Origin of the sequence: Paenibacillus borealis, assembly GCF_000758665.1 — a bacterium.
Lineage (GTDB): Bacteria > Bacillota > Bacilli > Paenibacillales > Paenibacillaceae > Paenibacillus_AQ > Paenibacillus_AQ borealis.
This window is the reverse complement of record NZ_CP009285.1, coordinates 2,422,205-2,479,875: the sequence shown is the minus strand read 5'-3', so window position 1 is coordinate 2,479,875 and position 57,671 is coordinate 2,422,205. Positions and strand designations below refer to the sequence as shown.

Genomic DNA, 57,671 nt, shown 5'->3' with positions numbered 1-57,671 from the left:
AACGACCTTGACCTCTACGTCTTTGAGAAAAAAGGCCCGGAATGGAAGATCACCGACAAAGCCTGGGAAAATGTACGCGACCAGCTTGTGCTGGCCCGGGTTAACGGCGGCTCTCCATACCTTGTCATCCAGGATGCCGACTATGAGCGCAACGGCGAACTGCTGATTGCCCACCGCTACGAGAGCATTGAGCTGGATCTCAAATACCTGGAGCGCACGCTCCCGCATATCTACTCATTGTGGGGCCGCACCGTGCATCTGCAGACTGTTGTGGAAGACAAAAAAGCCCTCTTTACCTATGACGGCAAAAAGGTGCAGCGGAAGTTTATGTAGCGGTCCCTCTTATCACAGGTTAACCTCAGCCCGATGAGCACTCAAGGGTGGATTACAATACTAGCAATTGTACTTTGTACAGTAGAATAATACTAATTCCTCTGAAAGACAGCATCTATTGTACTTTCTCCTAGGCCCCCTAATGGAACTGGAGAGTTCTCCCCCAATTTATTACACTGTTAAAGAGGGAGGCGAGCCCCATGAAGAAGAAACGAGCCTACGAGGAAATTAAGCTTCAGATTGTGAAAGAAGCACTCTCCGGTGTCAAAGTGGGGGTGTTAGCCCGGCGGTACGAAATGCATCCGGAAACCATACGTACCTGGATTCGCATGTACCGGGATGAGATCCCGGATAACGAGATCCCGGCGACCGATGACCATCTGGTTGAAATGAAACGCCTACAGGAAGTGGAAGACAAGTATCAAAGTGCGGTGAAGCTGTTAGGCGAGAAAGAACTAGAAATTGAGATCTTACGTGAATTGCTAAAAAAACAGAACCCTGCTTATCCGACAAGCTCGAAATCGCGGACCGATTCCTTAAGCAGGGGCAAGTCGTAGCCACGGTCCTGCGTATCTTGGGCATTGCCTCCTCGACGTACTATGACCGCAAACAACGGGGAACTCACACGGGAATTGCCACCACTCCGGCTTCGCCCGGTCGTCCTCATCCGGGGTACTCCCTGAACGTTTCCGGAGAGAAGATTAGTGACGAGCAGATTCAAGAGTGGCTCATGGAGCTCGTTGAAGGCGAGGAGAATGGCTATGGATACAAGCTTCTCACCCAGTGCCTACGGGACCGTAGAGGGCTTATTCTGGACAAAAAGAAGGTGTACCGGCTCTGTAAGGAGCTCGGGATCTTACACCAGCAGCGTCCGGCTCACAGTCGTTATCCGCGCCATCTGGCCCGGAATCGGATTGTAACCGGCCCGAACCAGCTTTGGCAGATGGACATTAAATATGGGTACGTAATGGGACGGGACCGATTTTTCTTTGTTCTGAGTCTCATTGATGTGTTTGACCGGGTCATTGTCGGGTACTACCAGGGTTCCTCGTGCGACGCGGCAGCGGTGGTTCAGACACTAGAAAGGGCACTGCGAAGCCGGCTCCAAGACGGGGAGGCCAAGCCGGTCATTCGTACCGATAATGGCCCCCAGTTTCTAAGCCACGCGTTTGGAGAGGTTTGCGAAAAAGAGAGGCTAGAACATGAGCGTATTCCGCCAAAGACACCGAATATGAACGCCTACATTGAGTCGTTCCACAGCTTGCTAGAACGTGATCTGTTCCAAAAGACCGAGTACGAGACCTTTGAGGAGGCCTATGCCTCTGTGGACCAATACATGGATTTTTACAACCACCGCCGTTTACACGGGAGTTTGAGACGAAAACCCCCACTAGTTTTTTCGGAGTGGGTCATGCAACTGGCAGACCGCACTCCATTTTACCGGACATTATGAAAAAAAACGTAATCCTACGAGAAGTCGAGATTTAATGAGGAGGACTCCGGAATTAGGGGGCCTAACCGCTTTGTACAATTGAATTTAGAGAATAGGCTGTTTTTTACTCTAAACGCAGAAATCTAATGCACGAAATACAACAGAATGCGATTCAGTAACAAATATAGAGGTTTCTATTGTACAAAGTACAACCAGCTTATAAAAGTAGAATCCCAGCGGGGAATTTGCTCGCGTGATGACCTGTGCTAACACATAACTGCTGGCATTCAGTCAGTTCCGGCTAATAATCCATGGTAAAAGTGGTTGGTGGTTTTTGCTACACCCGGCCCTGTACGAAGTGTCGGCGGGTGTGGTTGTAGTTTTGGTTGTGGCTGTGGTTACACCCGCCCTGTACGAAGTGCCGGTGGGCGTAGCCGCGGTTTACCGATTTACAAATCCAGGCCCGCCAGCACATTGGAATGTGCGCTGCGGGCCTTCCTTGCGGCCGCCACCACCAAGCGGCCGGAACAACAGGACTAATAAGCAGGCAAAGGCTGGGCGGTGGGAGTAACGGAGGGGATTTTGGAACTGTAGGAGCGATAGCGTTCGCCTGAAAGCTTTCCATAGGAAAGCTCGCTTCGGAAGCATGAGTTTAGATTGGATTTCCACCGCTGCCCAGCGGTTTAAATGAAGAAATCCAATCTTAACAGCGACCGGAAGTCCAAAATCCCCGCAGTTACGTCCTTCACCGCACAGCCTTTGCCCCAGGAGTTCTATTTTCCCGCCGCTCAATCACAGGAACATATATCTCCATCACCGTATCCACCCGGGCATGACACCGCTCGTCATAGAACTCGAAGTTCAGCTTGCCCTCGGCATGCTCATACCCGCTTCCCGGGAACCAGTCCTCAAAGATATATCTCCACGTACTCTTCACTACTTGGGCAAAAGCTTCCGGATCTCCCTCATCGGTAGCATCTACGGGAGGTGTCGTGAACACGGCATACTGCGCCGCAGGCACAACAGCCGTAAGCATATCCTCAGCCACAAGGCTGAAATCCTCCACAATGACGCCCAGCAGATAGACGGCATTGCCACCGCCTTCTGCCGGCACACATAAACCAACCTCCCCGTGCTTCGGCGGATTTAGCAGGGCATACATTTTGTTCTCCAGATTATCTCCCTCATAGTAATACCAGAAGGAAGCGACATCCTGCGTATAATTCCCGGCTTCCACGTCCGTCTCTATGCCATAACCAGCCACCTTAAACGCCGGTTTGTTCACGATCACAGGCTCCCTGATATAATCCCGTATTTCATACACCGACCGGTCCCGGAGATAGCCGTCCATCCGTGCCGCATACTGCGAAGGACTGTAGCCGAAGGCCTTGCGGAAGGCTTTGGCGAAGCCGCCGGGGGTCTCAAAACCATACTCCAGCGCAATATCCGTAATCCGCCGCCCGTTAAACAGCTCTACGGCTGCCAGGGACAGCCTCCGGCTGCGCACATATTCCATAACCGGCATCTTCCGGCACTGGCTGAACATCCGGCAAAAATGATACAGCGAATACCCTGCCTGGGACGCGATCTCTTCCGCCGTCAGGTTATCCCGCAGATGCTCCTCAATATAATCAATACTCCGCTCAATCTCCCTGCTGTAATTCAGGTGCTCCACCGGCCTTTCCATAGCACATAACTAATGCAATTATACCAGCCGGACGCTTGCAGAGCTGTTCCAGTTTTGCTGCATTTCCCCGCCATCTCTTTAGCTGATTAATGAATCCTTATCTAATAATCCAGCCGCAAACTTACGTGCAGCCGCGAAATCCTGCTCATCGGGATGCCCCTTTTTATCCAGATTGAAGCCCAGCGGGCTGAATTCCCCGGGACAGTTGAAATCACCGATGACGTTACAGCCTTTAGCCGCCAGCTTGGCCTCAACCAGCGCTTTATTCTTGAATTCCCCCGACCCGGATGTGCTGAAAATAAAGACATTCTTGCCCCGGAGCGGCATCCTCTTGATGAATTTGAACATCCTGCGGTGGATTTTGGAGGCATAAATGCCTGAACCCAAACCAATCAAATCATATCCGGATAACATCTCCGGCTTAACGTCCTCCACCTTGGCCAAATCTGCTCCCAGCACCTCAGCCATGGCGGCTGCAATCTTCTGCGTATTCATACTGCTGCCTGACCGGTAAATAATGATTGTCTTCATAATGACGCCTCGATTCTTTATATTTAAAATATGAATGAACTTATTATAATTCATTCATCACAAACCAAAATAAAATGTCCAGTACATTCCCTGAACATTTAATAGTGTATTCTGCCGCCGGACGAAGATGCCGGTGACCTGTGTCAATGCTGTATATCCGTCAAGCCTTTCATGATAAATTCGACTAAATAATCCAGCACCTGCGGGAAATAGCTAACCCCGATCTCTTCCTTGTGAATGTCGATATACGGCACGGAGTTGAACAAGGCAAGAATCATGCCGTCCTCCAGATCCTCTCTAATCTTCCCCTTGTTCTTCCAGTGCCGGATTAATTCCAGCGTGCCGCTGTTCATCATCTCATGAATGCCCTCTATACCGCCGTGCTCATAGAATTCCTTCTCCAGCTTACTGAAGAGTGCTTTGTTGTACCATTCCTTCAGGATTGGATTCGAATTGATCCCGCTGTAATTAAGCGCCATGATTTCTTTGAGCACCTTGGCAGGCTCATCGTCCAGATTGACCGAAGACTGCAGGATGCTCCGCTTCAGCTTCTCGTTCTCCTGCAGATAAATATCTATGAACAGTTTCTCTTTCGAGGCGTAATAATTGTAGAACGTGCCCACGGCGATTCCGCACATTTTGGTAATGTCGGACACGTTGGTGTCCTTGAAGCCTTTGGAGCTGAACAGCTCTTGCCCGCATCTGAAAATCTCTGCCTTCTTATCTTCCATCCGTAAGCCCTCCGCGCCTGAGTGAATAATATTCAATTCATTCATAATGTAGCACAGCGCTGCTGTCATTACAACACACTTTTAACTCTCCAGAACCGTATCACTTCAACGTTGCGTTGAATAGGCTGGTGTAATGAATTGAATAATGGAGGTATCCCTCATGACCTTTGAGAACGAAAATACGAACAATCAAGCTTATCCATCCGCCGATCCTTATTCTCCGCGTTACACTTCCTTCCCTTACGCGCATTACTACCATCTGGCCCGCCCGGAAACCAGGCAAACCGTTCAGGCAGCAGAAACCCAAAGTGCAAGAAACGAACTCGTAAAGGGTCATATGAACGCAGATGTGGGCAGCGGGCAGGGAATTCAAGTAGATGCCGGAGCCGAAGTTGGCGGTAAACACGGTATTGGCTTAAATGCTGGCGGGACGGCAGCATACACCGGAGCAGGTATGCACGCAAACGGCCACATCGGCAACACTTCATATGGAATCCAGGCGCAAGGCAACACCCATCTGGACAGCAGCCAGGGTCTTGGACTTAATGCAGATGCCCAGGCCTTCGGCAAATATGGGCTGGCTGCCCAGGCAACTTCTCAGCTGGGCGGCGGTCAGGGCGCAGATTTCCATGCGGAGGCGCAAGCCGGAGGTGAGCACGGTCTGAGCGTAGATGCAGGCGGCCACCTGGGCTTAAGTCAAGGTGCCGGACTCCAGACCCATTTGCAGCTCGGTGGTGAAAATGGGCTTGGTGCGCAGGCCAAGGCGCAGCTCGGCGGTGGTCAGGGCGCAGGCTTAGGCGTTACCGGGCAGGTAGGCAAATATAACGGACAATTAGGCTTTAACATTGGCGGTAAGAACGAGGAGACCAAGGAATAAGCCTAGTACAGCGCCAGATTGCAAATGGTGGAGCCGGGGGCACCGCCATTACGATAGGGTTGAAGGCGTGGAGCAATCACCCTTCAGATCAACCTAATCCCAGATTAAGTTCCTTTTTGATCAAGGAAGGGGACTGGGCTAGGCTAGGCGTAACGGACTGGGGAGCGCTTATTTCTGCAGACAGTTATGATTGGTGCTAGTTACGGTCCGTAAGGAGGCTGCACTAAACTGGCACTAGACCGGCACTACACCGCTTAGACAAAATAAAGGGAATATTTCCGGCCACAATACGGGCTGGAGATATTCCCTTTTGCTTTTTATACGAATGCAAATTGCGTCCCCGTCAGCGGTTCAGCAGGCTTCCGACATATTTCAGCAGCTCGTTGGCGCAGATCGGGCAGTAGTTATGCTCGTCGATCAGGCGGCGGCTGACTTCGTTGATGCGCTTCAGCTGGCTCTCATCCGGTGTTTTGGAGGAGGTGGTGATTTTGACGATATCCTTCAGGTCGGTGAACAGCTTCTTCTCGATGGCTTCGCGCAGGCGGTCGTGGTTGTTATATTCGAACTTTTTGCCTTTGCGAGAGTACGCGGAAATGCGGATCAGGATCTCCTCACGGAAGGCCTTCTTGGCATTCTCGGAAATGCCGATCTGCTCTTCAATGGAGCGCATTAGCCGTTCATCCGGCTCCATCTCCTCGTCCGTGAGCGGGTCACGAATTTTGGACCAATTGCAGAAGGCTTCGATATTGTCGAGATAGTTCTCGAACAACGTTTTGGCGGATTCTTCAAAAGAGTACACAAACGCCTTCTGCACCTCGCTTTTGGCGAGAATATCGTATTCCTTGCGGGCAATGGAAATGAAGTTCAGGTACCGCTCGCGTTCCTCCTTCGTGATCGAAGGATGCTGATCCAGACCGTCCTTGATCGCCCGCAGCACATCCAGTGCATTCATGCACTGCAGGTCACCTTTGATCAAGGCGCTGGAGATGCGGTTGATGACATAACGCGGGTCGATACCGGACATGCCCTCATCCAGATACTCGGTCTGCATTTCCTTGAGATCGGCTTCCTTGTAGCCCTCTACCTCTTCACCGTCGTACATGCGCAGCTTCTTGATCAGATCCATGCCCTGCTTCTTGCTCTCCTTGAGCCGGGTCAGGATCGAGAAGATCGCCGCCGCCCGCAGCGCATGAGGGGCAATATGCACATGCTTCATGTCGCTCTGGCCGATCAGCTTGGCGTAGATTTTCTCCTCTTCCGATACCCGCAGATTATAAGGAACCGGCATGACGATCATGCGCGACTGGAGGGCTTCGTTCTTTTTATTGGAAATGAAGGATTTATACTCGGTCTCATTCGTGTGGGCAATGATCATCTCATCCGCCGAGATTAAGGCGAAGCGCCCGGCCTTGAAGTTGCCCTCCTGGGTCAGCGACAGCAGATTCCACAGGAATTTCTCATCGCATTTCAGCATTTCCTGGAACTCCATCACTCCGCGGTTGGCCTTGTTCAGCTCCCCGTCGAAGCGGTAGGCGCGCGGATCGGATTCCGACCCGAATTCGGTAATGGTCGAGAAGTCGATACTGCCCGTCAGGTCGGCAATATCCTGCGACTTCGGATCGGACGGGCTGAAGGTACCGATACCCACCCGTTCTTCTTCAGACAACAATACACGGACAACCGCAACCTGTTCAATATCACTGTGATACTCATTCTTCAGCCGCATCTGGCAGGACGGGCAGAGATTGCCTTCGATGCGGACGCCCAGCTCCCGCTCAATCTCCGGACGCAGCTCCAGCGGAATCAGATGCAGTGGATCTTCATGCATCGGGCAGCCCGCAATGGCATATACCGCCCCCGCATCTGTACGCGAGTATTGCTCCAGTCCGCGTTTTAACAACGTAACTAGTGTTGATTTGCCTCCACTGACCGGCCCCATCAGCAGCAGAATCCGTTTGCGCACATCCAGTCTCCGGGCGGCGGAATGGAAATATTCCTCCACCAGCTTCTCTACTGCACGGTCCAGCCCAAAGATTTCCTGTTCGAAAAACTTATACCTTTTACGCCCGTTGATGTCCTCGACGCCGTGTGACTTGATCATGTCGTATACGCGGGAATGAGCCGTCTTAGCGGGAGAGGGGTCTTTTCTCAGCAGTTCTATATAGTCCTTGAAAGTGCCGCTCCACGCCAAACGGTCGTTCTCAGCCCGATACGAAGCTATACGCTCAAAAATATCCATGGCTCGCTGCCTCCTCTTGCGCTCCTACTTGCTCCACCAAGCTTAGAAAGTGTATTACATACCTATGCGGCGAGCCCGGAATAGTTGACCTCTTTTTTGCTGTGCTATAATAGAGAATCATGATTTCTGTAAATTATTACGCTGCAATAAGAGCGCAGGAGTGACTACAATGGCGATCAAACAGGAAACGGAGCTGTACGCTCCTTTGAAGAGTTTTTTTGAGCGGCAGGGCTATGACATCAAGGGTGAGGTGCGGACCTGCGATCTGGTGGGCATCCGGGAGGACGAGGATCAGCCGCTGATCGTGGAGATGAAAAAATCGTTCAACCTCGCCCTGCTGCTGCAGGGGATTGAACGGCTGCGTCTCAGCCCGAACGTCTACCTCGCGGTAGAGCGCGTCCGGGATAAGAAGGGCGCGGTGAACCAGCGCTGGGGCGAGCTCAGCGGGCTGTGCCGCCGGCTCGGACTCGGGCTGATCACCGTCGTCTTCTACAAGACGAAGGCCCCGCTCGTCGAGGTGCTCGCGGAGCCGGGCGAGGCGCCGCCGCAGGCCCGCAGCGCCGTACGCCGCCGCGAGCGCCTGCTCTACGAGTTCCGCGAGCGCAGCGGCGACTACAACACCGGCGGCAGCACGCGCGTCAAGCTCGTGACGGCCTACCGCGAGAAGGCGCTGCGCGTGGCCGCCGCGCTGCAGGCCCTGGAGGCCGAAGCCGCGGCGGCGGCCGGCCTCGCAGAAGGGCGCGCCCCGCTGGGCGGCGCGCCCGAGGCCCCGCGCGGCGTGACCCCCGCCGCGCTGCGCAAGAGAAGCGGCGTGCCCGGCGCCGCCGCCTACCTGCAGAAGAACTACTATGCGTGGTTCTTCCGGGTCGGGCGCGGCCGCTACACGCTCACGGCCGCCGGCACTGCAGCGCTGATCGAATACGCCGCGATCGCGGAGATCAGCGCAGGCAAGCTGTAGGCCGCTTGGCCCGCAGGAGCGGGTACGATGGATTCATGGGGCGCTGGCGCTGACCAGCCGCGAATCCAGGATTGCCGCCCCACCCGCAGGCCCGGCGCAGCGCTTGCTATGGATTCACCCCGCGCTGGCGCTGACCAGCCGTGAATCCAGGATTGCCGCCCCATCCGCAGGCCCCGTGCAGCAGCGATGCCGTCCTTCGCTTCTTTGAATAATCCCGCCCGCAGCGTGCCGGGCTGGCAGCATGTTATGCCTTCGTCCTAACGCTGCCGGCATTATTCCAGCGCTTCTGCGCCTAGAATTCACGCAGGAGAGGCTCAATCCTGTTCCACAGCCAGCCAATAAGTGGAATAATAGCACTTAATTTCATGACTTTAACCGGACCAAACAATTTAGTTGGATAAACGTCATCTAATTTTCAGGATTCCGGCTCTTAATGGAGGATTCTGCACCAGTAAGTGTATTTTTTCCAATTAAAGTTCTGGAATCGAATATTCCAGGGAAATTAAATGCTCTTTTTCCACCTATTCCGCTGCAGCGAGCAGCCAAACCTCCTAGAGACAAAAAAAGGAGTTGTCCCCCAACGCAGAACCGCTGCGTGGTGACAACTCCTTTTTAAAATTGCATAAATCAAGCCCAAACCCCGCAACCGTAATTGCACAAGCAGCCGCATTTGTAGTTCATCATTTTATCCGCCAAACATCACTTTCACTGTCCGGCTTGAGCTTGAGGTCCATCCCGTATTCTCCGTATTCTCCGTGATCCCCGTATCCTTACGGACTCCATGCCCTTATTGACTTGCAAAGAATACTTTTGTCCAGGCTAACGGACCGTATGCGCTTATTGCTTCTCAGCTGATGTATTTGGGTTAAAAGTCCGCTCATAAGTGCGCTGGTGTCCGTTAGTATGCAAAAACCAAGATTTCTGTTAGAAATAAGCGCGCCTCAGTCCGCTACGGCTCGGAACATTATACTAATTAATAGCATGCTCTTGCTGGCGGCGGTTCTCCCGGTCAAGCAACTAATGTATTCGCGCCAATCTTTAATTAAGCAAGCACCGTATACAGCAGCTCCTTCTCCTTAATAGAGGAGCGGCCGGAAGGCAGGATCGAGTTATACTGCTGGATGTTCGTGATAATAACCGGCGTGATGGTGCTGTAGCCCGCCTTCTCAATCTCTACACGGTCGAATTCCATCAGCAGATCGCCGACAGACACCTTGGTTCCGGCGGTAACCTTAGGCGAGAAGTGCAGCCCCTTCAGCTTCACGGTATCGATGCCGATGTGGATCAGCATTTCAGCTCCGCTGTCACTGACCAGACCAATCGCATGACCGCTCTTGGACAGCGAGAACACCGTTCCGTTAACCGGCGACACTACGCGTCCTTCGGATGGCTGAATGGCAAAGCCCTTACCCATGATTTCCTCCGAGAATGCCGGGTCATTCACTTCACTCAGCGGCTTCACAGCACCGGCGATCGGGCTGAACACTTCTTCATTAACCATCGCAGGCTCGGCTGCGGTTACAATAGACGCAGCCGGCATGCCTGCTGCTGCTGGAGATGCTGCTTCCACAACCGGCGCTGCAGCAGCTTCCGGCTCATCTTCAAAGCCCAGTATATAAGTGACGACAGCCGCAACCGCAGCACCAATCGCAAAACCGATGACCGAATAGACGAAAGTTGCTCCAATAACCATCGGGATCCCGGAGAGCCCGGCAAGTCCGCCGATAACATAAGCTTTGACCTTGAACAAGCTGAGGAACGCACCGCCGACAGCTCCGCCGATCAGGGCAGAGATGAACGGTTTCTTAAGGCGCATATTTACGCCATACATAGCAGGCTCTGTAATCCCCATAAAGGCCGTAATACTTGTGGACATCGATAGGGATTTCAGCTTGCTGTTCTTGGTTCTCAGAGAGACACCAAGCGCACTGCCCGCTTGGGCAAAGTTAGCAACCATCATAATAGGAATCATATAGTCATAACCAAGCTGGGCAATAGAGGCGATCATGATCGGAATCAGTGCATAGTGCATCCCTGTGATGATCAGCAATGACATCGTTCCGCCGAGCAGCAGTCCTGCGAACAGACCTGTATTTTCAAACAGCCAGCTAATTCCTCCGGTAAGACCGTCTCCGATAATCACGCCCAGCGGGCCGACAGCAATCAGGGTAAGCGGCACAATGACAAGCAGCGTTACCGTTGGAACAATAATCAGCTTCAGGGAAGCGTGGGTGATTTTATCTACCGCTTTTTCCACGTAGGAAGCCAGCCATACCGCAATGACAATCGGAATCACGGACGAAGAATAGGTTGCGGCCACCACCGGCAGCGAAGCAAAGGTGACCTTGTCCCCTGAACCCAGCAGTGTCGTAACCGTCGGATGCAGAATCGCAGCCCCTATTGCTGCAGCGATATACATATTGCTTCCCAGCTTACGGGCAGCACTGACCGCCAGAACGATCGGCAGGAAGTAGAAGGCGCCGTCGCCGATAGCCGAGAGAATGACATAAGTAGAGTTATCTGTACCCATCCAGCCCAGAGCCACGAGCAGGGCTACAATTCCCTTGATCATCCCCGCGCCGGTAATGGCCGGCAGGATCGGTGTGAAGATACCGGAGATGAAATCGAACAGCTTGCTGAGCGCATTCTGCTTCTTCTTGTCTACCTTGTCACCGGTTGCCTTCTTCTCAGGAGAACCTGACATATTGCCAACCAGTTCATTGTAGACTACGGGCACATCATTACCGATGATGACCTGGAATTGCCCGCCGTTAATCATAACTCCCATTACGCCATCCGTCTTCTGCAGCGCCGCTTTGTCGGTACGGTTATTGTCATTCAGATTGAAGCGCAGACGGGTCATACAATGGGTCACCTGATCGATATTTTCTTCTCCGCCGACCAGTCTCAATATTTCTTTAGACAGCTCATTTTTATTCATATGGGCTAACTCCTTTAATTCATTATGTGTTTATGCCGTATTTTGGCAAAAATAAAAACCTAAACTCCGGGCCGTGATGCATAGTTACGCCTCATCACTGTCCAGGTTTAGGTTTTGCCTCTGTGGTAGAGTAGCAATCCTGCTGCACATTATTCAGTTACATCCTTCTCATTGCGGTTAATCCGTTCAATATGGATGGTCAGATATAATATTTCTTCCTTGGACAAGACCCGCTTGTAGATCTTGCGCGTATACTCGGCAATCTTCATTGCACAAGCATGCGCCGCCGGATACTGCTGCATGACCAGATCATGCAGCGCATGATCCTTATCCCGGTCCTCAGCGGCTGTGCCCTGAACGACCCGCTGTGCGAAGAATTTCAGATGCGTCAGAAAACGGTAATACCCGAGCGACTCCTCATCCAGCTCGATCAGAAAACTCCGCCGGACAATGTTTAGAATGTCCTTCACAATATTCGTAATGCTTACCGTCTCACGCATCTCACCATTCATCTGCGCATTGACCAGATGCATGGTAATGAAAGCGCACTCGTCCTCCGGCAGCAGCACCCCAAGCCGTTCCTCAATAATTTGCAGCGCCTTCAGTCCGATGGAGAACTCTTTGCGGTACATCCGCTTAATTTCCCACAGAAGTGCATTCTTAATTTGAAGCCCCTGACGGTGGCGGTCGATGGCGAAATGGATATGGTCCGTCAGCGAGATATAGATGCTGTCATGCAGCTTCTCGCCCAGCACCGTCTCGGCATAACGGATCACTTCATCGGTACATTCCACATACTCTATCGGAATTTCGGAGAGAAGCGACATCAGCTTCTGTGAACCTTCTTTATTTTCCAGGGAGAACACTTTCTCAACCTTGTCGTCATCAATGTCGTCACCAGCCTGCTTCTTGAAGGCAATACCACGGCCCATAACGACCAGTTCCTTCCCGCTGGCATCTATTACGGTTACAACATTGTTGTTGAGCACCTTAGCAATTTTCATTCCATCACCTTACACCGTCAGAGTAATAAAATCTCCCACAAATTGGGGATATAACATGGAGGCTAACTCAGGTACTTTGCGGAGACCTCCCCATATATACTTCCTAATAGGTTAAAAAAAGGCAAAACCAAAACGGCATACAACAATGCCCGTTTCTGGTTTTGCCTGAATGAACAGTAACAATCCAGTTATTTCACCTGTAGCAGCATCTTAGCATATCATTATGAAAATGACAATACTTTTATGAAAACGGTTTATTGGAAGTCTGGGCTTCTTAAGCTTGCCCCAATGATGTTATAAAATTTCACCATTTGATGAAATAACCTGCTTGTACCATGCAAAAGAATCTTTTTTGCTGCGGTTCAGCGTCCCGCTTCCGGTATCATCCAGGTCCACATAAATGAATCCGTAGCGTTTGGACATTTCCGAAGTAGACATGCTGACCAGATCAATCGGCCCCCAAGCCGTGTAGCCCATCAGCTCCACGCCGTCCTTGACCGCTTCCTTCATCTCCTTGATATGCTCGCGTAAATAATCGATCCGGTAATGGTCATGAACCGCTCCGTCTGCTTCCACCTTGTCAAAAGCACCCAGTCCATTCTCAACAATGAACAGCGGCTTCTGGTACCGGTCATACAGGTTATTCAGTGTGATGCGCAGACCCACCGGGTCAATCTGCCAGCCCCAATCGGAGGCTTTCAGATAAGGGTTCTTGATACCTCCCAGCAGGTTCCCTGCTGTTGCTTCACCTTCCGGACCGGCAGAAACAGTAAGCGTCATATAATAGCTGAACGAGATGAAGTCCACTGTATTCGCAGCAAGAATCTCATCATCTCCCGGTTCGCGGGCGATCACAATGTTATTTTCGGCAAAATAACGGTCCATGTAACGGGGATACTTCCCGCGCGCATGCACATCCGTGAAGAACAGATTCATCTGGTCCTCTTGCTGTCTCTTGCGCACATCTGCCGGATTGCAGGTATTCGCATAGCTCTCCATTCTAGCCAGCATACAGCCGATCTGGGAGCCGGGAATAATCTCGTGGCCCAGCTTGGTGGCCAGTGAACTTGCCACAAACTGGTGGTGCAGCCCCTGGAACACAGTCTGCAGCTTATTCTCCACATGGTCTGTAAGGATGCCGCCTCCGGTGTACGGACTGAACAGCATCACGTTAATTTCGTTGAAGGTCAGCCAGTATTTCACCTTGCTTCTGTAGCGGGTAAATACAGTTTCCGCATATTTCACATAGAAGCCAACCACTTCACGGCTGGCCCAGCCGTTATACTTCTGTGTAAGCCCCAGCGGCGTCTCATAATGAGACAACGTCACAAGCGGCTCAATGCCGTATTTAAGCAGTTCATCGAATACATCATCGTAGAATTGCAGGCCCTGCTCGTTCGGCAGCGCATCATCGCCATTCGGGAAAATACGTGCCCAGTTAATCGACATCCGGAAGACCTTGAAGCCCATCTCGGCGAATAAGGCGATGTCCTCTTTGTAACGGTGATAGAAATCAACGCCTTCGCGTTTCGGGAACCAGTCGTCCGTCTCTCCGGCAAGAATCTGGGCGATCCGCTCGGTGGAGATTTCCATCGAATGGTCTCCCTGGCGTTTATCCTTGGGCACGAAGGCGATCATATCTGCGGTCGACAACCCTTTACCCCCCTGGTCAAAAGCACCCTCCAGCTGATTGGCAGCGGTTGCGCCGCCCCATAAGAAATTCTCAGGAAATCCGTTTAGTACTGCAGCCATTGTCATTACCCCTTTTCCTTATTGTTCAGATCAGCAGGCCCGGAAAACAGAAAAACCTAAACCTATGGCAATGTCATTGAAGCCCCGGTTAAAGGGTTCAAATCAGTCACCATCAGTTTAGGTTTTGCCTGGCCCGGCCAGTAACAATCCAGTAAACGATGTGTTTATGGAGTATTTAATTGACTTCAGCCTAACACAGCCCCCGGGAAATTTCAAATTAAAATCTGCTGCATCCGCTCAGCTGCATTATTCCTGCCGGAGCAGAATCATTGATTCCGCTGCATCCTCAAAATCCTTCCGGTCAAACATTCTGGCAGAGAAGATTTCAAAATGGGTGTTTTCTATTTCACCATACAAATATCCCACCGTACTCTCCTCTTCGTTAATCCACTTTCCTGCCAATTGCGGAGACAGCTGCACCCTGGTAACTGTCCGGTTTGCCGCAGCAGGCTCCAGCTCCTCTACAGATTCAGCAATCGCCATCCGGATGAAATGAAGAGTCAGCTGCTTTCCGTCCACCTTGGCCTCTTCAAAATAATCATCCGGCCCGCCGCCAATCGTAGGAATATATACGTTCTCAAGACCGGCTTTATCCGCCGCTTCCCGGATTTCCCGGAGCTGATTCCGGCTGTAGTGCAGCTTGCTGACCGGTTCCTCACATACAGGAGTATCTAAAGCCGTAAGGCCCGTTGCTCCTTTGCCAGTGGCAGGTCCTGCGGCTTCAGCGGCTTCAGCGGTTTCGGTGGGTACAGCCGCATCCGGCGGTTCCGGATTACTGCTGCATCCTCCCAGTAGCAATACTGCAATGCAAGCTGCCAACCTATATGTTTTGTTTATTTTCATTCTCTTTCAGCTCCGGTTCCTTGGGTTTGGAATAAATTTGACACTCAGCCCAAGTATAGTTCCTTCTACAACACGATAAGTTTCATATTTTTCCGATTCTAAAGACATCTTTGTAAATTTAGTCCAAAAAAAGAAGGACAACCGTTCGCCATTCCATGGCAAGCAGTCATCCTTCTTCTATATCATGCTCCCGTTATCCCCGTTACCCTCAGCTCCGTGCCGTAAACTCCGACACCGCTTCGCTCATCAGATTCATGCCCAGCAGCAGCTCATCCCGGCCGGGGTGGCTGAAGTTAAGCCGGATCCGCTCCGATCCTCCGCTTACACTGCAGAGCGGTCCGGGCAGAAAGGCTACACCTTTAGCCAATGAGACACGCAGCAGTGCCATGGCATCCAGCCCCTCAGGCAGCGACACCCAGAGGAACATCCCGCCAACCGGCATGTCATACACGCTGCTCTTCCAGGCCGGACGCTTCAGAAGCTCCGCCATCAGCTTGAGGCGGGTATTGTACTCCCGGTTCAGCAGGGTGATATGCTCCCGCAGATCAAAGGCGCTAACACTAAGCAGATGATGCAGCAGCCGCTGATTCAGGGAGCTGGATTGCCAGTCCGCCATCTGCTTCGCAGCCGTCATCATCCCGATCAGCTCGCGGCTCCCAGCAGCCCAGCCCGTCCGCAGCGCCGGCGCAACGGTTTTGCTGAAGGAACCGATGTACAGCACATGCCCGCCTTCGCTGACATTCTCCAGCGCATAGAGGGAAGGATATCTCAGAGAAGGACGCTCATCATAACGCTGGAAATGCAGATCACCATATGAATCATCCTCTATTACCAGCACATTATGCGAGATGCACAGCTCAAGAATTTCCTTGCGCCGCGCAAGGCTCCACAGCACACCGCTCGGATTGGTAAAGCTCGGCGTGGCAAACAACATTTTGGGCCGGTGCTGGCGGATTCCGCTGCGCAGATGATCGGGCAGCAGGCCGTCCTTATCCCCCTGCACCGGAATGATAACTGCACCCTGCATCCGCAGCGCCTGCAGAATACCCGGGGAGGTCGGATTCTCGACCAGAACCCGGTCTCCGGGATCAATATAGACTCTCGCCAGCAAATCGATAGCTTGTTGGCTTCCCGTTGTCAGAAGAACTCCGCCTTCGGCAACATGAACCCCTTTGCCTCCGAGCCAATCTCCGGTAAGCCATTCCCGCAGCGGGCCATACCCTTCAGGATCCCCGTACTGCAAAGCCCCGGCATCTGCTGAAATTACCGTGGACGCCGCTTCAGACAGCAACGGCAACGGGAATAGTTCCTCCGCCGGCAGCTCTTCCGCCAGTGAGATCAGTGTGCCGCGGCGCGTCTGTTTGCGGATACTCAGAAGTGGTGAAGACAACAACGTATGTGCGCGCGCAGAGAATTCATACTTCATACGCTCCCCCCTTTACCCTTGTTTAAGAATATTCCAGCCCGGACGGCATTATGTCGTTATACGGGGATCAGGCGTATATTTGCTTGTTCTGTCTTGAGAATAGGGCGAATTTCTCGATCGCCTGTGCCCTCGTAGATACTTCCAGCTTAACATAAATCTTGCGCAGATAGTTATCGATCGAGCGGCGGCTGACTTCAATTTCCAGTGCGATCTTATCGTATGTAATTCCTTGCACAATGCGTTCCATAATAAACATCTCTGTCTGTGTCAGCTGCATTACAGCGTCCAGCCCTCTGGAGGAGGTCACCGGACGAAATCCCTTCTCAATCCACTCGAGCGGAATCGAGATGAAGCCTTCACGGATCCCGTTAATCATTTGCAGCAGCTGACCCGGAGTCGCCCCCTTGGACAGCACTCCGCTGGCCCCGAGCTCAATCAGCGGCTGAAACATTTCTTTATCATTTTCTTCGGTCATAATTATAAAATGGGAGCCCTGTGAGCTCTTCTTCATCTCTGGCAGGACATCCTCCACCGTTCCTTCCGGCATCTGATAATCACTGAGTACCAGGTCAGGCCCGGTATCCCTCACTATGGAAACGCATTCGCTCCAAGTGGAATACATACCTTCAACCTCCAGCTCTCCCCCTTCTTCCAAAATCAACTTTGTTCCCAGCATACTTGTGGGATGACATCCCACGATGACCACCCGCCAGACTTTCATCAATGCCCAGACCTCCTGCTATCTATATAATTTACCAGAATGGAAAGCGCGATATGCGTTTCCTGTTAACACGCAAGCAAGGAACTATGATGTCTTGTCTATTCTTCCTACTTTTACCTTGAATACGCCCCTCAGATATTCCAATCTATAGAAATTGTATCGCAGTAGTTTAACCGGATGCAATTACTTTTTCTTGTTTTCACAAGCTCTTTCACTTTTGCGAAAATAGTAAAAGTCTGATAGAATGGGGACTTGAAAAATTAATAGCTTGAGGTGATGAAATGCAACCGCTAGCGGAATCGACCCGGGTACACTCGCGCCGGAGCGCAGAGAGAAGCGGACCTTCCGTAAAATGGTTTCTACTGTTCTGGATTTTGATGATCGCACTCGGTGTCTATGCCGTGTACAGCTACACGAACCATCTGAAGGATCAGGTGCTGAGCGAGCTTGGATCGCAAAGCCAGCAGCAGCTTACCGTTTTGAAGACCGATTACGAATCCAAGATTGCCGTGCTGACCGAACAGGTGAAGGAACTGCAGAGCACTGTGCAGACATTCAATGAGTTATTGACCTTCACCAAAGATAATGCCAGCAACAAGACCGACAACAGCAACAAGCTGTATACGCAACTAAGCGAGGTCAAGAAACAGCTGGATGCGCTCAAGAAAGAGATGGACCTGCTCAAATGATGACTCCTGTCAAAAGAGTAAACCGCTTCTTCATGCTCCTGACCGCACCGTTGTTCGGACTGCTGCTCTGCCTGTGGCTGTATCAGCCGCCGCTCGACCTCAAACTGGATACCGGACAGTTCACTGCTGTTTCCGGCCCTGTGACTGAGACCGCCATGCTTAAGCAGGATCTGGCCGTAGCCAAGAGCTATGCGTCCTACACCATCGATTCGATCAGCGCCAGTGCACTGCTGTACAAGCAGACTACGAATGCGATGAACGCTCTGGTCAGTACGGCGACAGCCCAGACCTCCCGTCCCGAGCGGATTTACAACAACCGGATCACATCCAGGCTGGGCATTCCTGCCGATGTCATTACCAGTGACCGGATTACCATTGAATTGTACCGGCTGAACCCCGGAAACTATAAAGCATACGCCCTAAAGATCAGACTGAAAGATCCGTCCGCGATGAAAATGAGCCTGGCCGGTGACGGCTCAGGCGCCTCCGAGACCACTATGCAGGCCGTGAACCGTTATGGTGCATCCGCAGGCATCAATGCCGGCGGGTTCGCCGATCAGAACGGCAAGCGTTATCCGCTGTCTACAACCATAGTCGGCGGGCAGTATTTATACGGATTTGAGCCCAGCTATAAGGATCTCAGCTTCGTTGGTCTGAATAAATCCGGACAGCTGATCGGCGGCAAGTTCAGCAGCAAGGCACAGCTGGATCAGCTGGAGCCTGTTTTCGGCGCCACCTTCGTGCCGGTTCTGTTGAAGAATCACACCAAGACTGCGATCCCGCAGAAATGGCAGCTTACTCCAAAGCGTGCGCCGCGCACCGTAATCGGCAACTACAAGGATGATCAGCTGCTCATTCTGGTGGCCGACGGTTATAACGAGAATGGTAATTCCGGCGCTACCCTGGCTGAGCTTCAGGACAAGCTGTACAATCTTGGGGTCATTGATGCCTACAATCTCGATGGAGGCGGATCTTCATCCCTGATCTTCCGGGGGAAGGTTATCAATAACCCTTCAGACGGCAATCTGCGGCGTGTGCCGACTAATTTCCTGTTCTTTAAATAGCCGACAGGAAATTAGTCAATGCCATAAGTCACATTTTCATTTATTTTTGCGGAATGAAAGCGTATAATCAGGTTAACGAATAACAGTCACTAACGGAGGTGCCCAGCATGTCGTTCTCCCTGACTTTTTGGATCGTGACCCTGGTTTTTCTGCTCTTTCTGGCCGGCATACTTACTTCTTCCTACAACGACGACAAGACCAAGGGACTCTAGCGCCCGCTGAGCGTTTACACAAAAAGGAGCGCCGCACTGATGTGCGGCGCTCTTTTTTTGCTGTGAAGAAAAGCCTTTTCCAATCAGCCTCCCTGTTACAGGACACCGTTCAGCGCTTCTCCTATGTAGATAATAATGCTGGTTACAGCTTACGCGTGTCTTGGCAATTGAGTCATTTCCGAAAGGCAGCTTGCACAAATATAACGGTCTTTATATTCGCTTACGCCTTCCATCGATCCGCAAAAGACACACTTCGGACGGTAACGCTCCAGAATGATGTGGTCGCCCTGAACCAGAATTTCTACAGGGTCGCCTTCATTCATTGAATACCTTTTACGCAGAGACTTAGGCAGAACAATTCTACCCAGCTGATCTACTTTACGTACAACGCCAGCAGGTTTCATATCTAACTTACACTCTCCTGTTCAACTGATAATTAGTAGCTACATAAGGTGAACTTAAGAATGATCTGGCCATTCTTAAGTTCACGTTCTATACTACTTATTTCGGCACTAATTAACTATTTCGTTACTAAAATGTCGAATCCTGCTGAAAAAAATAAAAATTGATGTCAACTTTTAGAAAAGTTGCGGGAAATCCATCTGCCGGAGTGCTTCATACACTATAATCGCTGCAGAATTGGATAGATTGAGCGATCTAACCGCTTCACTCATCGGCATGCGCATTCTGGTTTCCTTACCGGCCTCGAGAATATCTGCGGGCAATCCTTTGGTTTCTTTGCCAAACACAAAGAAATCTCCATCCTGAAAAGCGAAATCACTGTACCGCTTCTCTGCCTTCGTCGTTGCGTAGAAGAACCGGCCTTCCTTATACTTCTCCAGTACTTCACTGAAGGAATCGTGATATTCAATGGTCACAGCATGCCAATAATCGAGTCCGGCACGCTTCAGTGTAGCATCATCTGTACGAAAACCGAGGGGACGTACGAGATGGAGATGGGTTCCTGTAGCCGCACAGGTGCGGGCGATATTGCCTGTGTTCGCCGGAATTTCCGGTTCCACCAGCACAATGTGTAATGCCATAAATCAGCTGCTTCCTCTCTGTAGGGTCTTACTTGGCCCTGTGATGAAATCTTGGTGCTGCTCCAGGAACAGGCGGAGCCCGGAATCCTAAGGTGCGGACAAGAAGAAGACCCTCCACCGCCAGGCGGAAGGTCAAGAGCGTTCTTTCATTAACCTTGAGTTTGCTGGAAATGCTTCATGAAATCGGCAAGCGCCTTAACACTTTCATGAGGAACCGCATTATAGATGGAGGCACGCAAGCCGCCTACGCTGCGGTGGCCTTTGAGGCCGACAAATCCTTCTGCTTCGGAAGCTTTGATGAACTGCTTCTCCAGTTCCTCCGATTGCATCCGGAACGTTACATTCATAATGGAACGGCTGCCTTCTTCCGCAACTCCGCGGTAGAAGCCGCCACTGCCGTCGATATAGTCATAGAGGAGACCTGCTTTATCACGGTTCTTGGCTTCAGTACCGGCAAGTCCGCCTTGTTCCTCAATCCATTTTAACACTTCGTTAACCATATATACAGAGAAGGATGGCGGCGTATTGTAGAGAGAGTTATTCTTGTAATGCGTATCATACCGCAGAATCGTCGGAATATTCGCAGGAGAACTGGAGATCAGCTCTTCCTTGGCGATCACAACAGTGACGCCTGAAGGTCCGAGATTCTTTTGCGCACCGGCATAGATCAGACCGAATTTGTTGATGTCGAAGGAACGGCTCAGAATGTCACTGGACATATCAGCGATCAGCGGAATAGAACCTGCATCCGGATACTCTGCGTATTGTGTCCCTTCAATCGTTTCATTCGATGTAACATGCAGATATGCGGCATTGTCAGCAGCCTTGATGCTGCTAAGCTCTGGAATCGCCAGGAACTTCTTATCCTCTGAGGATGCGGCAACATGCCCGCCGCCTGTCAGCTTGGCTTCCTTCAGGGCCTTGTCAGCCCAGCTTCCTGTCATGACATAGCTTCCGACCTGGCCTGCGGAGATAAAGTTCATCGGAACCATGGCGAACTGTGTGCTTGCTCCGCCTTGAATGAACAATACCTTGTAGCCTTGCGGATTGCCGAGGAGTGAAAGCAGGCGTTCCTGAGCTTCATTATGCACGGATTCGTATATAGCTCCGCGGTGCGACATCTCCATAATAGACATTCCGCTCTCCCGGAATTCAACAAACTCCGCTTGTGCACGTTCCAATACTGTAAGCGGCAGTGCCGCCGGTCCGGCATTAAAATTGTATGCTCTCTTGCTCAAAATTACTCCCACCCTTTCTCTCCTATGAATATGGATATCGCTATGATAGCAGATAACATTAAACAGCAGCAAGTATAATTATTCACATAAGAGGTAAGCTAGGCAGGCTTCATGAGGCGAAAAATTGATAGCTGCGCTTCCAACCCTTGCTGTGACGCGGTAAAATGGTGATGTCAATAAAAACCTCGGGAGAAATCACATGTTGTTCACCCCATAAGATGATCCGTTCCGCGGGAAAATCGCCGCTCTCCCGGATTCCGGCACCGCTTGGCTTGTGAACGAGCTCCCAATAATGATCCGCCCCGGCATTCTCCCAGCCTTCGAGTCTGCAGTAGAACGGACGGTCCGGCTCAGCCGTCCAGGTAAGACTGTTCCCGGTTACACTCAGCAAATTGTCGGTATAGGAGGATTCCGGTGCCGCAATTCGGAGGGTTCCAGGCAGCTTAAGCACATACTCCCCGCCAACTGCCGCCCCGTTAATTCCTACAAAGTTATGAATGTATTCCTCGATGCGCAGCGGCTTCTCCCCTACATTCTCAATCTCGTAGGCAATATCCAGCCGGTCATCCTTCAGCGTGATAGTTTTGACTATCTTCATACTATATCCCCTGCATTCCATCGGCTGGACGGTGAACGTGACCGAATGCGGGCTGAGCTCTTCATTTATGGTGAAGGGGATGAGCGGATAATTCCGGAAAAAATCGTATGCTTCATCGCTCTGCTTCTGCAGCAGCCCGATGCCCGGCTTCGGGAACCACTCCCCGGCAGCAGCCTCCTCGTAGCCAATTGCCCGGGAAATGGCAAATTCATTACAGAGGCCTATCCCTCCGCTGCCCTGTCCCGGCACCAGGCTCTCCGGCACACAAAAGGTATGCCCCCCCTGCTCCAGAGTCACACCTGTAATAAATCCGCTCCAGTCAAAGCGGGTGCCGCTATATCCCCCTACCTCTGCGATCTCCACGGTAAGTATTCCGTTTGATAGAATATGTGCCATGCAATGCTCATCCTCTCTGCTTTCTATGCTTGGTCATGCTAGTTCTAGGCTTGCCCCGTTACAATTATATCGGTCTCCATCCCTTTAAGGGTACCTTTTTGCTATTTTTAGCTGTACGAAATACAATTATCCGTTCCTGTCCAGCTCTTAATCTTACATTGAAAACGCCCGCTCCCGGCGGACCGGCAGAGCAGGCGTCTATAATTGTTACGGTCCGGCGTTAAGCCAGTTCCACCTCAAGCAGATGAACTTGGCCTTCAGGAAGGGCACTCAGCAGACTGCGGGAGATCAGAACCCCCTCTGAGACGCGCTGAAGCGTTACCTCAGCCCCGTTCAGCTTCACAGCGTGTATTTGGTACTCTCCATACTCAGCGCTTCCTGTAGCCGTATAGACGACTTTCAGCTCGCGTCCGGCAAAGATAGTTTTGATGGATGCCCGGGCTTCAGCATCAAACTGTTCTTTAACCAGCTTTGGCTGCAGCAGCAGATCACCAAGCTTGCCTTTGACACCGAATACTTCCGTAACCATCGTCAGCAGCATCCAGCTTGCCGAGCCCGTCAGATACGTATACATTCCTCTGCCCTGCTCGTTGATATATTCCGGAATCCCCGGGTACATCCGGCTGACTTCAAAGTCCGCGCTCAGGCTGTACAGCGAATCGAGTACTTTACGGCCTTCTTTAACAAATCCGCGTTTATACAGCGCGTTGCCGTACATTACAGTCATGTGGCTGAACATGGCCCCATTCTCTTTATGGCCAAAGGCGAAACCGAACGCACGGCCCAGATTCTGCTGAATGCCGCCGAAGTTGCTGTTCAGCCGGTAGCCGATTTTGTCATCGAACAGATTACGCTCCACCGCCGAGACAATGCTTGCAATCTGCTCCGGCGCAGCAGCATGACCCAGCAGCGGGAAGACCTGCCCGGTCAGCGTCATACGGGTACCTCCGGCAAACTCGCCTTCTACACGTTCCCCGTCATTATTATAATAGCCGTTGAACCAGCCGTCGCCATGTCCGCTGTCTACCCATTCATTGCGGCGCAGGTGAGCGAAGATCCATTCCGCTTTGCGGGCCAGATCCTCTGCAACCTGCTCAAGCTTCAGCTGAGCGCGGACTCCGCTAACCTTATTAGGTGCTGTGGCATAGAAGCGGTCCAGCAGTGCGTGTTTAGCAGTGATAGATTCATAATCAACGGATTCGCCAAGCGAATCCAGCAGCAGCGTCATCTCTTCCGCAAGCTCCAGGGTGTCTCCGCCGGTACGTTCCTTAAGCGTGATTAGTAGCCGGGAGAGATCAAGTAGATTGCTCGCATAGAATGCGGTAAAGGTTACACTTTCACCCCGCTGGGCTGCCATATCCAGGCCGTCATTCCAGTCAGCACCTTCAAGCAGGATATTGTTATGCTCACCCACATTGAAGAATGGAACCAGATTCTGCAGCAGAATATGCTCCAGAATGGTGCCTGTATACACTTCACCCGCTGCAGTCCGCAGGCTGCTGCCGGCTGCCGGCTCCCAGGACGTATCGCGTTCCTTGCAGCGGCTCATGAAGGAATCACGGAAATAGGTCTGCTCCTGCAACAGGAAGTCCAGATCACCGCTCTGATCGAGATACAGCATTGTAGTCAGGAACGGCCATGCGCCGTGATCCATCCAGACCCGGGGAATATTATTACGGTCCGCGATGAATTCACCAGGCTGCTGCCCTATAATTGTCGCATTGCTGCCGTCAATTCTGACGCCGGCATAATTGTTGAGCAGCAGGCTGCGCACATCGGCAGGCTCCATAATCAGCAGCGCCAGACAGTCCTGCCAGAGATCACGCCAGCCGCGGCCGCCTCTTCCATAATCATGATAAGGCAGGAAGGAGTTGCCGTATAGTCTGCGCAGCACAGGCTGCAGGGTTACCCATTTCATCCACTCATCAGCGGAATGATCCCCTGTATGGAACTCTACCGTATTCACTTTTTCCGCCCAGAAGGTCTTATTTTCCTCCAATAACGCATCAAAAGCAGCGGTTGAGCCATACTTGGCCATCAAAACCGGCACACCGATTCTGTCATTCTCTATCGCAAGTACAACCACATAGGAATGGCTCTGTCCCGGAGCGAGTGTAATCTCTGCAAACCGCAGACCGCCAAGCGCTTCATACCCTTCTTTGACTCTCCCGCCGCCTTCACCAATCTCCGGAGCCAGATTACGCACCACCGCTTCCGGCCAGTCCAGGCTTCCGCCTTCACCGATGAATTCCTCCTGTACCGGGAAGAAGCCGACAGGCTGCGCTCCGCCTTCAGCAGCACCAAACACCCCATAAGAGGTATGATTCACCCGGTGTCCGCGTTCGTCGAAGGAAAGCGCCGGCTGTACCTCCACTCCGTAAGCGGAAGTATAAATCCGGTTTAGCAGCGAAGTAACATGCCGGTGATCCCGCAGATCATCCGCAGAACGCGCATACAGCGGAATCGCAGCCGTCGGAGTCAGTGTGAGCTCCTTCGTCCCGCTGTTTGTCAGCACAACCTTCATCAGCTCTACCTTGTCATTGCCGCAGGGGACGAAGCTGGTAATCTGTGCATTTAACCCCAGCTCCTTATTCTCCCGGGTTACTTTATGCCATAACAGTCCGGCTTCCAGCAGGGATTCGTCAGCGGCTTCGCCATATACGGCTGCGTTCTGCCGGGCGGAGTCACCCGTAGCCGACCATGCGCCTTGTCCTGCGATATATACCCAGAAATTGCGGGAAGCCCGGGAATTATGCAAATCCTCCACGGAGAGCGGCGGAGTAAGGAATGTATTATGACCTGAAGTTACCTGACCATGCAGCTTCGGGCTGACCGAAGACATCATGCCCCCCTCATTCACCAGCGGAAAATATAAAAAACTGCTCCGGTCCGGCTGCTCCAGTCTGAAATCCCCATTATTTCCGGTGAAGCTCCAGCCTGATTTTATCTTGTGATCGTGATTCACTGTATTCATCCTCTCTATAATACAAAGATAGATTGCTTTTTAATCGAAATTTCCGAAATCGGTTTCGTTTTTCATTATTGCATCGTTATAAATCTTTGTAAAGCGTTTTTTCATGTTCTTTGATGTGCAAAATAATTACCATAAAAGCTGATATTCCAGCCTTTATGTGTATTTCAATAATTACGAAACCACTTTCGTTATCAGTTTTATATTTTATATAAATCTGACTTGAATATAGCAAAAACACGCCTGAAATTTCACACATCTGAAATACACAAGAAATGTAAACGTTATATATGATCAAGTTGAGATTTTATAGGATATATTCTATTAAATAACACGAAAAATCACGAAATCACGACCGCTCATAAGCATGCCGGACTGGACTCTCCACGCTCCCTAAGTTAGAGAGTCGGACTGAGAATCCGTTATTTGATCCAATTCGGCTTATTTTTTAGCCAAGCGGACTCAGATTCCTTTAAATGAGCATCTCCCCCTCATTTCGTGCTCGAATGAACAACCCGGCACGATTAGCTACCCAGCCTTTGTAACCGCCCCGTTTCCGCCAATGCCGCTACCCTACAATCTATTTGTGGCAATAACAGTTACTTCCCCGTACAGATACAGAGTAGCTTGGCACAACTGGGAGGCGGAGCAAGTACAGCTTTGGTGTCCAGAGCACAACAAAAAAAGCCCCCGGAATCAATGGATCCCGGAGGCTTCTTCATCAAGCTATATTCAGGTTAACTAATCTTATACATCAAAGTACAGGGAGTATTCATGAGGATGAACACGAATCGCAACGGCTTGGGCTTCGGAACGCTTCAGAGCGATGTAGTTATCGATGAAGTCCTTAGTGAATACGCCGCCTTCTGTAAGGAATTCGTAGTCAGCTTCCAAAGCGTCAAGTGCTTCGTCCAGTGTTCCTGGTACGCTGCGGATCTTCTCTTTGTCTGCATCAGACAATTCGTAGATGTTCTTGTCGAGTGGACCGTAACCCATTTCTTCAGGGTTGATCTTCTTCTTAATTCCGTCCAGACCAGCCATCAGCATTGCGGAGAATGCCAGGTAAGGGTTAGCCGTGGAGTCAGGTGTACGGAATTCGATACGACAGCCCTTAGGTGTTACAGCAGCTACCGGGATACGGACAGCAGCGGAACGGTTACCCTTGGAGTAAACCAGGTTAACTGGTGCTTCATAACCAGGAACCAGACGTTTGAACGAATTGGTGCTTGGGTTAGTCAGCGCGATCAATGCAGGAGCATGATACAGGATACCGCCGATGTAGTGCAGAGCCAATTCACTCAGGTTAGCATAAGAGCCTTTTTCGTAGAACAATGGCTCGCTGCCGTTGAAGATCGACTGGTGAACGTGCATACCGCTACCGTTATCACCGAACAGCGGTTTTGGCATGAAGGTTGCTACCTTGCCGTATTGGCGTGCAGTGTTCTGCACAATGTATTTGTAAGTCAGGAGATTATCAGCTGTTTTCTTCAGGGTGTCAAAACGGAAGTTGATTTCCGCCTGGCCTGCAGTCGCCACTTCATGGTGATGGCGTTCGATTTCAAGGCCTGCTTCAGCAAGCAAACGGCACATTTCACTGCGGATATCCTGTTGGGAATCCACTGGAGCTACAGGCACGTATCCGCCCTTAACGCCTACTTTGAATGCCAGGTTGCCGCCTTCGTCTTTACGGCCCGTGTTCCAAGCTGCTTCTTCGGAATCTACGAAGTAGGAAGAGCTGTTCATTCCGCTCTCATAACGAACATCGTCGAAGATGAAGAATTCAGACTCAGGTGCGAAGAATGCTGCTGTACCTACACCGCTGGATTGCAGGAATTCTTCAGCCTTTACTGCGATACCGCGCGGGTCGCGCTCGTAACGTTCGCCATCCGGTGTGAAAATGTCACACATGATGTTAAGCGTTGGGTGAGCTGTAAAAGGATCGATGTATGTAGTGCTTGGATCAGGCATCATTACCATGTCCGATTCTTCAATCCCACGGAATCCTGTAATGGAAGAACCATCAAATGCTACACCATTCTCAAAGGTTTCTTCTTCAACTGCGGATGCTGGCAGCGAGATGTGGTGAGCACGTCCACCCAAATCTACAAACCGGAAATCCACCCATTCGATATTGTTCTCCTTGATCGTCTGCAATACTTTTTCAACCGACATGCTTTATTCCTCCCCAAGTTCCGAACATTAGGCCGCTCACAGTATCAAATGTTCTTGTTTTTATTTTTTTGCTGTCGTCATTATAAATCTCAAACCTAACATCGTCAATGCTTATGTCAGGTATTTCTTACGACAATGTAAGATATTCTGACGCTTTGGTGAAAAAACTCTGTTCACCCGATTTCCATGTCACCTTTGTCCTGAATTCAATAAAAATAGCCCCCTTCCTCCGCCCAAAGCGGGAGAAGAGGGCCTGCAGGAGGCTACTTGCACACTGAGATTTATACTACAGGTGCTGCTTCCAGTGACGGAGAGAACTTGCGTCCGACAAGCGGTGCCAGCTTCTCAAGGTCTCTAAGCAGGCTGTCGAACTGCTCAGGGAACAGGGACTGCACCCCGTCACCTGTCATCGAATTATCAGGGTCGGTATGCATCTCGATGATCAGACCATTGGCTCCTGCCGCAACCGAAGCCTTAGCCATAGGTGCAACCAGCTCGCGGCGTCCGGTACCATGGCTCGGGTCGGAGATCACTGGCAAGTGGCTGAGATTCTGCAGCACAGGAATAGCTGACAGATCCAGCGTATTACGTGTGTAAGTTTCAAAGGTCCGGATTCCGCGCTCACATAACATGACATCACGGTTGCCCCCGGCCAGAATGTATTCCGCTGCGTTCAAGAGCTCATCGTAAGTCGCACTGAACCCGCGTTTCAGCAGCACGGGGCGTCCGCAGGTTCCCAGCTTGCGCAGCAGGTCAAAGTTCTGCATGTTACGTGTGCCTACCTGCAGAATATCCGCATGCTCCGCACAGATATCCACATACTCCGGTGTCATAACTTCCGTGATGGTCAGCAGGCCGTGGCGTTTACCGGCTTCAGCCATCATCGTAAGACCTTCCACACCTACGCCCTGGAAGCTGTAAGGTCCGGTACGCGGCTTGAAGGCACCGCCGCGCAGCACCTGGCCGCCGGAAGCCTTAACAAGCCGAGCGATTTCATCAATCTGCTCAGGGGATTCCACGGCACAAGGGCCGCCCATAATAACGAGATTCTCTCCGCCGATCTTCACACCGCGGATATCGATAACTGTATCCTCCGGATGGAAATCACGGCTGGCCAGCTTGTAGGATTTGGTGATCTTCACGACGTTCTCGACGCCCTTCATCTGGCGCAGATGCTCGGCCAGCTTCGGAGTCACGCCGCCGACAAGACCGATTACAGTATGATCTGCTCCCCTTGAGAGATGTACCTGCAAGCCTTCCTTTTCAATTACGGCAATAATATCATTTACCTGATCCTGCGGTGTTTGGTTGGATGTAATAACGATCATATTATAGCTCCCCTTTTGGATAATTATTCTTATTATCTGGCATAATCCAGCTCGATACTATCTCGCTACGACGCGTGTACGCTTTTAAGCACTAAAGTGATTTTACCGCATGTTTCCGTTCCAGTCAACCCCAATTGGCTGTAGACAGGAAAAAACGGCAGCGCCCGGGCATAGGCAGCACTGCCGTTTGGTAAATTCTATAAGTTCATCTTTGTTATCAAGTCAGGTAGTACTAGGTAGCACTCGCACTCTTATTCTTCACAGGCGGCAGAAGCTTCGCCATATTCACAGTACGCTTGATCTCCCACGTATCAGGGTTCGCTTCATCATACTGTTCCAGGTAATTAATGACTTCTTTGGTAATCGGTGTTGGCGTAGAAGCGCCTGAGGTTACTCCCACCTTGGTGATCCCCTTCAGCCAATCCCTGTTCAACTCAGAGACATCTGAGATCCGGTGAGCCGGTACGCCGGCAATCTCTTCCGACACCTGTGCCAGGCGGTTAGAGTTATTGCTGCGCGGGTCACCGACAACAATGACCAGCTCACATTGGCCAGCCTGCTCCGCTACCGCTTCCTGGCGGACCTGGGTTGCCATACAGATCTCATTATGGACCTCGGCTCCCGGGAAGGTCTCCAGCAGTTTTTTCATAATATGCTTAATATCCCACTGGCTCATCGTGGTCTGGTTCGTAATTACAATACGCGAAGAAGGGACCGAGAGACCGGCAATTTCATCTTCCTTCTCAATAAGATGGACATGTTCAGGAGCGATCCCCACAGCCCCTTCCGGTTCAGGATGACCTTTCTTGCCGATATAGATAACCTCGTAGCCCTCTTCAACCTTTTCCTTGATGAGGTCATGCGTTTTTGTTACATCCGGACAAGTAGCGTCCACTGTAGTTAACCCTTTGGCCCGGGCCATCTTGCGCACCTCAGGTGAGACTCCGTGTGCAGTAAATATCACTGTTCCGCTGTCCACTTTATCGAGAATATCCAGACGGTTATGCCCGTCCAGCGTAATGATTCCATCGTCTTCAAAGGAGTTCGTGACATGGCTGTTATGCACAATCATGCCCAATATATAAATCGGCCGTGGCAAATCAAGATTTTGCGCGGCCTGCCGTGCCATTACCATAGCATCGACGACGCCATAGCAATAGCCCCGGGGAGAGATTTTGATGACTTCCATGAATTCACCGCTTTCTGCTGTCAATGACTGCTGTAATAGGAACCGTTTAATTATACCCTATTCCAGCGGCGGGGCAAAGAGAAGCGGCATCCAGATCACAAAAGTCGTCCCTTCACCCTGACGGGTTACCACCTCTACCGAACCTTGATGTTCATCGATAATCCATTTGGCAATGGACAATCCAAGACCGATCCCTTCGGTAATTCCCCTGGATTCATCGGCACGGTAGAAACGGTCAAAGATATGCGGCACTTCGTCCTTGTCCATCCCGATCCCGGTATCCGAGATGCGGATCCCCACCTGGTTCTGGTAAAAGACAGCGTCGAGCGTGACTTCACCTTCAGGTGTGTATTTAAAGGCATTATCAATAAAGATGAACAGCATCTGCTGCAGGTAGTCCTTGTTGCCAAGGATATACTTGCCGTTCAACTGGCCCATCTCGCCCACAGACCACTCGGCCTGGCGGGGCAGGAAAGAAGCCCGGCGGGCCACTTCGGTCATCATCGGCTCCAGCGCTACCGGCTCTATATCAAAGGTCCTGCCTGTATCCGCCCTGGCCAGAGAGAGCATATCGGCCACCAGCCGGCTCATACGTTTGGATTCATCGGCAATGTCTTTCACGGATTCAATGGAGAGCTGGCGGATTTCCGCCTCCGTCATCCGGCTGTCATCCGGCTCCATCTCCCAGATCTTCTGCAGCAGATCTATGTTGCCCCGGATTGTTGTAAGCGGTGTCCGCAATTCATGCGAAGCATCGGACACGAAGCGGCGCTGAGTGGCGTAAGCCTCCTCCAGCCCTGTATAGAAGCCTTCCATCCGCCCGAGCATGTTGTTGACCGTATCGATCAGCCGGCCGATCTCATCCTGCGGCCCGTCATATTCAATCCGCGAGCTCAAATCCGTGCCTGTCTGAATTCCGTTAGCCGCTTCAATAACCTTGCCGATCGGACTCATCGCTTTGCGGGCGAGGAAGAGCCCGAAGGTGAAGGCTGCGAGCAACGTGGCGAAAGAACCGGCAAGCAGAATGTTCTTTAGCCTGTTGAGTAAAGTGACTTGCTCTCCGGTATAGACAGCAACCTGAAGAACTGCAGGCATGCTGCTGTTATTGACGTTAACCGGAACTGCTTTCTGATAGATCAGAAAAGGGTTGCCGCCGTAAGAGGCCTGCTGGAATCCTTGCTGGCTATTAAGGTTTTCCTTGGCAGGAATTTTAAATTCCAGATTGATATCCGTCATATTCGAGCTGGGAATCAGCTTGTTCAGATCATAAATGTACATTTGGGCAAACAGGCTTTGACCCGCAGGGCCGCCAAGTATCGGCTGCAAGGTGCCGTCATAGTTCATACCCGTTTTTAGCTGAACCTGATTCGCCTGGTTTATGAGCCGGTCCTTCAAGTCCCCATACGTATTAATATAGACAAAACCGTAGATTACGCCCGATAAAACCAGCAGCATAATGGCCAGAATCCCTGAGTACCAGGCAGTCAGCCGCAAACGTATAGACATATTAGTCACCTCTTAGGATGTAGCCGGCTCCCCGGATCGTTTGAATCAGCCTTTTGCCGCCATGCTCTTCCGTCTTCTGGCGCAGCATTGCGATATATACCTCAAGCACATTGGACTCACCGCTGTAATCGTACCCCCAGATCTTATCCATGATCAGATCACGGGACAGCACCCGCTTCGGGTTCTGCATGAACAGATGCAGCAGTTCGAATTCCTTCGCCGTCAGCTCCAGACGTTTGCCGGCACGCGTCACTTCACGCGAATCTACATCCAGTGTAATATCCTCATAGGAAACCGCCTGGTCTGAGCCTCCGCCCTGCTCGCTTTTGCGCCGGAGCAGCGCCCGCACCCGGGCCAGCAGCTCCTCCAGAGCAAACGGCTTCACCAGATAATCATCCGCACCCAGATCGAGCCCTTTGACACGGTGTTCAATTTCATCCTTGGCAGTCAGCATAAGCACCGGCACACTGCTTCCGCCCTCACGCAGACGGCGGCAGACCTCGAACCCGTCCACCTGCGGCATCATTACATCCAGGATAACCACATCGGGATCACTGTTTAATACAGCACGCAGCCCGTCTGCCCCGTTAGCGGCTGTTTTGACATCATAGCCCTCAAAAGCGAGCCCGCGGCGCAGCATGGATATAATTTTCTCATCATCATCAATAATTAGAATATTCGGTCGCATCAAGCAGCCCCCATTGTCGAGTTCATATATTTCTATTGTATCATGAATCCGTTTATCCGCATCCGCAGCCTATGCAGCAAAAACGGAAGGGTCTCCCCTTCCGCTGTGCCGCTCACCGTCCGGTGTGTTTATTGCTTCTGCGTTTGAGTCGTGTCAAAATCATTTTTGTTGCCGATCGTTACCGGAAGGTCCAGCTTCTTGCCGTCACGCACCACATTCAGTGTTACCTGATCGCCTACCTTGAGCGTCTGGATATAAGTAATCAGATCCTGGCTGGTGGCATAGTTCGTACCGTTTACACCTGTAATGATATCGTAAGGGCGCAGGTCGGCGGTATACGCAGGAGACTTGAAGACAATCTCGGCGACTACGGAGCCTTCTTTGAGGTCTGTGCCCATTTGCTTAGCCACTTCATCGGTAATGGTCATCAGCGAGGCGCCGATGAAGGGTACCGGTTCTTTCGGAATTTCCTGATTGGCTTCCAGCTTCTCTACAACTTCTTTAATGGTATTGACCGCGATGGCAAAACCGATACCCTGGGAGTCTGTGCTAACCGCCACATTCATCCCGATGACCTGACCATTCATATTAAGCAGAGGTCCGCCCGAATTCCCCGGATTAATCGAAGCGTCTGTCTGCAGCAGATTCTTGTAATTGCGTGTGCCGCTTCCGTCTTCTTCATTAATATCAATACTGCGTCCCTTGGCGCTGAGTACACCTGCTGTAACAGTGTGGTCGAAGCCCTGCGGGTTACCAATGGCAACGACTTCAGAGCCTACCTTAATGCTGTCGGAATCACCGAGTGCCACTGTAGGGAAGTCGGTTCCTTCAATTTTGAGCACGGCCAAGTCCAGATCCTTGCTGGAGCCGAGCAATTTCGCTTCATAAGGTTTAGTATTGCCGTCAACCGTAACCTGGATGACATCGGCATTATCCACCACATGCTGGTTGGTCAGAATATAGCCGTCTGAATTATAAATGAAGCCTGTGCCGATGCCATAAGGAGTCAGCTGGGAAGAATCCGAATTGTTTGATTCCGGCTGGGATTCTGAATTGGAGCCGGAAGATCCGCTGCCGCCGAACTGATCACCGAAGAAGAACTGTGAGAACGGATCACTCATATTCGGGTTACTGCTGCTTCTGCTGCTTGATTTTACCAGCGTCTCGATTTTGACAACTGCCGGTCCTACACCGTCCACTACGCTGGATACATCACCTGATCCGGTGACCAGTGCAGTGGTGGAAGTGGAAGGCGTAATAGTAGCACTTCCATTTGCTGTTTTGGCTGCTGTATTCGTAATAGCTGCTGTTACTGCCTGATCACCTGTGAACCAATTGCCGCGGTCTGCCATGAACATCGAACCCGATAATACGATCATTCCGGCAAGAAAAGAAATTAATACCGCTTTGACCGGCTTCTTCGGCTTACGGTTATACTGCCAGCCATTGCCCCCCTCAGGAGGGTTGCCGCCGCGTCCGCCATTTCCGTCATATCCTGTTGTACGAAGCGAAGTGCTGTACGGTAAAGGCTTGACCGGCTGCGGAGGTGAGATCTCTACACGCTCCGGCTCCCGGCGGTTATAGTGCTGCGGATCATCACTGTTCATCTCGTCGTTGTTCAAGGATTTGAACGGCCCATAGGAATAGTAGTATGAAGAGCCTGCTTCGGTTGATGAGTTACTGTTAGTGTTGTTGTTATTGCCATTGTTATCAAAGTTACTGCTATCATTACTGTCCCATTCCCGCTGCGGTCCCGGTTCATTATCACGATTAAAGTTGTTCTCACGATTGTAGTTGTTTTTGTTATCGTCCATGTTTTCTTTCCTCCCGCGCTCTGCCGCATCCGGCAAAGTGTTATTTGTTTTCTTGTTCTTATTTTGTACTTTAAACCTTAAGGTCACATTAAAAACAATTTAAGCGGAGATAAAAGATATGGGCAAATTAAAAGAGATTGGGAGGGAGAACCGCAGGAAATGCGGTTGTTGAGGCTGTTGAGGCAATTGGCGGCCTTTGAGGACAAGCGCAAAGCCCCGGCGCTATGCGCCGGGGCTAACTTACCGCTTAATGTTTATGTAACCAGCAGAACCATTAAAATTCTCACACCTGTATCGTCATCGGCGAACGAGATCTAAAGTTCACACTGTAAAGGTACGAATGTTGTACGTACTGCAACTTTGCTTCCTAAATACCAGGGTGTTAGGGAGAATTGTTGTACGAAATACAAGAATTGACCCGTTGAGGCGCCTGAATGGAGATGAAATACTGCCTTTTGTGCAACATTTTTGAATTATTGATGATATAGAGAGGAAAATGTTGTATTTAATGCAGGATTCGCCGGGTGGAGAAGCTAACTCTGAGCCCAGCCCTTGCGGTGGGCGTAGATGGCCAGCTGGGTCCGGTCATCCAGCTCACATTTCATCAGCAGGTTGCTGACATGCGTCTTCACTGTCTTGATGCTGATATGCAGCTCCTCGCCGATATCCTTATTGGTTTTGCCCTCGGCGATCAGCAGGAGCACTTCCTTCTCCCGCTCGGTCAAGCCGGAAGAGTCGCCCTGTACGGTACGCTGGCGGATGCCGCGGGTCAGTGCCTGCGAGACATCGCCGGTCATTACCGGCATGCCGCGGTAAGCGCCTTGCAGCGCGTAGATCAGCTCTTCTGCCGAGACGGTTTTGAGCACATAGCTGACAGCCCCTGCCTCGATCGCGTCTACAACGAGATCATCCTCCAGGAAGCTGGTGAGGATGACAATTTTGAGCCCCGGGAATTCGGCCAGCACTGCGCGCGTTGTCTCCGCCCCGTTCATGACCGGCATCATCAAATCCATCAGCACCAGATCCGGCATTGCCTCATGCCCCAGCTCACGCAGCATGCCAAGCGCTTCATGGCCATTAGCCGCCTCACCTATAACTTCAAACATCGGATCAAGCATCAGATATGTTTTGAGACCCATCCGTACCATATCATGATCATCCACCAGCAGCACTTTAATGAGACTCATTCTGTACTCCCCCTATCAGGCTCAGATTCGGCATCAACCGGCTCCGGGATGCCCTGCACAAACTTTGGAATATGTACGCGGATCGTCGTTCCCGCACCCTTGCGGCTGATAATCTCTACCTGGCCGCCGAGCTTCTCGGCACGCTCGCGCATGGTGGTGAGCCCGTAGGAGCCCTGTTTATGCTGCACCTGCTCGAAGCCCTGGCCGTCATCGCTGATGCTCAGCACAACCTGACGCGGCACTTCGCGCAGCGACAAGCTGACTACCCGCGCTCCGGCATGCTTGACGATGTTCGCCATCGACTCCTGAATAATCAGGAACAGCTGATGCTCAATCGCTTCGGACAGCTCACCCTGCAGTTCAAGCTCTTTGACCCCTTTGAGCCCGTTCTGGCGGCAATAATCCGGGAACCACTTCTCCAGCGCCTCGAACAGATTACGCCCTTCCAGCTCCACCGGACGCAGCTGTGCGATCAGCGCCCTCATCTGCTTCTGCGCCATCTGGGACATGCTGATCAGCTGGTCCATCACCGTCTGCCCATGCTCCGCGCTCCGTTCAAGCACTTTAGGCAGCGAAGAAGCGGACATATGAATCGCGAACAGCTGCTGGCTCACCGTATCATGCAAATCCCGGGCCATACGCCTCCTCTCTTCCAGTACCGCGCTCTCCGCCGCCTTTTCCTTCTCAATAACTTCCTGTTCACCCAGCTGCTGCAGGAGCTTCATCTTCTTCTCCACAGTATCCATCATAATATTGAATTCATGGTATACCCGGGCAAAGGACTGGTCTTCGCTCTCCGGCATCCGCACGGACAGATTGCCTTTGGCTACCTGCAGCATATTCAGGTCCAGATGGTCGATCCGCCGCTGAATCCGCTGTCCGGCGATATAGCCGATAATGACTGTGAAGAGCACAATCCCCAGACACAGATACAGCCACATGCTCGTATCTACCACCTGGATATAGCCCAGGCATGTCCCGGCATACATCAGTAAGGCGGTTACACCTCCGCTAAGCAGGAAATACACCAGCAGCATCCATTTGGTATTGCTGAAGATCGTCCCCATTTAGCCCACCGTTTTGACTTTAATGTCACCGATGAAGCAGCTGACGTTAATGCGGACTTTTTTACCTGCTTCCTTATAATAAGGCGTCTTGCACTGCACATTGCTCATGAACCCGCTGCGCGACTGCTCAAGCACCTGCATATCACCAATGAACGAGCTGCCGTTAACCGATACACCGAGATTCATATCATCCGGTATATAAACCTTAATATCACCGACAAAAGCGGAGATGTTGATTTTGGTCTCGCCGTAAGGAATTTGCGCATTGGTCAGATCGAGCACTGTATCCCCGATAAACTGCGAAATATTGGTTTGCTTTAATTGAAAATGCTCACGGCCCATATGGACATCGCCGATAAAAGCCGAGCGGTTCGTTGTTTCTTTGTCCTGCCCGGAATCCTGAAACTCCTCATGCCATTCGCCGTGGCGGCGGGCATGGCGCTCCTGACGCTCCTGGCGTCTGCGTTCATGGCGTTCCTGCTTCTCCTGCCAGCGGGCATCCGCCGAAGAATGGGCCTTCCCCTGTTCTCCGTCTTCATCTTCTGTGTCTTTATGCAGATAATCGTTCCAGTCCCGACCGCCGGTACCGGTGCCGGCAGATTTGCCGAACTTCTGCTCAAACTGCTCATCCAGCGTCGATTCCAGCGGTGCAGGCGGCTGCGCATCGAGCGGGCTTTTGCCCGGTCCGGGCGGATAGAAATTCGGTGGTGCAGGCGGTGCCGGAGGAATGGGCGGAGTTGTGCCCCGCGGCTTGAAAATAACGGCTAAACCGCCGCCGATCAGCATAACCGGGATCAGCATTTTGAAGAAATCGCCTGCCGAAAAATCAAACCAGTCCAGATTCCGTCCCAGGAAAAACACGCCGATGGCCAGAAAGAAAAATCCGCCTAGTGTTGCAGAGAATCTTGAATGCTCATCATCCGGGGAGAGAAAGCGTTTAACCCCCAATATAATCAGAATAACCGGCCAATACGTAGAGATCAGTGAACCCAGGCTGAAATCCGTGTAGCCCATCTGTCTCAGCAGGAACAGTCCGCCGAGTCCGATAAGAATCAGTCCGCCGAGAACCTGGCTGGTGAACCTTCGTTTCATATGTCTTTCCCCCTAGCAGTTAGTGTAACTCTTACTTCTTCACGCTTATAGTCTTAGTCTACAGGAAGAAAGCAGCGGGGAACAGCGGCGTGAGAAGGAAACAGGCCTCAGTCTCCAGACCGAGGAAACTGGGATATTCAGTAATTTTATGATACCAATAAAAAAGCTGCCCTTCAGCCCATAATCGGGACGTGAGAGGACAGCCTTGATGCTTCAGATGCTCATACCGGTTATTGCAGCATTACTGCTGCGGTTTCTGTGCCGGTTTGGAGAACGTGTTGCTCTTAGTAGTTGCACCGTCGTTCTCAACGGCAAACTCAGCATTGTATTTTTCATTCGGTGTTTTGTAGTTCTCTTGTACCTTTGGTTTTTTGGAATTAGCCACGGAATTGTTCACCTCCCTCATCTCGGAAGAGGCAAGTCGCTTGCCCCAGTCGATATTATGGGAAAAGTGAAGCCGTATTATGCATGCTTACGTGAAAAATAATTCAAACTCAGTAAGGCCGGTCCGGCCCTTAAATAACCTCTTCCAGCAAATATTGCGGCACTGCATTATAGGTCTGGATGGCATGTCCAAGACTTTTCAGCATACTTTCCGTACATTTTCCATTGCCGCGTTTGATGAGCTGGACGACAACCGTCTTCTTACCCCATTCCTTATACACCTGCTTGGTGGTGCTGAAGTACAGGTCAATCTTCCGCCCTTTAATCGCCGAACCGGTGTCGGCCACAATAGCATATCCATAACCCGGTATATATAAAATACTTCCCAAAGGCAGAACTTTCGGGTCCGCAGCAATCGTTGATACGGCATTCTTGTCCCGGCGTACCTTGACTCCAGAATACGTAATCCCGTACTGCGGATGCTTCGCGGTCTTGCCTGTGGATTCGTATCCGGCCGTATAGCCGGTCGCTGTTACTTTCATTGAAGTGATGATCTGCTCCGGCGCAGGTGCAGCTACCGGTACCGAATCCGGCTGCTTGACGGCCGCCTTCGCCTTCGGCTTGGCTTCCGGCACCTGTGTAGGCTTAGGAGCCTGAACGGTAACCGGACGGCTTAATCTCGAAGAGCCTCCCAGACGGGATGCTGAACCTGCCTCTTGACGTTGAACCTGAGACTTCGTGCTGATAACGCTAAGTTGTCCTGCAGTGTCTTCCGTCCCTCTTGCCTGTGCCGATTTGCGCGAATAATCCGGATAGACCCCGGCTGCTGTCAGCAGAAGCACGATTGTGACGAAAAGACACCAAAACCTCTGGTATAAGCCCATTTTGTTCATTAGTTAAACCTCCCCATATAGCGAAGGTTTCCCGTTTCACAAAATTTTATACATGAAACCCGGCAATAGCGGTTCCACGCGGCTTATAGCAGAGGTTGCTTTTTGGTAATTATACGTATGATTTACAGCTTGTGAAAGCTTTAGATTACGCGTCCGGCAATTTCCTGCCCAAGCGCATCGATGACTTCCTGCAGCGGTTTGGCACCGATGTCGCCTTCACCGCGTTTGCGGATCGACACGCTGCCGGCATTCATTTCATTCTCACCTACAACGAACATATATGGAAGTTTCTCCAGCTGTGCTTCACGGATTTTGTAACCCATTTTCTCATTGCGCAAGTCGACTTCGGCGCGGATGCCGCTGCGCAGCAGCTTGGCAGCCACTTCCTTGGCATATTCATCAAAGGCCGAGGATACCGGAATAATCTTCACCTGCTGCGGCGACAGCCACAGCGGCAGTGAGCCGGCAAAGTTCTCCAGCAGGAACGCTACGAAACGTTCCATGGTTCCAAGAATCCCGCGGTGCAGGACAACCGGGCGGTGCTTCTGTCCGTCATCGCCGACGTATTCCAGCTCAAAGCGTTCAGGCAGCAGGAAGTCGATCTGTACAGTCGACAGGGTTTCTTCCTTGCCCAGTACAGTTTTGATCTGAACATCCAGCTTCGGGCCATAGAAGGCTGCTTCGCCTTCGGCTTCGTAGAACGGCAGGCCGGCTTCTTCGACAACCTCGCGCAGCATACGCTGTGCAGTCTCCCACATTTCATCATTGGCATAATACTTCTCTGTATCCTTAGGATCCCGGTAAGAGAGGCGGAAACGGTAATCCTCAATCCCAAAGTCGCTGTATACCTGCTTGATCAGCTCAAGCACGCGGATGAACTCGCCTTTGATCTGGTCCAGACGGCAGAAGATATGGGAGTCATTCAGCGTCATTGAACGGACACGGTGCAGGCCAGTCAGGGCGCCCGACATCTCATAACGGTGCTGGATACCCAGCTCGGCAATACGGATCGGCAGATCGCGGTAGCTGTGCATTGAGCTCTTATAAATCATCATGTGATGCGGGCAGTTCATTGGGCGGAGCACGAACTCCTCATTATCGATCGTCATCTTAGGGAACATGTCTTCCTGATAATGCTCCCAGTGTCCCGAAGTCTTGTACAGCTCTACGTTACCCAGTACAGGAGTGTATACATGCTGGTAACCAAGGCTGGCTTCCAGATCTACAATATAGCGCTCCAGAATGCTGCGCAGCTTGGCGCCCTTAGGCAGCCAGATCGGCAGGCCTTGTCCAACCAGCTGGTTGAACGTGAATATTTCCAGTTCCTTGCCCAGCTTACGGTGATCGCGTTTCTTCGCTTCCTCCAGCAGGCGCAGATGCTCGTCAAGCTGAGCCTTCTTGATCCAGGCAGTTCCGTATACACGCTGCAGCATCTTATTCTTGCTGTCTCCGCGCCAGTAGGCACCGGCTACGTTCATCAGCTTGAACACTTTGATCTTGGCTGTGGACGGCAAATGCGGACCACGGCAGAGGTCGAAGAATTCGCCCTGTTCATAGATTGTAATCACGCTGTCTTCCGGCAACGCCTGAATCAGCTCAAGCTTGTAGGGATCAGCCAGCTCACCGAATCTGTCCAGTGCTTCCTGACGGCTCACCTCATGGCGGACAATCGGCAGGTTCTCTGAAACGATACGTTCCATTTCCTTCTCGATCTTCAGCAGATCCTCCGGATTAAGCGGATGCTCCAGATCCATATCATAATAGAAGCCGTCTTCAATTACCGGACCTACTCCGAGCTTAACTTCCATAGTCCCGAACAGGCGTCTTACCGCCTGGGCCATAAGGTGAGCTGTACTGTGACGCATCACTTCCAGGCCTTCCGGGGAATCCAGGGTAACGATCTCTACAAGATCGCCTTCCTGCAGCTGAGTGGACAGATCCACAACGATTCCGTTGATTTTACCTGCTGCGGCATTCTTGCGCAGTCCGCTGCTGATCGAGGCTGCTACATCATCAATGCTGCTGCCGTCTGCATATTCCCGGACCGAACCGTCCGGAAGTTTGATATTTACTGACATTGTTCTTCCTCCTAAAAGTTAGCTTCTGCACACAAAAAACACCCGTCCCGCAAAGGGACGAGTGATTGCACCCGTGGTTCCACCCAAATTCGATACTATTATACAAAAGCTGCTGCAGAGCAGCGGCATTGCAGAATAGAATCCTTAGTCAGCATGGAGATAACGGCCATGAACCGGCGGTGCTTACTATCCTGCTGTAATGATGTCCGTAAACGGACATTCCCAGGAGTTCATAACCGCAGCTACAAAGGGGTAAATCAAAAGCCGGTACCGGAGGAAATTGCAGCCTGAGGTTTCCTCTCTCTGAAGCGGTCCTGAACATCGATTCATATCTTTGTCGAAGCTGATAACGTGAATTACGGTAATTATAAATCTCAGCTTATCTTCCGTCAAGTGGAACCGGCTGTGCCCTCCTCCCAGGGACGGCACAGCCGGTTTAGTAAGTCTTATAAGTCTGAAGCGCCGCCGCCCCAGGCTGTTCATTCTTCTTCCCGGCGTTTCTTACCCGGCAAGCGGCCTGCGCGCTTCAAAGACTCACGCAGCAAGTATTCGATATGTCCGTTTACGCTGCGAAATTCTTCTCCCGCCCAACGTTCCAGCGCTTCGTGCAGTTCGGGATCGATCCGCAGCGGAAAGCTTTTTTTGGCCGCCATAATATTACCGCCTTAGTACAACGAGCCGGCGTTAATGACCGGGCTCGCACCGCGCTCCGACACAATCGCCACCATCAGATTGTTGATCATCGCCGCCTTGCGTTCTTCGTCCAGTTCAACTACACCGCTCTCTTTGAGTTGACGGATCGCCAGATCCACCATGCCGACAGCGCCTTCCACGATGATCTGGCGTGCAGACAGAATCGCCGAAGCCTGCTGGCGCTGCAGCATTGTACTGGCAATCTCTGTGGAATAGGCCAGATGGGTCAGGCGTGCTTCGATCACTTCTACACCGGATAGGGACAGTCGCTCCTGCAGCTCCACCGCCAGCTCTTTGGCAATCTCATCGGCATTGGCCCGCAGGGACATGCCGGTCTCATTGAAGTTATCGTAGGGGTATTTGCTCGCCACATGACGCAGCGCCGTTTCACTCTGAATTTCCACAAACGCCATATACTTATCTACATCAAACAGCGCTTTGGCCGAGTTAATGACCTTGAATACAATCACTGCAGCAATCTCAATCGGATTTCCTTCCACATCATTGACCTTCAGCTTCACGCTGTTGAAGTTGCGGACCCGCAGCGATACGGTCTTGCGGATGCTGAACGGGATTACTGCGAACAACCCGCTGGTTGCAATCGTGCCGACATATTGGCCAAAGAAGGTTACGACCACTGACTTGTTGGGCTGGACTACGGTAACACTCGTACATAGAATACCGGCTGCAACAAACAGGATAACAGGCAAGGCCACATATTCCTGAACTGCACCGTAAATTCCGCCTCCGATACAAATGGCGATTAGAGCCACAACCCAGAATCCGCTGACAGGATGCAATGTTTTTTCTTTCATAAAGGCACCTCCATTAGATATGTATTTGATATAATTATGATATCACTTTTGGATACAACTGTAAACTGATAATATAAAAATATCACTGCCTGTTTACCGTTTTTCTTTTATAATTTGCCTGACAATACGAATGTTACGAAGCATCAGGATAGACCCATTCATAACTAACAAAGGATGTGTAACTCATGAGTGTTAAGGATCAAGTACTGGAAATCATTAAAGCTTCACCGGCTCCTGTAACCGCTGGAGAAGTCGAAAAGCTCTCGGGACTGGAACGCAAAGCGGTCGACAAGGCCTTCACCGAGCTCAAAAAAGAAAATGCGATCGTCTCCCCCATCCGCTGCAAATGGGAAGCTGCAGTGAAATAACGGGACGCTTGTTGTCTGGGCTGGACAAGCCTGATCCTCTGTATTCTGTGTTAAGCGATTAACACTGCGCAGCTGTAAATGCAGCCCGCAGCGAAAGGCCCGTGCACAATGTGCACGGGCCTTTTGTTATTAATTTTGAAATCAGGAAGCTTTGTTCTCCAGCATCCGGTAGATAATGACCGCTGCCTGGGCGCGGTTCGCAATACTTTTCGGCGCGAATTTCTGGGCATCCACACCGTTGACAATACCCAGCTGGGTCAGCTGTGCTACAGGCTGCTGCGCATAAGCCGCAATCTTGGCCTTGTCAGCGAACTTATCCAGAGCAGCAGGGTCAACCGGCTGCAGCTGATCCTTGAGGGCATTAGCGATCATAATCGCCATTTCCTCACGGGTGATTTCACGGCCCGGCTCGAATTTACCGTTGCCTGAACCTCTCACCAAACCGGCGTTTACGGCAGCAGCGATCGTATCTGTATACCAGACACCTTGTTTCACATCAGTGAAAGTAGTTGCTGTTGCGGTATTGCTCAAGTTAAGCGAACGAACGAGCATAGTTACGAATTCAGCACGGGTTACACTCTTCACGGGTGCGAAGTTCGTACCGTCGATGCCTTTTACAATACCTTTTGCCGCCAGTGCATTAATAGCTTCTGCAGCCCACGCTACCTTGCCCAAATCCTTGAATGCAGTAACAGGAACGGCCGGGCTCTGTATTGGAGTCGTGGTTGCAGCCGGAGCCGGAGTAGCTGATGCTGCCGGGCTAGGTGTCGCTGAAGGTGTAGCGGTAGGCTTAGGTGTTGCTGTTACAGCAGGTCCCGGGTTAGGGTTAGGGTTGCCCGTTCCCGGATCTTTCTCAACATTGTTAATCCGTCCTTCAATTGCAGCGGTGATAGCTCCGCCATTGAATGTCTTCACGATGTAATCATAGAATACATCCAGATCGATCGGTCCGGCCAGCGATTTACTTGCCTCAGTCAATACCTTATAGTTGTCTCCGCCTGCAGCCATGAAGTTATTAACGACAGCTGTATAGCTCTTGGACATGTCAATCGGTGTTCCATCACTTTTGGTCAGGTTAGCTACACGGCTGGTAACCGGCAGATACATGTTGGCCGTATATTTCAGCCCGGAAATTTGCAGTGTCTTGGTGTCTGCAGTTCCGTCAGCCTTAACAGCCCATTGCTGCTGCAGCAAGGTTTTGATTTGTTCGCCGGTAAGCGTCAGCTTCACCAGCGTATTGCCGAAGGGCTGGATCTTGGCCAGATCACCGAAGAGAACATTACCCTTAGGAAGATCGGCACGGATACCGCCCGGATTCATAAACGCAAAGTCAGCAGGAGCAGCAGCGCCATCTTTGAAATCAGCCTGACGCATAGCATCCGCAATCAGGTTGCCCAGAGGAGCTTCCTTGAGATATACGTCTGTACGGGTAACTGTGCCATCTGTAGTGCCTACAGGCTTAGCCAGTTCCGGATGCAGAGCCAGATAATGATCAACCAGTGCTTTTGTTTCAGCATCCGGCGTAACATTCTCCTGGAAGGTAGTAATTACTTCTGCAGATTTGTTCTTGACCTTTCCTGTCTCAGGATCAATGGCCAAGCGGATATCTTCATACGCAGTACCGTAAGAATAGGCCTGAACGACCAGTTTGCCGTTCACCATATCGTTAGCGTAGGCATGATTATCACCAGCCACAATAACATCCACCGGAGAATCGGCCGGGAGTGCGTTCGCCAAATCTACAGCTTCACCTGTGGATACATTTTTCTTAGTTGCAGCATCAACCTTCGTGGTTGCCGGATCATGGGCGAGCACGATGATCGTGTTGACACCTTTACCTTTGAGCTCTGCAGCATACTTTTCGATGGCAGCTACTTCTTCCTCAGCACTCAGGAATTTCACACCGGCTGTACCGGCAGGAGATACCTTACTTGGTGTTGCCTTGGTCACTACGCCGATAAACCCGATTTTTACACCGCCGATTTCTTTAATCGTGTAAGGTTTGATCAGCGGCTCTCCAGTCTTCATGTCGATCGCATTGGCATTAATGTAATCGAAATTCATGGGCGCATGGACAATGCTCGGGTTAACCGGGTCAGCGCCGCCGAAAATTTGTGCCTTCAACGCTTCAACACCCTGGTCGAATTCGTGGTTCCCCAAGGTTCCCACATCGAACTTCATCATGTTCAACCATTCAAGAGTCGGCTTGTCACGCTCCATGGAGGATACCGGAGCAGAAGCACCGACGGAGTCTCCGTTGTGAACCAGCAGGGTGTTATCGTATTTGGCACGGGCATTCTTCAGGTAGGTTGCCAGAATCGCTGCAGTTCCTACAGGCTTGCTTTCAGTGCCCACAGTTACAAAGGATGTCGTATCCAATTGTCCGTGAAGGTCATTGATGCCCAGCAGATGGACTTTGACGCTTCCGCTAAGGTCGAGATTGTAAATCTCGTCGCCCCGGAGATTCTGGGTTCCGGTATCGGTAATATTATCATGTTTAGGAAGTGCATTCTTAGCCTTAGGTGAAGAAGTAAAGGTAACCTTGACATCGCCTTTGATCGGAGCAATCGACCAGTTATTATCGGCCGGATGGTTAACGTTTCCTGCTTCCTTGATGTAATCCATCAGAATCTGACGATTTTCTTCCAGTGTATCCAGCACCATCGTAAGACCGGCAGCGCCTGTTTTGACACCCGGGAAATTTCCGCCGCCGCTTGCCCGGTAGTTGTTGGTAACTACGATGAAGTCCTGATTCATATCCAGCGGCTTGTCATCATAGGTAATGGAGGTAACCCGCTCAGAAGTGAGGTCATTCACCGTACCGTCAGGCTTGTATCTTGCATTTTTAGTAACATCAATCGTGTATTTAATACCGTCGATAACGTCGAAATTAAATACGGAGAATGCGGAGTTCAGCAGCGGCTGCTCCGTAGTCACTGCAGGATCAATGCGGTTATAGGCACCAGCACTCATTTCAACCCATTCTTTGACAGTCTTACCCTTGACCTTAATGGCCTTGAGCGTATTGTCATAGAGATAAAGGTCGCTTGCGCTGCGGATAGTCAGATCCCCTGCTTCAATCTCGGTATACTCATCCGGGTTATTGCGTCCGGCCTTGAAGGGTGCGCCAACACTCAGGATAGGCATTCCCTGGTAGGCAGTCAGGTTAGGATCACTATTGATCAGCTTCTCGACATAGTTTTTCTGGGCATAGGTTACGATCTGAACGGTCGGATCATCCTGCACCATAGCGAAAAAGCTGTTCATCGGCACATCTGTACGTCCAAGCGGTTGATTTACATAAGCAACCGTAGCCTGGTGATCTGCGGCAATTGCTGCATCCAGCTCAGCATCCGGCTCTACGTTGGCGATATTTACTTTGTTCTCCGTTCTGTAGATCGAACGGGTGGATGAAACCGAAGCACTCTTGTCCACCATAAAGTGTCCGCTCCGCTGAGGGTCAGGAACGATTGCCAGGTCGATCAGACCCAGGTTAGCGCCGCCGAATCCCGCCTGAACGGCTGGAACATTATTGATCTGGCCTTTGGCGTTATCGATGCCGGGCAGCGCCGCCTTACCGTCAGAAGTCTTGAACGATGCGTCCAGCGCTTCCAAAGTCGCAGCCGGGAATACCTTATGGGTATGCGAGAACGTAATGGCATCAATACCTGGCACCAGGCTTAGTGCTTTGATGTCATTTTCAGATTTGGTTCCGGGTATTGCATTGTTATCATATCCGGTATGCGCCATCGCAACGATAATATCCGCACCGTCTTCCTTCATCTGAGGAATGAATTTAGCGGCCGTTTCAGCGATGTCCTTAGTAATGACTTTACCTTCCAGGTTGACCTTGTCCCAATCCATAATCTGCGGAGTAACGAGACCAATCAGGCCGACCTTAACATGTTGGGTAGCGCCATTGCTGTCGGTAACTGTCTTGTCGAGTATTTTATAAGGAGTGAAGTAGTTCGGGTTATTGGAATCATCCTCGTCCCCGTCTACGGCATACACATTCGCATTAATAAAAGGAATGTCCGTATACTCATATGTTGCTGAAGTGGCAGAGGTAATGCTCTCCAGATAGGGAAGTCCATAATTGAATTCATGGTTGCCGAGTGTCGCAGCATCATATTTCATGGTATTCAACGCTGCAATCATCGGATTCTTCTGTATAGTCTTGCCGTCTGCATCAACCTGCTTCGAAGCATACGTACCCAGAGGTGTACCCTGAATCAAATCTCCGTTGTCGAGCAAAAGGTTGTTTAAACCTGCCTGTGCAGGGTCCCCTACTTCAGTTCTGGCCTGCTTCACCAGCGTTGCCGTCCGGTCCAGTCCGACCGTCAGAGACGGCTGGTTCTTAAAGTAATCCCAGCCCATCGCATTGGTATGCACATCTGTAGTACTCATCAGCCGCAGGTTAATTGCACCTGACGCAGGTTCAGCTGCTGCCTTCCCGGCTCCCAGTACTGAACCGGCAACAACTCCGCCCAGCACCTGTGCTGTAATCACAGTGGTAGCCAATATTGAAGCAATAGGCTTATTCCAACGTTTTTGTACCATAGAATCTTATACCCTCCCAGTTAATCTCTTTAAATTGACCGTCAAAGCGTAACATATCGCCACACTTCCATCTATCAGACTGGGTTAACTAGAATAAAGAGTTATGTAAAAGTATAATATGGATGATTTACCCAATGTAAAAACCAGGCTTTATTGCGGGACTATTCTCAGGGTTCAATTCCTGTTGCATAACCATATGACGGATATGAGGTTTTTTACAATTGTAAAAGGAGGGTTAACTATGGACGAGGGAAAGAACACACATGAAGAATTACTTTGGATCAAAGACGGGAACCGGAACAAAAGCCGGAAGGATATCCGCTGGTTTAGGGAAATGCTCACTTTTGATACTATACGGGTATGCGAAAATCCGAATTCAATTGGCTTACACGTAGCTAATGCTAACGTTACCGGTGGAATAGTTGCTAGATCAACTCTCTCGGGCAAGATAAATAGCCCTCTTACACCTAATATGTGTAGAAGGGCTATCTTTCACACTTTTACTAAATCTCAAATACGATTTCATCCCCTATCTCACTCTTCTTGAAAGGGTTGATGTATTGTGTGAACCTAAATTGCAATCCTGAAGCATTGTCAGGTAATGCGGGGGAGACAACGTATTTATAAGAAGCATGATCAGATCTGCTCCCCCCACTAGTCATGCGGGAGTCATATTGTTCGCTAATATAGAGCTCATAGTGGCTATGTTGATGGGATTTGAAATCATTCTCCGGCTCATTGTCCCAATCTATATTAAGTGTCAGTACACTTGCATTTGTGTATTGCCGTATAGAAGTCAGAGTATAGAAGCGCTCCCTATCACGACTGACTTCAGGATTGGAATGTGTTGTCTGAATCCCGATGGTTCAATCGTTGGTTTATATTGTTTTTCATTCATCATACTTCCAAATAACGATTTTAAGAAATCCTCATAGAGTCCGTAAGTCTCTGACCATTTAGAAATATACTCAAACGGAGGATAACCTGGATTATTACCTGAGATTTCCTTCCTCTGCTTGATCAAAGAACAAATTTCTTCATCAATACCGGTAATTCCTTCATCATAGTGATCTGTTGGGCGTTCAAATGATATTCGTTTCATCTTCAGCCTCCCATAAGCTTATTTAAGTGATTTCACAATCAGATATTAACATATAATTGATTGTATGGATAATTGAACCTTTTCCAGACGACAACGAACGCATATTCAATTGAATAAAGGTTGTAGTTAAAATAGTAAAAATAAACGGGTAAAAACTACATAAAGTGTAGTTTTTACCCGTTTTTACCCATTTTTACCCTAGCAGGGCTAACACCGTATCAGGTGTCGTTCTACCCTCTAGTTCTGCATGATGAAGTCATTGTCAATCTTAGCATTGGCGTCCTCGAACGTCCGCAGGATGTCATAACGCGTGTTGCGCTGCGCCGGGATCTTGCCTGCTTCGCGGATCAGCTGGGTGATTGACTCAATGTTGACCTTGTAAGTTGCACCCGCGGAGGAAACTACGTTCTCCTCGATCATCGTGCTGCCGAAGTCATTACAGCCGTATTGCAGGGAGAGCTTGCCGACCTCAGGGCCCATCGTGACCCAGGAGGACTGGAAGTTCTTGATATTATCAAGCACCAGGCGGCTGATCGCCACGGTCTTGAGGTATTCTTCCGGGGTCTGCCGGTCCAGCTTGAGGTTCGTATTATCCGGCTGGAAGGTCCAGGAGATGAAGGCCAGGAATCCTTCGGAGTCGTATTTGTTCGCAATGCACTCGTCCTGGGCTTCACGGACACGCAGCAGATGCAGCGCCCGCTCTTCCATACTCTCGCCCAGACCGATCACCATCGTGGCTGTCGTGTTCATGCCGATCCGGTGTGCAGTCTGCATAACATCCATCCACTCCCGCCAGGAGCCTTTGAGCCGGCTGATCTTGCGGCGCGTGCGGTCATCGAGAATCTCCGCTCCCCCGCCGGGCAGCGAATCCAGGCCGGCGGCGTGAATCTCACGCATGACCTGTTCCAGCGGCAGGCCGGATACCTCGACCATCTTCATGATTTCCGCCGGTGAGAACGAATGCATCGTAATTTCCGGGAACCGCTGCTTAATTCCGCGCAGGATATCCGTGTAATAGCTGAACGGCAGATTCGGGTTCGTGCCGCCCTGCATCAGAATTTCAGTCCCGTTCACGCTGATCGTCTCGGCTATCTTCTGATAGATAGTTTCATCGGGAAGCACATACCCTTCCTCTGAACCGGGTCTGCGGTAGAAAGCGCAGAAGCGGCAATATACATCACATACATTGGTGTAGTTAATATTGCGGCCGATCACGAATGTAGCCAGCGGGTCCGGATGCCAGCGCTTCATGATAATATCCGCAGCAGCGCCCATTTTCTCAATTTCATTGCTTTCGAACAGCCGGATGGTGTCTTCTAATTGAAGACGTTCACCTTTAAGTGTCTTATCCAGAATAAGATCAATTGCACTCAACGTTCGCAGCCTCCTCTTAATCCTATGAAGTATAGTAGATGAATTTAATTTAAAAAATAAACAAACTCGTTCTCCCATCGTATCACAATCGGATGAGCTTGAAAAATCTTTCGCCAAATAAAACAGCAGCACCCCGATGGCGCTGCTGTTCCATGTATACTGTGATTCTATCTGGCTGCTTAGGTCGAACGACGGCTATTCCAGCTCAGTACGCGCGGCTTCCAGTGCCTGTACCAGATCTGCGATCAGATCGTCCACATGCTCGATGCCGACCGAGAAACGCAGCAGCCGGTCATCCACGCCAACCGCATCGCGGATTTCTGCCGGAATATCGGCGTGAGTCTGCACAGCCGGATAGGTCATGAGCGATTCCACACCGCCAAGGCTCTCGGCGAAGGCAATCAGGCGGATATGGCGGAGCAGCGGCTCTACAGTTCTGGCATCCTTCACCTTGAAGGAGAAGATTCCGGTGTTGCCGGAGGACTGCCGGTTCTGGATTTCATACCCCGGATGATCCGGCAGACCCGGATGGAAGACTTCGGCAATGGCCGGATGCTCCAGCAGATAACGGGCGATAGCCAGCGCATTACTCTCATGCCGCTCCATGCGCAGGGCAAGTGTCTTCATCCCCTTCATCAGCTGGTAGCTGTCGTTCGGGGCAAGTACGGCGCCCAGTGAGTTATGCAGGACCGCCATTTCAGCGGACAGCTCCGCACCTTTGGTTACAATCAGACCAGCCAGCACATCGTTATGTCCGCCCAGATATTTAGTCGCACTATGTACGATGATGTCTGCTCCAAGCTCAATCGGACGCTGGAAGAACGGGGTGAGCAGTGTATTATCGACAATGGTGAGCAGCCCGTGGTGGCGGGCCCATGTACATACCGCTTCGATATCCGTAATCATCATCAGCGGATTCGTAGGTGTCTCAATGAATACGCCTTTGGTGCCCGGCTGGCGCGCTGCTTCCAGAGCATCCAGATCATTCGTATCCACATAGGAGGCGCTGATGCCGTATTTGGAGAGAATCCGTTCCAGCAGGCGGTAAGTTCCGCCGTACAGGTCCAGCGAGACAACGAGATGATCACCTTGTCCGAACAGAGCAAACACAGTGGTCAGTGCAGCCATACCAGAGGCGCAGGCGAAGCCGGCATCGCCCGATTCCAGCGCCGCTGCCGCGTCTTCGAGTACTGAGCGGGTAGGATTTTTGGTGCGGATATAATCAAAGCCCGTGCTCTGTCCAAGTCTCGGGTGACGGAATGCCGTCGCGTTGTAAACCGGATAATTAATTGCCCCTGTGGCGGGGTCCTCCATTGAACCAATCTGTGCCAGTCTGCTCTCAATTTTCAGTTTCTCGTCCATTTCCATTGCCTCCCAAAAGTTTTGTATAGCGTACACAACCTGATCATTCTTCGGCAAAACTCGCTTCGGAAGCATAGGCTATGTGTTGTGCGCGTAAACTTTGCTTCTATATTTAAATAAAGCTTTTAAATAAACGCTCCGATATCGTAGGGTGTCTCCTGGTATACATAGTAATTGAGCCAATTAGCGAATAATAAGTTGGCATGGGCGCGCCAGACGGCCGGTGGGGTACGCGTCGGATCATCTTTTGGATAATAGTGCTTCGGAATCTCTATATCCATGCCTTTGGCAATATCCCGGTCATACTCCCATTTCAGGGAGAACGGGTCATATTCCGAATGTCCGGTCACAAAAATCTGCTTGCCGTCATGCGTAGAGACCAGGTATACCCCGGCTTCCTCCGATTCCGCCAGAATCTGCAGATCCGGATTGTTCTCTATATCTTCGCGGGAGACATCGGTATGACGGGAATGCGGCACATGGAATACTTCGTCGAAGCCGCGCAGCAGTTTCACATTATTATGGCTCAGCGTATGCGGAAACACTCCAAAGCATTTATCCGGCAGACTCACCTTGCGCACGCCGAAGTGGTAATACAGCCCTGCCTGCGCGGCCCAACAGATATGCATGGTCGAGGTTACATTCTTCTTGCTCCATTCAAAAATCACTTTCAGCTCTTCCCAGTAGTTAACATCCTCGAACTCCATCTGTTCTACCGGAGCACCGGTTACGATCAGGCCGTCAAAACGGCGGTCGCTGATCTCATCAAAGGTTGTGTAAAAGCTCTTTAAGTGCTCTGCCGAAGTATTCTTCGAGGTATGGGAGCTGGGATGCAGCAGAACAACGTCCACCTGAAGCGGCGAGTTCCCGATAAGGCGCAGCAGCTGCGTTTCAGTGGTTTCCTTGGTCGGCATCAGATTCAGGATGGCGATCCGCAGAGGACGGATATCCTGATGAAAGGCATGGCTTTCATCCATTACAAATATATTCTCACCGGATAATATTTCTTTGGCCGGAAGGCTGTCGGGAATTTTAATAGGCATTGCTGTATTCACTCCTTAACTGAAATTAGGTTCCGCTTGGCGGTAAAATGTCTTGCTGAGCAACGAAAAAAGACCTTTCCCGGGCGAGAAAGGTCATATATCTGCAGTCATATGCGCCTCTCTCATCTGCCAGAGAACTTCCGCCGGACGAATAACGTCCTGCAAAGCTTCCGCAAGAATTAGCACCGTGCGTTCACACGCCGGTTGCCGGGTTTCATCGGGCTAGTCCCTCCACCTGCTCTTGATAAGATTTAGCTGTATTCAGTTGGGTTATCCCAAAGTATCCGAAGATACTTTTCTTAAAATTCACTTTAAATCATGAACCTCCTTTTCGTCAAGTCCATACAATGCTTAAGGGGCCCGGAGAATGAAAAGAATTTCTCTTGAAAGAGGCATACCCCGGCGTTATACTAGACAAGTGTTTCAACCATAAACGGCGAAAAGAAGAGGTGAGAGAAGAATGGAAGGCGACCCGGGCTCGCGAATAAGCGTGCAGAAAGAACAACCACACAGGATTAACATCAGCTTGCCGGCGGCGGGGGCAGTTCTTCTTCATGCTCTCGGACCGTCTTTTGGCCTTCATCAATGATTGTACCACCGGCCAAGCTGATTTTTTCTCTGTGCTTTAATTAGCATATCCCTGGAGAAGACCAGGGACAGAAGGAGTGAATCAGATGAAAATCCGGCTGGTGAACGCAGGGGTTTTTACGACTATTGACAATATTGAGGATACACTTACCGCACCCGCTGAGGGTTTCTACTGGATTGATGCAGATGTTGAGGATCTCGTGGAGCTCCAGCCTTTGTACAATCTGCATGATCTGGCCGTGGAGGACTGTCTCAGTGAAGAGGATCAGCGCCCGAAGCTGGAGATTTATGAGAGCCATTATTTCATCGTAGTTAACAGCATCCGGTTTGATGACGAGGAAATCTTCCTCCGTGCGCTCAACGTATTCCTGGGCAGACATTTCATCATTACCGTTACGAAGCAGAAGATCCATGAGCTGCGCGTCCTGAAGCCCATCCTGTGGGAGCAGGAGGTCAGTGAACCGGACCGTTTCCTGTACCTGTTAATCGACCTTGTGGTTGACAACTTCTTCTCCGTCGGTGACCGGATTGAAGCGCGGATCGAGAAGCTGGAGGAGGATATCCTCATGCACACCAAGAAATCGCATCTAAGCGAGATCATCGGTCTGCGCAGTGAAATTCTCTGGCTAAAGAAGATGCTCGGCCCGCAGAAGGAAGTTATCAACACGCTCAACAAGAAAGACCTCCGCCTGATCGACGATCAGCTGCAGAAGTATTTCAGCGATATCTATGAAAATGCGGTCAAGATCTCTGAAACCTTTGAAACGTACCGCGATCTCATGGGCAACTTACGTGAAGCTTATCAGTCCAGTATCGCTAACCGCGCCAATGAAATTATGAGAGTATTTACGGCAATTACTACAATATTCATGCCGCTGACCGTCATCACCGGAATCTACGGCATGAACTTTGACAATATACCCGAGACCCATTCCCAGTACGGCTATTATGGAGTCATCGCCGTTATGGTGACGCTCGGCTGCGGAATGCTGGTGATCTTCCGCAAGAAGGATTGGCTATGAAACTGGGCGGACGAATACGCAGGACGAAGGCACCGGATACCTCAGGGTATAGGGAAGCCTTCGTCTTTTTGGTAAATGGCGGCCACAAAACTTACATATGTCCGGCTGCACCGGTATCCATGCCGGCAAACAACCGCTCCGTATCCTCGCGCTTGCACAGCTGGCGCTCCGGATTCATGACTGCAGCAGCTCCGGAGGCGATGCCGAACTGAACGGCTCTGCGCAGCGGCCAGCCCCGTTCCAGACTATACACCAGCCCGGCTACCAGACTGTCGCCCGCGCCGACGACGCTGAGCACGGGAACTTCAGGTGCCCGCAGGTGCTCACAGCCGTCTCTGGTAATCAGCAGCGCCCCGTCCCCGCCGAGTGAGACGACTACTACTTCCGTCCGCCCTTCTTCAATCAGCTGCAGCGCGGCTGCCTTTACTTCCTCATCACCGGATATAGCATGGCCCGACAAATCTTCAAGCTCACGGGCGTTCGGCTTCAACAGGTAGACTCCGGCATCAGCTGCAAGCTGCAGCGCTTCCCCGGAAGTATCCACAATGACCCGTGCCTTCCATGGCTTCGCCGCTTCAATGACACGCGCATAGAAATCAGCGGGACAGCCTGGGGGCAGACTGCCGCTGGCTACGATATAAGCCGGCTTGTCCGGCAGCGCCGTTAATTGCTCCAGACACTCCTTCCAGTCCCCTTCGATGAACCGCGGGCCCGGCATATCGAACCGGTACTGCTGCCCGGTGGATTCCTCCACGACAATCAGATTCTCCCTTGTCTGCCCGCTAATCGGAATCTCCTGGTGCCTTACGCCCTCCTGTTCCAGCATATGGTGCAGCAATTGTCCGTGAAGTCCGCCCGAGGCATACAGTGCCAGGGAATCCCCGCCCAGCCTGTGAATCGCCCGGGACACATTCACACCGCCGCCGCCCGGTTTATAAGACGCCTCGCGGCAGCGCAGCTTATGATCCGGGACCACCTGACCTATGCCCGTACTGGCATCGACACTTGGATTAACCGTCAGCGTTACTATCATCTGTCTCACTCCTTTATTAACTGCATACAGGTATAGTAACGCTAATTGCCCCTTTCTCCTAATAACCTGCAAGACACTGCCGCTCGCAGATAAAACCCTGCAGCGCGCTTCCTCTCTCGCGAAAGGAAAAGCAAGCTGTGCAGGGTTAATCCGGGGAAGAACGCTGCTTCTTACAGATTCGTAGCCAGTCCCAACGCGGCCGGCTGCTCCCGGCGGAAGCGGATACGGATCAGCCGCAGACGCTCATAGTACATATCCAGGCCTTCAGCAGGGGAGAAGTCCTCGCCATAGGCTTTGTAGAGTACCGGCTTCAGGAACGTATCTCCGATCAGTTCATAGGCTGTCCATATATTGTTCAGTTCCTGGGAAGTAACTTCACTGAGTTCAAGAGCAATGAGCTTCTCGACGGAATAGCCGTCCTTCTCCAGCTCTTCTACGGCTTCGAGGACTTCGCGTCTGGAGACTCCGCTGAGCCCTTTGAGCTGCTCCATGCCTTGTCCGCCTTCAATGCCCTGAAGCAGTACACGCCGCAGCCGCAGCCGCTCCAGCTGCTTCTTGTATTTGAGCTCCTTCTGTTTGTACAGCCACGAAACAAAGCTCTCTTCGTCGATCGAATCACTTACCCAGCCCAGCGGATATTGATGTTCACGCTGCACACCGGAGGTAATACTGAGCCAGTCGGCACCATATTGCGAGGCTTTACCTTCACCTACTCCGGGAATCTGCAGCAGCTCTTCCGCCGTATGAGGCAGAAATGCACTGATCATCCGCAGCAGACGGTTGCTGGCCAGGATATAAGGTGCCTTGCGTTCGCTGGAGGCCTTCCCCCTGCGCCAGGAGCACAGCTCCTCATAGACCGTTTCATTCCCGTGCTGCTCACTGTAATACTGCAGTTTAAGCTGCTCCTGTCCGCGGCTGCTAAGATGCTCATCTTCATGAAATACACCATCAATCAGGGGACGGTAACCGTCTCCCATCTTCATTGCCAGCTCATGCCGGTACACACACAGCATTTCACTCCAAGAACCGCCTTCATACCATAAGCTGTCGCCCATTTCCTGCTCCCCTGAGAAGTCGCGCCAGCCTAGACGCCACAGTCCCTCCTCCTCTCCAATCCACAATTGGGCAAATACTTCCTGGTCCACTCCTGACATTCTGGACAACCGGTTCATAAATACGATCTGCATATAAATCCCTACCTTCATCGTCTTACAGCATGCATGATCATTTGTGCGGACCGGATTCCCTGTCCCCGCCCGGTACCGTTTCAGCGGGAAAGATAAGAATTATTTATTGCGGGAAGCCTATAAATTCTTATCTTCGCACACAAAAAAAGCACCTCTCCCACGAAATTCGTGAAAGAGGTGCTTCCTCTTAAATGCTATACTGTTAAAACCTAGGATACCACATATTACGAAACAGTCAATGCCTTTTTACAGGACGCCCTACCGGCGGTCAAGTGCCAGCTTGGCGAGTCCAAGCGAACCTGAGAGTCCGGCGTTATCCCCGAGCTGTGGAGGGACAATATAGCTGCCGATGGCTTCATTGAGCGCCGGATGCTGCACATATCCGCTAAGCAGTTCCTGCAGCTTGGTATGGATCAGCGGGAAGAGCTGGCTCTGCTTCATCACACCGCCGCCCATCACGATTCTCTGCGGCGAGAGGATCAGCACATAGTTCATCAGGGCGTGGGCCAGATAGTGGGCCTCCATCGCCCAGGCCGGATGATCTGCCGGCAGCTCCCCCGCCGGCTTGCCCCAGCGTTTGCCGATCGCCGGGCCTGCCGCCAGGCCTTCCAGGCAATCGCCATGATAAGGGCAGAAGCCTTCATAGTGATCCTCCGGATGGCGGCGGACCAGAATATGTCCCATCTCAGGATGGGACAGCCCGTGGACCAGCTTCCCGCCGACCACTGCACCGGCGCCGATGCCGGTGCCTACCGTGATGTAGAGGCAGCTGTCCAGTCCTTGAGCAGCTCCCCATGTGTACTCTCCCAGGGCTGCTCCGTTCACATCTGTATCGAAACCGATCGGTACATCGAAATGCTCAGCCACGGCTCCTACCAGATTATAACCGCCCCAGTGGGGTTTCGGTGTCGTTGTAATATACCCGTAGGTAGCGCTGCCGATCACCGGGTCAATCGGTCCAAAGGAACCGATGCCAATGGCTTCCACTCCTTTACCGGTGAAGTAATCCAATACCAGCCCCATCGTTTCCTGAGGGGTAGTAGTCGGGAAGCTCACCCGGTCGATAATCGTCCCGTCCTCATTTCCGATTCCGCATACAAACTTTGTTCCGCCTGCTTCAACCGCTCCCAATAATCCCACTGCAGTGTTCTCCCTTCTCCGTACAATCATATTTAGTATTTAGATAATTGCGCTGTTGCTTATTAACACAGAAATTGAAACTCCGGTCCTTGTGTTAATGGCTACTCTCATGTTAAGTGCACACAAATAAGACTTAAAACGCAAGGCTTAATACTCAGACGCATTGCCGCATAAGGGCTGTATTTGCGTTAGCCTTACGGTCAATAAAGCGCTCTCTATTTTTTATTATACGTGGCCTTCAGCTGTATGACAAGCGGTTGACATACATGGCGTCAGAAAAGACGGATATAGATTTCAAGG

General features: G+C 51.2%; 46 protein-coding genes and 1 riboswitch (1 of these 47 cut by a window edge). Of the genes, 9 read left to right on the top strand and 37 right to left on the bottom strand.

What is annotated here, in order from left to right:
* The 3 genes from PBOR_RS10345 to PBOR_RS10335 all read left to right on the top strand — a co-directional run.
* Positions 1–333 carry the 3' end of a SpoVR family protein gene (locus PBOR_RS10345; RefSeq protein WP_042211605.1) on the top strand. The gene continues 1,062 nt to the left of window position 1, outside the view, so only the last 333 of its 1,395 coding nucleotides appear in the window; the start codon falls outside the window, past its left edge; the stop codon is at positions 331–333.
* A 200-nt stretch (positions 334–533) separates the two neighbouring features.
* Entirely contained in the window at positions 534–890 is a 357-nt protein-coding gene (locus PBOR_RS10340; RefSeq protein WP_042210226.1) for a transposase, read from the top strand.
* Positions 891–907: 17 nt separating this feature from the next.
* On the top strand, positions 908–1,786 hold the full coding sequence (locus PBOR_RS10335; protein WP_081971880.1) for an IS3 family transposase: 879 nt from the start codon (positions 908–910) through the stop codon (positions 1,784–1,786).
* A gap of 724 nt (positions 1,787–2,510) precedes the next feature.
* Here PBOR_RS10335 and PBOR_RS10330 read toward each other — a convergent pair.
* The 3 genes from PBOR_RS10330 to PBOR_RS10320 form a co-directional block, all read right to left on the bottom strand.
* Positions 2,511–3,452, bottom strand: coding sequence for an AraC family transcriptional regulator (locus PBOR_RS10330; RefSeq protein ID WP_245648118.1), 942 nt, complete (start codon positions 3,450–3,452; stop codon positions 2,511–2,513).
* Positions 3,453–3,530: 78 nt separating this feature from the next.
* Positions 3,531–3,983, bottom strand: coding sequence for a flavodoxin domain-containing protein (locus PBOR_RS10325; RefSeq protein ID WP_042211604.1), 453 nt, complete (start codon positions 3,981–3,983; stop codon positions 3,531–3,533).
* Between the two features lie 143 nt (positions 3,984–4,126).
* Positions 4,127–4,714: a TetR/AcrR family transcriptional regulator gene (locus PBOR_RS10320; protein WP_042219204.1), complete on the bottom strand. Its 588-nt coding sequence runs from the start codon at positions 4,712–4,714 to the stop codon at positions 4,127–4,129.
* A 160-nt stretch (positions 4,715–4,874) separates the two neighbouring features.
* Between PBOR_RS10320 and PBOR_RS35385 the strand changes: the two genes are divergently transcribed.
* Positions 4,875–5,591, top strand: a complete 717-nt coding sequence (locus tag PBOR_RS35385; RefSeq protein ID WP_052429414.1) for a hypothetical protein — start codon at positions 4,875–4,877, stop codon at positions 5,589–5,591.
* A 343-nt stretch (positions 5,592–5,934) separates the two neighbouring features.
* Here PBOR_RS35385 and PBOR_RS10310 read toward each other — a convergent pair whose 3' ends face one another.
* Positions 5,935–7,830, bottom strand: a complete 1,896-nt coding sequence (locus tag PBOR_RS10310) for a PrkA family serine protein kinase (protein ID WP_042211603.1) — start codon at positions 7,828–7,830, stop codon at positions 5,935–5,937.
* Between the two features lie 169 nt (positions 7,831–7,999).
* On the opposite strand from PBOR_RS10310, the gene PBOR_RS10305 reads away from it, so the two are divergent.
* Positions 8,000–8,788, top strand: a complete 789-nt coding sequence (locus PBOR_RS10305; RefSeq protein ID WP_042211602.1) for a DUF2161 family putative PD-(D/E)XK-type phosphodiesterase — start codon at positions 8,000–8,002, stop codon at positions 8,786–8,788.
* A 1,042-nt stretch (positions 8,789–9,830) separates the two neighbouring features.
* Here the strand turns inward: PBOR_RS10305 and PBOR_RS10300 are convergent.
* The 6 genes from PBOR_RS10300 to PBOR_RS10275 all read right to left on the bottom strand — a co-directional run bounded on the left by PBOR_RS10300 (position 9,831) and on the right by PBOR_RS10275 (position 17,478).
* Positions 9,831–11,729 carry a beta-glucoside-specific PTS transporter subunit IIABC gene (locus tag PBOR_RS10300; RefSeq protein ID WP_042211601.1) on the bottom strand — a complete coding sequence of 633 codons (1,899 nt, stop codon included), beginning with the start codon at positions 11,727–11,729 and terminating at the stop codon, positions 9,831–9,833.
* A gap of 149 nt (positions 11,730–11,878) precedes the next feature.
* Positions 11,879–12,733 (bottom strand): BglG family transcription antiterminator LicT, encoded by an 855-nt coding sequence (gene licT, locus PBOR_RS10295; protein WP_042211600.1) that lies wholly within the window; start codon positions 12,731–12,733, stop codon positions 11,879–11,881.
* A gap of 294 nt (positions 12,734–13,027) precedes the next feature.
* Positions 13,028–14,485, bottom strand: a complete 1,458-nt coding sequence (locus PBOR_RS10290; RefSeq protein WP_042211599.1) for a glycoside hydrolase family 1 protein — start codon at positions 14,483–14,485, stop codon at positions 13,028–13,030.
* A gap of 246 nt (positions 14,486–14,731) precedes the next feature.
* Entirely contained in the window at positions 14,732–15,304 is a 573-nt protein-coding gene (locus tag PBOR_RS10285) for a hypothetical protein (RefSeq protein WP_042211598.1), read from the bottom strand.
* Positions 15,305–15,536: 232 nt separating this feature from the next.
* Complete coding sequence (locus tag PBOR_RS10280; RefSeq protein WP_042211597.1) at positions 15,537–16,754, bottom strand: aminotransferase-like domain-containing protein; 1,218 nt, start codon at positions 16,752–16,754, stop codon at positions 15,537–15,539.
* 67 nt (positions 16,755–16,821) lie between these two features.
* On the bottom strand, positions 16,822–17,478 hold the full coding sequence (locus tag PBOR_RS10275; protein WP_042211596.1) for a response regulator transcription factor: 657 nt from the start codon (positions 17,476–17,478) through the stop codon (positions 16,822–16,824).
* A 278-nt stretch (positions 17,479–17,756) separates the two neighbouring features.
* On the opposite strand from PBOR_RS10275, the gene PBOR_RS10270 reads away from it, so the two are divergent.
* On the top strand, positions 17,757–18,164 hold the full coding sequence (locus PBOR_RS10270) for a hypothetical protein (RefSeq protein ID WP_039303387.1): 408 nt from the start codon (positions 17,757–17,759) through the stop codon (positions 18,162–18,164).
* Positions 18,161–19,228 (top strand): phosphodiester glycosidase family protein, encoded by a 1,068-nt coding sequence (locus PBOR_RS10265; protein WP_099052457.1) that lies wholly within the window; start codon positions 18,161–18,163, stop codon positions 19,226–19,228. The genes PBOR_RS10270 and PBOR_RS10265 overlap by 4 nt, the downstream gene beginning before the upstream one ends.
* Positions 19,229–19,589: 361 nt before the next feature.
* Here PBOR_RS10265 and PBOR_RS10260 read toward each other — a convergent pair whose 3' ends face one another.
* The 19 genes from PBOR_RS10260 to PBOR_RS10170 form a co-directional block, all read right to left on the bottom strand.
* Positions 19,590–19,844 carry an AbrB/MazE/SpoVT family DNA-binding domain-containing protein gene (locus PBOR_RS10260; protein ID WP_042211595.1) on the bottom strand — a complete coding sequence of 85 codons (255 nt, stop codon included), beginning with the start codon at positions 19,842–19,844 and terminating at the stop codon, positions 19,590–19,592.
* 174 nt (positions 19,845–20,018) lie between these two features.
* A complete protein-coding gene (trmL, locus tag PBOR_RS10255) occupies positions 20,019–20,483 on the bottom strand; it encodes a tRNA (uridine(34)/cytosine(34)/5-carboxymethylaminomethyluridine(34)-2'-O)-methyltransferase TrmL (RefSeq protein WP_042211594.1) in 465 nt (154 codons plus the stop codon).
* A gap of 149 nt (positions 20,484–20,632) precedes the next feature.
* Entirely contained in the window at positions 20,633–21,724 is a 1,092-nt protein-coding gene (gene serC, locus PBOR_RS10250) for a 3-phosphoserine/phosphohydroxythreonine transaminase (protein WP_081972354.1), read from the bottom strand.
* Positions 21,725–21,830: 106 nt separating this feature from the next.
* Positions 21,831–22,715, bottom strand: a complete 885-nt coding sequence (locus PBOR_RS10245) for a hypothetical protein (RefSeq protein ID WP_042211593.1) — start codon at positions 22,713–22,715, stop codon at positions 21,831–21,833.
* A gap of 220 nt (positions 22,716–22,935) precedes the next feature.
* Positions 22,936–25,689, bottom strand: coding sequence for a GH36-type glycosyl hydrolase domain-containing protein (locus PBOR_RS10240; RefSeq protein ID WP_174479811.1), 2,754 nt, complete (start codon positions 25,687–25,689; stop codon positions 22,936–22,938).
* 744 nt (positions 25,690–26,433) lie between these two features.
* Positions 26,434–27,858 (bottom strand): type I glutamate--ammonia ligase, encoded by a 1,425-nt coding sequence (gene glnA / locus PBOR_RS10235; protein ID WP_042135170.1) that lies wholly within the window; start codon positions 27,856–27,858, stop codon positions 26,434–26,436.
* A gap of 281 nt (positions 27,859–28,139) precedes the next feature.
* Positions 28,140–29,186, bottom strand: coding sequence for a 3-deoxy-7-phosphoheptulonate synthase (gene aroF, locus PBOR_RS10230; protein WP_039303367.1), 1,047 nt, complete (start codon positions 29,184–29,186; stop codon positions 28,140–28,142).
* Positions 29,187–29,418: 232 nt separating this feature from the next.
* Entirely contained in the window at positions 29,419–30,375 is a 957-nt protein-coding gene (locus tag PBOR_RS10225) for a 4-hydroxy-3-methylbut-2-enyl diphosphate reductase (RefSeq protein ID WP_042211591.1), read from the bottom strand.
* Between the two features lie 57 nt (positions 30,376–30,432).
* Positions 30,433–31,881: a sensor histidine kinase gene (locus PBOR_RS10220; protein WP_042211590.1), complete on the bottom strand. Its 1,449-nt coding sequence runs from the start codon at positions 31,879–31,881 to the stop codon at positions 30,433–30,435.
* Position 31,882: 1 nt separating this feature from the next.
* Positions 31,883–32,569, bottom strand: coding sequence for a response regulator transcription factor (locus PBOR_RS10215; RefSeq protein WP_042135165.1), 687 nt, complete (start codon positions 32,567–32,569; stop codon positions 31,883–31,885).
* Between the two features lie 128 nt (positions 32,570–32,697).
* Complete coding sequence (locus PBOR_RS10210) at positions 32,698–34,383, bottom strand: S1C family serine protease (RefSeq protein ID WP_042211589.1); 1,686 nt, start codon at positions 34,381–34,383, stop codon at positions 32,698–32,700.
* Positions 34,384–34,916: 533 nt separating this feature from the next.
* The gene (locus PBOR_RS10205) at positions 34,917–35,570 is read right to left on the bottom strand and encodes a response regulator (protein WP_042211588.1); all 654 of its coding nucleotides are present in this window, start codon (positions 35,568–35,570) and stop codon (positions 34,917–34,919) included.
* Entirely contained in the window at positions 35,567–36,637 is a 1,071-nt protein-coding gene (locus tag PBOR_RS10200) for a HAMP domain-containing sensor histidine kinase (RefSeq protein ID WP_042211587.1), read from the bottom strand. Before PBOR_RS10200 ends, PBOR_RS10205 begins: the two co-directional genes overlap by 4 nt.
* Positions 36,638–37,729 (bottom strand): cell wall-active antibiotics response protein LiaF, encoded by a 1,092-nt coding sequence (gene liaF, locus PBOR_RS10195; protein WP_042211586.1) that lies wholly within the window; start codon positions 37,727–37,729, stop codon positions 36,638–36,640. It abuts the gene before it with no gap.
* Positions 37,730–37,970: 241 nt separating this feature from the next.
* Positions 37,971–38,114 (bottom strand): hypothetical protein, encoded by a 144-nt coding sequence (locus tag PBOR_RS36920; RefSeq protein WP_157764007.1) that lies wholly within the window; start codon positions 38,112–38,114, stop codon positions 37,971–37,973.
* Positions 38,115–38,244: 130 nt separating this feature from the next.
* Complete coding sequence (locus PBOR_RS10190; RefSeq protein ID WP_425415536.1) at positions 38,245–38,808, bottom strand: 3D domain-containing protein; 564 nt, start codon at positions 38,806–38,808, stop codon at positions 38,245–38,247.
* Positions 38,809–39,146: 338 nt separating this feature from the next.
* Entirely contained in the window at positions 39,147–41,084 is a 1,938-nt protein-coding gene (thrS, locus tag PBOR_RS10185) for a threonine--tRNA ligase (protein WP_042211584.1), read from the bottom strand.
* A 479-nt stretch (positions 41,085–41,563) separates the two neighbouring features.
* On the bottom strand, positions 41,564–41,737 hold the full coding sequence (locus PBOR_RS36170) for a type II toxin-antitoxin system antitoxin (RefSeq protein WP_039303331.1): 174 nt from the start codon (positions 41,735–41,737) through the stop codon (positions 41,564–41,566).
* Between the two features lie 12 nt (positions 41,738–41,749).
* The gene (locus PBOR_RS10170) at positions 41,750–42,592 is read right to left on the bottom strand and encodes an SPFH domain-containing protein (protein ID WP_042211580.1); all 843 of its coding nucleotides are present in this window, start codon (positions 42,590–42,592) and stop codon (positions 41,750–41,752) included.
* 185 nt (positions 42,593–42,777) lie between these two features.
* Between PBOR_RS10170 and PBOR_RS10165 the strand changes: the two genes are divergently transcribed.
* On the top strand, positions 42,778–42,960 hold the full coding sequence (locus PBOR_RS10165; RefSeq protein WP_042211579.1) for a hypothetical protein: 183 nt from the start codon (positions 42,778–42,780) through the stop codon (positions 42,958–42,960).
* 141 nt (positions 42,961–43,101) lie between these two features.
* Here PBOR_RS10165 and PBOR_RS10160 read toward each other — a convergent pair whose 3' ends face one another.
* The 5 genes from PBOR_RS10160 to metA form a co-directional block, all read right to left on the bottom strand.
* Positions 43,102–47,520, bottom strand: a complete 4,419-nt coding sequence (locus PBOR_RS10160) for a bifunctional 2',3'-cyclic-nucleotide 2'-phosphodiesterase/3'-nucleotidase (RefSeq protein ID WP_042211577.1) — start codon at positions 47,518–47,520, stop codon at positions 43,102–43,104.
* Positions 47,521–48,316: 796 nt separating this feature from the next.
* Positions 48,317–48,622: a hypothetical protein gene (locus PBOR_RS38020; protein ID WP_245648117.1), complete on the bottom strand. Its 306-nt coding sequence runs from the start codon at positions 48,620–48,622 to the stop codon at positions 48,317–48,319.
* Positions 48,623–48,859: 237 nt separating this feature from the next.
* Positions 48,860–49,996, bottom strand: coding sequence for a cyclic dehypoxanthinyl futalosine synthase (gene mqnC, locus PBOR_RS10150; protein WP_042211575.1), 1,137 nt, complete (start codon positions 49,994–49,996; stop codon positions 48,860–48,862).
* A gap of 195 nt (positions 49,997–50,191) precedes the next feature.
* Positions 50,192–51,358, bottom strand: coding sequence for an aminotransferase class I/II-fold pyridoxal phosphate-dependent enzyme (locus PBOR_RS10145; RefSeq protein ID WP_042211574.1), 1,167 nt, complete (start codon positions 51,356–51,358; stop codon positions 50,192–50,194).
* A 125-nt stretch (positions 51,359–51,483) separates the two neighbouring features.
* Positions 51,484–52,401 (bottom strand): homoserine O-acetyltransferase MetA, encoded by a 918-nt coding sequence (gene metA, locus PBOR_RS10140; protein WP_042211572.1) that lies wholly within the window; start codon positions 52,399–52,401, stop codon positions 51,484–51,486.
* 119 nt (positions 52,402–52,520) lie between these two features.
* Positions 52,521–52,652: riboswitch (SAM riboswitch) on the bottom strand.
* 423 nt (positions 52,653–53,075) lie between these two features.
* Between metA and corA the strand changes: the two genes are divergently transcribed.
* Positions 53,076–54,011, top strand: coding sequence for a magnesium/cobalt transporter CorA (corA, locus tag PBOR_RS10135; RefSeq protein WP_042211571.1), 936 nt, complete (start codon positions 53,076–53,078; stop codon positions 54,009–54,011).
* Between the two features lie 91 nt (positions 54,012–54,102).
* Here corA and PBOR_RS10130 read toward each other — a convergent pair whose 3' ends face one another.
* From PBOR_RS10130 to PBOR_RS10120, 3 genes are all read right to left on the bottom strand, one after another.
* On the bottom strand, positions 54,103–55,044 hold the full coding sequence (locus PBOR_RS10130) for a 1-phosphofructokinase family hexose kinase (RefSeq protein ID WP_042211569.1): 942 nt from the start codon (positions 55,042–55,044) through the stop codon (positions 54,103–54,105).
* 170 nt (positions 55,045–55,214) lie between these two features.
* The gene (locus PBOR_RS10125) at positions 55,215–56,231 is read right to left on the bottom strand and encodes an HRDC domain-containing protein (protein WP_042211568.1); all 1,017 of its coding nucleotides are present in this window, start codon (positions 56,229–56,231) and stop codon (positions 55,215–55,217) included.
* A 258-nt stretch (positions 56,232–56,489) separates the two neighbouring features.
* Positions 56,490–57,371 (bottom strand): ROK family protein, encoded by an 882-nt coding sequence (locus PBOR_RS10120; protein ID WP_281192301.1) that lies wholly within the window; start codon positions 57,369–57,371, stop codon positions 56,490–56,492.
* Positions 57,372–57,671: the final 300 nt, after the last annotated feature.

What these genes read in the sequence shown, in the direction of transcription:
- PBOR_RS10340 (WP_042210226.1), top strand. Translation starts at nt 534, where the DNA reads ATGAAGAAGAAACGAGCCTACGAGGAAATTAAGCTTCAGATTGTGAAA.
- PBOR_RS10330 (WP_245648118.1), bottom strand. Translation starts at nt 3,452, where the DNA reads ATGGAAAGGCCGGTGGAGCACCTGAATTACAGCAGGGAGATTGAGCGG.
- PBOR_RS10325 (WP_042211604.1), bottom strand. Translation starts at nt 3,983, where the DNA reads ATGAAGACAATCATTATTTACCGGTCAGGCAGCAGTATGAATACGCAG.
- PBOR_RS10320 (WP_042219204.1), bottom strand. Translation starts at nt 4,714, where the DNA reads ATGGAAGATAAGAAGGCAGAGATTTTCAGATGCGGGCAAGAGCTGTTC.
- PBOR_RS35385 (WP_052429414.1), top strand. Translation starts at nt 4,875, where the DNA reads ATGACCTTTGAGAACGAAAATACGAACAATCAAGCTTATCCATCCGCC.
- PBOR_RS10310 (WP_042211603.1), bottom strand. Translation starts at nt 7,830, where the DNA reads ATGGATATTTTTGAGCGTATAGCTTCGTATCGGGCTGAGAACGACCGT.
- PBOR_RS10305 (WP_042211602.1), top strand. Translation starts at nt 8,000, where the DNA reads ATGGCGATCAAACAGGAAACGGAGCTGTACGCTCCTTTGAAGAGTTTT.
- PBOR_RS10300 (WP_042211601.1), bottom strand. Translation starts at nt 11,729, where the DNA reads ATGAATAAAAATGAGCTGTCTAAAGAAATATTGAGACTGGTCGGCGGA.
- licT (WP_042211600.1), bottom strand. Translation starts at nt 12,733, where the DNA reads ATGAAAATTGCTAAGGTGCTCAACAACAATGTTGTAACCGTAATAGAT.
- PBOR_RS10290 (WP_042211599.1), bottom strand. Translation starts at nt 14,485, where the DNA reads ATGGCTGCAGTACTAAACGGATTTCCTGAGAATTTCTTATGGGGCGGC.
- PBOR_RS10280 (WP_042211597.1), bottom strand. Translation starts at nt 16,754, where the DNA reads ATGAAGTATGAATTCTCTGCGCGCGCACATACGTTGTTGTCTTCACCA.
- PBOR_RS10270 (WP_039303387.1), top strand. Translation starts at nt 17,757, where the DNA reads ATGCAACCGCTAGCGGAATCGACCCGGGTACACTCGCGCCGGAGCGCA.
- PBOR_RS10265 (WP_099052457.1), top strand. Translation starts at nt 18,161, where the DNA reads ATGATGACTCCTGTCAAAAGAGTAAACCGCTTCTTCATGCTCCTGACC.
- PBOR_RS10260 (WP_042211595.1), bottom strand. Translation starts at nt 19,844, where the DNA reads ATGAAACCTGCTGGCGTTGTACGTAAAGTAGATCAGCTGGGTAGAATT.
- trmL (WP_042211594.1), bottom strand. Translation starts at nt 20,483, where the DNA reads ATGGCATTACACATTGTGCTGGTGGAACCGGAAATTCCGGCGAACACA.
- PBOR_RS10245 (WP_042211593.1), bottom strand. Translation starts at nt 22,715, where the DNA reads ATGGCACATATTCTATCAAACGGAATACTTACCGTGGAGATCGCAGAG.
- PBOR_RS10240 (WP_174479811.1), bottom strand. Translation starts at nt 25,689, where the DNA reads ATGAATACAGTGAATCACGATCACAAGATAAAATCAGGCTGGAGCTTC.
- glnA (WP_042135170.1), bottom strand. Translation starts at nt 27,858, where the DNA reads ATGTCGGTTGAAAAAGTATTGCAGACGATCAAGGAGAACAATATCGAA.
- aroF (WP_039303367.1), bottom strand. Translation starts at nt 29,186, where the DNA reads ATGATCGTTATTACATCCAACCAAACACCGCAGGATCAGGTAAATGAT.
- PBOR_RS10225 (WP_042211591.1), bottom strand. Translation starts at nt 30,375, where the DNA reads ATGGAAGTCATCAAAATCTCTCCCCGGGGCTATTGCTATGGCGTCGTC.
- PBOR_RS10220 (WP_042211590.1), bottom strand. Translation starts at nt 31,881, where the DNA reads ATGTCTATACGTTTGCGGCTGACTGCCTGGTACTCAGGGATTCTGGCC.
- PBOR_RS10215 (WP_042135165.1), bottom strand. Translation starts at nt 32,569, where the DNA reads ATGCGACCGAATATTCTAATTATTGATGATGATGAGAAAATTATATCC.
- PBOR_RS10210 (WP_042211589.1), bottom strand. Translation starts at nt 34,383, where the DNA reads ATGGACGATAACAAAAACAACTACAATCGTGAGAACAACTTTAATCGT.
- PBOR_RS10205 (WP_042211588.1), bottom strand. Translation starts at nt 35,570, where the DNA reads ATGAGTCTCATTAAAGTGCTGCTGGTGGATGATCATGATATGGTACGG.
- PBOR_RS10200 (WP_042211587.1), bottom strand. Translation starts at nt 36,637, where the DNA reads ATGGGGACGATCTTCAGCAATACCAAATGGATGCTGCTGGTGTATTTC.
- liaF (WP_042211586.1), bottom strand. Translation starts at nt 37,729, where the DNA reads ATGAAACGAAGGTTCACCAGCCAGGTTCTCGGCGGACTGATTCTTATC.
- thrS (WP_042211584.1), bottom strand. Translation starts at nt 41,084, where the DNA reads ATGTCAGTAAATATCAAACTTCCGGACGGTTCGGTCCGGGAATATGCA.
- PBOR_RS36170 (WP_039303331.1), bottom strand. Translation starts at nt 41,737, where the DNA reads ATGGCGGCCAAAAAAAGCTTTCCGCTGCGGATCGATCCCGAACTGCAC.
- PBOR_RS10170 (WP_042211580.1), bottom strand. Translation starts at nt 42,592, where the DNA reads ATGAAAGAAAAAACATTGCATCCTGTCAGCGGATTCTGGGTTGTGGCT.
- PBOR_RS10165 (WP_042211579.1), top strand. Translation starts at nt 42,778, where the DNA reads ATGAGTGTTAAGGATCAAGTACTGGAAATCATTAAAGCTTCACCGGCT.
- PBOR_RS10160 (WP_042211577.1), bottom strand. Translation starts at nt 47,520, where the DNA reads ATGGTACAAAAACGTTGGAATAAGCCTATTGCTTCAATATTGGCTACC.
- PBOR_RS38020 (WP_245648117.1), bottom strand. Translation starts at nt 48,622, where the DNA reads ATGAAACGAATATCATTTGAACGCCCAACAGATCACTATGATGAAGGA.
- PBOR_RS10145 (WP_042211574.1), bottom strand. Translation starts at nt 51,358, where the DNA reads ATGGACGAGAAACTGAAAATTGAGAGCAGACTGGCACAGATTGGTTCA.
- metA (WP_042211572.1), bottom strand. Translation starts at nt 52,401, where the DNA reads ATGCCTATTAAAATTCCCGACAGCCTTCCGGCCAAAGAAATATTATCC.
- corA (WP_042211571.1), top strand. Translation starts at nt 53,076, where the DNA reads ATGAAAATCCGGCTGGTGAACGCAGGGGTTTTTACGACTATTGACAAT.
- PBOR_RS10130 (WP_042211569.1), bottom strand. Translation starts at nt 55,044, where the DNA reads ATGATAGTAACGCTGACGGTTAATCCAAGTGTCGATGCCAGTACGGGC.
- PBOR_RS10125 (WP_042211568.1), bottom strand. Translation starts at nt 56,231, where the DNA reads ATGCAGATCGTATTTATGAACCGGTTGTCCAGAATGTCAGGAGTGGAC.